General features: G+C 71.9%; 50 protein-coding genes (2 of these 50 running past the window's edge). 19 read left to right on the top strand and 31 right to left on the bottom strand.

The window, feature by feature from the left end:
* Positions 1-964, bottom strand: the 5' portion of a protein-coding gene (locus tag WMF27_RS08765) for a citrate synthase (protein ID WP_437769370.1). Its footprint begins 185 nt before the window's first position; only the first 964 of its 1,149 coding nucleotides appear in the window; it begins with the start codon at positions 962-964; the stop codon falls past the left edge of the window.
* A gap of 232 nt (positions 965-1,196) precedes the next feature.
* Between WMF27_RS08765 and WMF27_RS08760 the strand changes: the two genes are divergently transcribed.
* Positions 1,197-2,486, top strand: a complete 1,290-nt coding sequence (locus tag WMF27_RS08760; RefSeq protein WP_437769371.1) for a citrate synthase family protein — start codon at positions 1,197-1,199, stop codon at positions 2,484-2,486.
* A 15-nt stretch (positions 2,487-2,501) separates the two neighbouring features.
* Here the strand turns inward: WMF27_RS08760 and WMF27_RS08755 are convergent, their stop codons facing one another.
* Together WMF27_RS08755 and WMF27_RS08750 are read right to left on the bottom strand one after the other, a co-directional pair.
* Positions 2,502-4,448, bottom strand: a complete 1,947-nt coding sequence (locus tag WMF27_RS08755; protein ID WP_437769372.1) for a potassium transporter Kup — start codon at positions 4,446-4,448, stop codon at positions 2,502-2,504.
* A 58-nt stretch (positions 4,449-4,506) separates the two neighbouring features.
* Entirely contained in the window at positions 4,507-5,169 is a 663-nt protein-coding gene (locus WMF27_RS08750) for a UdgX family uracil-DNA binding protein (RefSeq protein ID WP_437769373.1), read from the bottom strand.
* 148 nt (positions 5,170-5,317) lie between these two features.
* On the opposite strand from WMF27_RS08750, the gene WMF27_RS08745 reads away from it, so the two are divergent.
* The 4 genes from WMF27_RS08745 to WMF27_RS08730 all read left to right on the top strand — a co-directional run bounded on the left by WMF27_RS08745 (position 5,318) and on the right by WMF27_RS08730 (position 10,878).
* Entirely contained in the window at positions 5,318-6,049 is a 732-nt protein-coding gene (locus tag WMF27_RS08745; RefSeq protein WP_437769374.1) for a TetR/AcrR family transcriptional regulator, read from the top strand.
* Positions 6,050-6,391: 342 nt separating this feature from the next.
* A complete protein-coding gene (locus tag WMF27_RS08740; protein ID WP_437745186.1) occupies positions 6,392-6,775 on the top strand; it encodes a hypothetical protein in 384 nt (127 codons plus the stop codon).
* A gap of 153 nt (positions 6,776-6,928) precedes the next feature.
* A complete protein-coding gene (locus WMF27_RS08735) occupies positions 6,929-7,627 on the top strand; it encodes a hypothetical protein (protein WP_437944064.1) in 699 nt (232 codons plus the stop codon).
* Between the two features lie 155 nt (positions 7,628-7,782).
* Positions 7,783-10,878: a CheR family methyltransferase gene (locus tag WMF27_RS08730; protein WP_437769376.1), complete on the top strand. Its 3,096-nt coding sequence runs from the start codon at positions 7,783-7,785 to the stop codon at positions 10,876-10,878.
* Between the two features lie 5 nt (positions 10,879-10,883).
* Here WMF27_RS08730 and WMF27_RS08725 read toward each other — a convergent pair whose 3' ends face one another.
* The 3 genes from WMF27_RS08725 to WMF27_RS08715 form a co-directional block, all read right to left on the bottom strand.
* Positions 10,884-11,243 carry a gamma-glutamylcyclotransferase family protein gene (locus WMF27_RS08725; protein WP_437769377.1) on the bottom strand — a complete coding sequence of 120 codons (360 nt, stop codon included), beginning with the start codon at positions 11,241-11,243 and terminating at the stop codon, positions 10,884-10,886.
* Positions 11,240-11,596 (bottom strand): response regulator, encoded by a 357-nt coding sequence (locus WMF27_RS08720; RefSeq protein ID WP_437769378.1) that lies wholly within the window; start codon positions 11,594-11,596, stop codon positions 11,240-11,242. Before WMF27_RS08720 ends, WMF27_RS08725 begins: the two co-directional genes overlap by 4 nt.
* Positions 11,597-12,117: 521 nt before the next feature.
* Positions 12,118-12,504: a response regulator gene (locus WMF27_RS08715; protein ID WP_437769379.1), complete on the bottom strand. Its 387-nt coding sequence runs from the start codon at positions 12,502-12,504 to the stop codon at positions 12,118-12,120.
* Between the two features lie 493 nt (positions 12,505-12,997).
* On the opposite strand from WMF27_RS08715, the gene WMF27_RS08710 reads away from it, so the two are divergent.
* The gene (locus WMF27_RS08710; protein WP_437769380.1) at positions 12,998-14,704 is read left to right on the top strand and encodes an oxidoreductase; all 1,707 of its coding nucleotides are present in this window, start codon (positions 12,998-13,000) and stop codon (positions 14,702-14,704) included.
* 40 nt (positions 14,705-14,744) lie between these two features.
* Here WMF27_RS08710 and WMF27_RS08705 read toward each other — a convergent pair whose 3' ends face one another.
* From WMF27_RS08705 to WMF27_RS08690, 4 genes are all read right to left on the bottom strand, one after another.
* On the bottom strand, positions 14,745-16,154 hold the full coding sequence (locus tag WMF27_RS08705; protein WP_437769381.1) for an adenylate/guanylate cyclase domain-containing protein: 1,410 nt from the start codon (positions 16,152-16,154) through the stop codon (positions 14,745-14,747).
* A complete protein-coding gene (locus WMF27_RS08700) occupies positions 16,151-18,160 on the bottom strand; it encodes a hypothetical protein (protein WP_437769382.1) in 2,010 nt (669 codons plus the stop codon). Before WMF27_RS08700 ends, WMF27_RS08705 begins: the two co-directional genes overlap by 4 nt.
* Entirely contained in the window at positions 18,157-18,378 is a 222-nt protein-coding gene (locus WMF27_RS08695) for a Franean1_4349 family RiPP (protein ID WP_437534351.1), read from the bottom strand. Before WMF27_RS08695 ends, WMF27_RS08700 begins: the two co-directional genes overlap by 4 nt.
* 114 nt (positions 18,379-18,492) lie before the next feature.
* A complete protein-coding gene (locus WMF27_RS08690; RefSeq protein WP_437769383.1) occupies positions 18,493-19,572 on the bottom strand; it encodes a geranylgeranyl pyrophosphate synthase in 1,080 nt (359 codons plus the stop codon).
* 137 nt (positions 19,573-19,709) lie between these two features.
* On the opposite strand from WMF27_RS08690, the gene WMF27_RS08685 reads away from it, so the two are divergent.
* Positions 19,710-21,713: a C1 family peptidase gene (locus WMF27_RS08685; protein ID WP_437769384.1), complete on the top strand. Its 2,004-nt coding sequence runs from the start codon at positions 19,710-19,712 to the stop codon at positions 21,711-21,713.
* 11 nt (positions 21,714-21,724) lie between these two features.
* On the opposite strand, the gene WMF27_RS08680 is transcribed toward WMF27_RS08685, so the two are convergent.
* The 6 genes from WMF27_RS08680 to WMF27_RS08655 form a co-directional block, all read right to left on the bottom strand.
* Positions 21,725-22,522 (bottom strand): TetR/AcrR family transcriptional regulator, encoded by a 798-nt coding sequence (locus WMF27_RS08680; RefSeq protein ID WP_437769385.1) that lies wholly within the window; start codon positions 22,520-22,522, stop codon positions 21,725-21,727.
* Positions 22,523-22,677: 155 nt separating this feature from the next.
* Complete coding sequence (locus tag WMF27_RS08675; RefSeq protein WP_437769386.1) at positions 22,678-22,962, bottom strand: hypothetical protein; 285 nt, start codon at positions 22,960-22,962, stop codon at positions 22,678-22,680.
* Positions 22,963-23,159: 197 nt separating this feature from the next.
* The gene (locus WMF27_RS08670) at positions 23,160-23,606 is read right to left on the bottom strand and encodes an NUDIX hydrolase (RefSeq protein ID WP_437769387.1); all 447 of its coding nucleotides are present in this window, start codon (positions 23,604-23,606) and stop codon (positions 23,160-23,162) included.
* On the bottom strand, positions 23,603-25,249 hold the full coding sequence (locus WMF27_RS08665) for a transglutaminase-like domain-containing protein (protein WP_437944063.1): 1,647 nt from the start codon (positions 25,247-25,249) through the stop codon (positions 23,603-23,605). The genes WMF27_RS08670 and WMF27_RS08665 overlap by 4 nt, the downstream gene beginning before the upstream one ends.
* A 121-nt stretch (positions 25,250-25,370) precedes the next feature.
* Positions 25,371-26,621, bottom strand: a complete 1,251-nt coding sequence (gene pcnB / locus WMF27_RS08660) for a polynucleotide adenylyltransferase PcnB (protein WP_437769389.1) — start codon at positions 26,619-26,621, stop codon at positions 25,371-25,373.
* Positions 26,622-27,026: 405 nt separating this feature from the next.
* Positions 27,027-27,989, bottom strand: coding sequence for a serine/threonine-protein kinase (locus WMF27_RS08655; RefSeq protein ID WP_437769390.1), 963 nt, complete (start codon positions 27,987-27,989; stop codon positions 27,027-27,029).
* A 445-nt stretch (positions 27,990-28,434) separates the two neighbouring features.
* Between WMF27_RS08655 and WMF27_RS08650 the strand changes: the two genes are divergently transcribed.
* Positions 28,435-29,469, top strand: a complete 1,035-nt coding sequence (locus tag WMF27_RS08650) for a site-2 protease family protein (protein ID WP_437769391.1) — start codon at positions 28,435-28,437, stop codon at positions 29,467-29,469.
* 12 nt (positions 29,470-29,481) lie between these two features.
* Here WMF27_RS08650 and coaD read toward each other — a convergent pair whose 3' ends face one another.
* Genes coaD through WMF27_RS08635 form a run of 3 tightly spaced genes read right to left on the bottom strand, consistent with a single transcriptional unit; the run spans position 29,482 to position 32,382 of the window.
* Positions 29,482-29,979: a pantetheine-phosphate adenylyltransferase gene (gene coaD, locus WMF27_RS08645; protein WP_437769392.1), complete on the bottom strand. Its 498-nt coding sequence runs from the start codon at positions 29,977-29,979 to the stop codon at positions 29,482-29,484.
* Positions 29,980-29,984: 5 nt separating this feature from the next.
* A complete protein-coding gene (locus tag WMF27_RS08640; protein WP_437769393.1) occupies positions 29,985-31,478 on the bottom strand; it encodes a tetratricopeptide repeat protein in 1,494 nt (497 codons plus the stop codon).
* Between the two features lie 7 nt (positions 31,479-31,485).
* Positions 31,486-32,382, bottom strand: a complete 897-nt coding sequence (locus WMF27_RS08635; RefSeq protein WP_437769394.1) for a 3'-5' exonuclease — start codon at positions 32,380-32,382, stop codon at positions 31,486-31,488.
* A 320-nt stretch (positions 32,383-32,702) separates the two neighbouring features.
* Here WMF27_RS08635 and WMF27_RS08630 point away from each other — a divergent pair, with 320 nt between their 5' ends.
* Positions 32,703-33,368 (top strand): HNH endonuclease, encoded by a 666-nt coding sequence (locus WMF27_RS08630; RefSeq protein WP_437769395.1) that lies wholly within the window; start codon positions 32,703-32,705, stop codon positions 33,366-33,368.
* A 56-nt stretch (positions 33,369-33,424) separates the two neighbouring features.
* Here WMF27_RS08630 and WMF27_RS08625 read toward each other — a convergent pair whose 3' ends face one another.
* Complete coding sequence (locus WMF27_RS08625) at positions 33,425-33,889, bottom strand: hypothetical protein (protein ID WP_437769396.1); 465 nt, start codon at positions 33,887-33,889, stop codon at positions 33,425-33,427.
* 95 nt (positions 33,890-33,984) lie between these two features.
* Between WMF27_RS08625 and WMF27_RS08620 the strand changes: the two genes are divergently transcribed.
* Together WMF27_RS08620 and WMF27_RS08615 are read left to right on the top strand one after the other, a co-directional pair.
* Positions 33,985-34,650, top strand: coding sequence for an AgmX/PglI C-terminal domain-containing protein (locus WMF27_RS08620; RefSeq protein ID WP_437769397.1), 666 nt, complete (start codon positions 33,985-33,987; stop codon positions 34,648-34,650).
* 28 nt (positions 34,651-34,678) lie between these two features.
* Positions 34,679-36,289: a hypothetical protein gene (locus WMF27_RS08615; protein ID WP_437769398.1), complete on the top strand. Its 1,611-nt coding sequence runs from the start codon at positions 34,679-34,681 to the stop codon at positions 36,287-36,289.
* Positions 36,290-36,653: 364 nt separating this feature from the next.
* Here WMF27_RS08615 and WMF27_RS08610 read toward each other — a convergent pair whose 3' ends face one another.
* Positions 36,654-37,031, bottom strand: coding sequence for a hypothetical protein (locus WMF27_RS08610; protein WP_012234342.1), 378 nt, complete (start codon positions 37,029-37,031; stop codon positions 36,654-36,656).
* Positions 37,032-37,522: 491 nt separating this feature from the next.
* Between WMF27_RS08610 and WMF27_RS08605 the strand changes: the two genes are divergently transcribed.
* The 3 genes from WMF27_RS08605 to WMF27_RS08595 all read left to right on the top strand — a co-directional run bounded on the left by WMF27_RS08605 (position 37,523) and on the right by WMF27_RS08595 (position 40,425).
* Complete coding sequence (locus tag WMF27_RS08605) at positions 37,523-38,347, top strand: OmpA family protein (RefSeq protein ID WP_437769399.1); 825 nt, start codon at positions 37,523-37,525, stop codon at positions 38,345-38,347.
* 10 nt (positions 38,348-38,357) lie between these two features.
* On the top strand, positions 38,358-39,293 hold the full coding sequence (locus WMF27_RS08600; RefSeq protein ID WP_437769400.1) for a Ppx/GppA phosphatase family protein: 936 nt from the start codon (positions 38,358-38,360) through the stop codon (positions 39,291-39,293).
* Positions 39,294-39,918: 625 nt separating this feature from the next.
* Positions 39,919-40,425: a CarD family transcriptional regulator gene (locus tag WMF27_RS08595; protein WP_012234339.1), complete on the top strand. Its 507-nt coding sequence runs from the start codon at positions 39,919-39,921 to the stop codon at positions 40,423-40,425.
* Between the two features lie 111 nt (positions 40,426-40,536).
* On the opposite strand, the gene WMF27_RS08590 is transcribed toward WMF27_RS08595, so the two are convergent.
* The gene (locus WMF27_RS08590) at positions 40,537-41,052 is read right to left on the bottom strand and encodes a hypothetical protein (protein ID WP_437769401.1); all 516 of its coding nucleotides are present in this window, start codon (positions 41,050-41,052) and stop codon (positions 40,537-40,539) included.
* Positions 41,053-41,174: 122 nt separating this feature from the next.
* Positions 41,175-41,693 carry a tRNA (cytidine(34)-2'-O)-methyltransferase gene (locus WMF27_RS08585; RefSeq protein ID WP_437769402.1) on the bottom strand — a complete coding sequence of 173 codons (519 nt, stop codon included), beginning with the start codon at positions 41,691-41,693 and terminating at the stop codon, positions 41,175-41,177.
* Positions 41,694-41,939: 246 nt separating this feature from the next.
* Here WMF27_RS08585 and WMF27_RS08580 point away from each other — a divergent pair, with 246 nt between their 5' ends.
* On the top strand, positions 41,940-43,037 hold the full coding sequence (locus WMF27_RS08580) for a hypothetical protein (protein WP_437769403.1): 1,098 nt from the start codon (positions 41,940-41,942) through the stop codon (positions 43,035-43,037).
* A 79-nt stretch (positions 43,038-43,116) separates the two neighbouring features.
* Here WMF27_RS08580 and WMF27_RS08575 read toward each other — a convergent pair whose 3' ends face one another.
* Genes WMF27_RS08575 through WMF27_RS08565 form a run of 3 tightly spaced genes read right to left on the bottom strand, consistent with a single transcriptional unit; the run spans position 43,117 to position 44,680 of the window.
* A complete protein-coding gene (locus tag WMF27_RS08575) occupies positions 43,117-43,536 on the bottom strand; it encodes a hypothetical protein (protein WP_437769404.1) in 420 nt (139 codons plus the stop codon).
* The gene (gene rnc, locus WMF27_RS08570) at positions 43,533-44,360 is read right to left on the bottom strand and encodes a ribonuclease III (protein WP_437769405.1); all 828 of its coding nucleotides are present in this window, start codon (positions 44,358-44,360) and stop codon (positions 43,533-43,535) included. Before rnc ends, WMF27_RS08575 begins: the two co-directional genes overlap by 4 nt.
* Before the next feature lie 26 nt (positions 44,361-44,386).
* Positions 44,387-44,680: a 4a-hydroxytetrahydrobiopterin dehydratase gene (locus WMF27_RS08565; RefSeq protein WP_437769406.1), complete on the bottom strand. Its 294-nt coding sequence runs from the start codon at positions 44,678-44,680 to the stop codon at positions 44,387-44,389.
* 93 nt (positions 44,681-44,773) lie between these two features.
* Here WMF27_RS08565 and WMF27_RS08560 point away from each other — a divergent pair, with 93 nt between their 5' ends.
* On the top strand, positions 44,774-45,403 hold the full coding sequence (locus WMF27_RS08560) for a hypothetical protein (protein WP_437769407.1): 630 nt from the start codon (positions 44,774-44,776) through the stop codon (positions 45,401-45,403).
* 105 nt (positions 45,404-45,508) lie between these two features.
* On the top strand, positions 45,509-46,315 hold the full coding sequence (locus WMF27_RS08555; RefSeq protein WP_437769408.1) for a hypothetical protein: 807 nt from the start codon (positions 45,509-45,511) through the stop codon (positions 46,313-46,315).
* Between the two features lie 86 nt (positions 46,316-46,401).
* Here WMF27_RS08555 and WMF27_RS08550 read toward each other — a convergent pair whose 3' ends face one another.
* The 4 genes from WMF27_RS08550 to WMF27_RS08535 form a co-directional block, all read right to left on the bottom strand.
* A complete protein-coding gene (locus WMF27_RS08550; RefSeq protein ID WP_437769409.1) occupies positions 46,402-47,430 on the bottom strand; it encodes a peptidylprolyl isomerase in 1,029 nt (342 codons plus the stop codon).
* A complete protein-coding gene (locus tag WMF27_RS08545) occupies positions 47,342-48,010 on the bottom strand; it encodes a hypothetical protein (protein ID WP_437769410.1) in 669 nt (222 codons plus the stop codon). The genes WMF27_RS08550 and WMF27_RS08545 overlap by 89 nt, the downstream gene beginning before the upstream one ends.
* A 146-nt stretch (positions 48,011-48,156) precedes the next feature.
* Positions 48,157-49,554 carry a metallopeptidase family protein gene (locus WMF27_RS08540; protein WP_437769411.1) on the bottom strand — a complete coding sequence of 466 codons (1,398 nt, stop codon included), beginning with the start codon at positions 49,552-49,554 and terminating at the stop codon, positions 48,157-48,159.
* A gap of 30 nt (positions 49,555-49,584) precedes the next feature.
* Positions 49,585-50,715: a hypothetical protein gene (locus WMF27_RS08535; protein ID WP_437769412.1), complete on the bottom strand. Its 1,131-nt coding sequence runs from the start codon at positions 50,713-50,715 to the stop codon at positions 49,585-49,587.
* A gap of 189 nt (positions 50,716-50,904) precedes the next feature.
* Here WMF27_RS08535 and WMF27_RS08530 point away from each other — a divergent pair, with 189 nt between their 5' ends.
* Positions 50,905-52,287, top strand: a complete 1,383-nt coding sequence (locus WMF27_RS08530) for a sigma-54-dependent transcriptional regulator (RefSeq protein ID WP_437769413.1) — start codon at positions 50,905-50,907, stop codon at positions 52,285-52,287.
* A gap of 1,187 nt (positions 52,288-53,474) precedes the next feature.
* Here the strand turns inward: WMF27_RS08530 and WMF27_RS08525 are convergent.
* A complete protein-coding gene (locus WMF27_RS08525) occupies positions 53,475-56,291 on the bottom strand; it encodes a tetratricopeptide repeat protein (protein ID WP_437769414.1) in 2,817 nt (938 codons plus the stop codon).
* Positions 56,292-56,590: 299 nt separating this feature from the next.
* Here WMF27_RS08525 and WMF27_RS08520 point away from each other — a divergent pair, with 299 nt between their 5' ends.
* Positions 56,591-56,783 carry the start of an SDR family oxidoreductase gene (locus tag WMF27_RS08520; RefSeq protein WP_437769415.1) on the top strand. It continues 623 nt past the right edge of the window, so the window shows 193 of its 816 coding nt (coding positions 1-193); it begins with the start codon at positions 56,591-56,593; the stop codon falls past the right edge of the window.

The following is a 56,783-nucleotide window of genomic DNA, read 5'->3' as shown; positions in this document are numbered from 1 at the left end:
ACTCGACGTTCGCGCGCAGCGGGCGATCCGGGTGCCGCGCGCGGAGCGCGGCCTCGGCCGCCCGCTCGACCTCACGCGCCAGCGCGAGCCGTGCGCTCCGCGCGCCGCCTGCCGTCCGCCCGAGCCGCTCGATCGCCCGCTCGAGCACCGCCGCCCGCGGATCCCTCACCCGGTAGATCCGGTGGCCCATGCCCATGATCCGCCGGCCCGCCGCGAGCTCGGCCTGGATCCAGCGCTCGGCGCAGCCCGGGGGCGGCGCGCCGCCCTCGCCCGCCTTCGCCGCGACCGCGTCCAGCATGTCGAGGACCGGCCCGGGCGCGCCGCCGTGGAGCGGCCCCTTCAGCGCGCCGATCGCCGCGACCACCGCCGAGATCGCGTCCGACCCCGTCGAGGTGACCACGCGCGCGGTGAAGGTGGACGCGTTCATGCCGTGATCCGAGACCGTCACGAGGTACGTGTCGAGCTCGCGCGCCTCGGCCTCGCTCGCCGCGGCCCCCCGCGCCATGCGCAGGTAGTCGGCCGAGAGCCGGAGCGCCGGATCGGGCGCGACCGGCGCCTCCCCCGCGCAGCGCCGCGCCCACGCCGCCGCGAACGTCGCGACCGCCCCGGCGATCGCCGCGGGCGGGACGTCGCCCGAGAGGTGCGCGACCGCGGCGCGGAGCGCATCCATCCCGTCGCCCGCCTGGAGCGCGTCCCCGAGCCGCCCGAGCAGCGCGAAGGCCCTCGTCCGCCCCTCGGCGATCGCTCGCCGGAGCGACTCCCGCTCCGCCGCCCCGGGCAGCGCGCTGCCCCAGAGCAGCCCGCACGCGTCCTCGAAGGTCACCCCGCCGCCGCCGGCGAGCTCCTCGACGTCGTGGCCCGCGAGGGTGAGCCTCCCCCGCTCTCCGTCCACCTCCGAGAGCCGCGTCTCCGCCACCACCACGCCCTCCAGGCCGCTCGCGAGCGGCGCCGCCACATCCCTCATTCCGATCACCTCCGCTGACGACATCTTGGGCACCGCACGAGGTTGATCAACCTTGATTGTACAATCAACCATGCACGGCCTCGAAGCGCGTCGAGGAAGAATCCCGGAGGAAGCCGAGGAGGGCGGTGCTAGGAGGAATGGATGTCGCCGATGTCGCCGATGTCGCCGGCGCGCGCGACGCCGGCGCCTCGTGCATCGGAAGACAGGATGGATGCAACGTTGATGGGCGCTCATGGTGGATCTACCTGACTCGGGGCAGCGCCCCTCGGCGTACGTGACCGGCGCCGAGGCGGCGGAGCTGCTCGGCGTGAAGCGGGAGACGCTCTACGCGTACGCGAGCCGGGGCGTGCTCCGGGGGGTGCCCGGCGGGCGAGGGCGCGCGCGGCTCTACCTCCGAGCGGACATCGAGCGGCTCAAGGCGCGGCACGACGCGCGCGCCGGCCACGGCCCGGTCGCCGCCGAGGCGCTCCGGTGGGGCGAGCCGGTGCTCGAGTCGGCGCTCACCGCGATCGGCCCGCGCGGGCCCGTCTACCGGGGCAAGGAGGCGGTCGCGCTGGCGCTCGACGACGTGCCCTTCGAGGCGGTCGCCGAGCTGCTCTGGACCGGCGAGCTGCCGGCGGAGGGCGCGCCGGCGGCGCGGCCAGGCCGGCTGAGCGTCCGCCCGGCCAAGCTCGCGGCGCTCCTGCCGGAGGGCACGCCGCCGTTCGTCGCGCTCGCGCTCGTGGTGCCCGCGCTCGGCGCGCACGACGCCACCCGCCACGTGGGCGCGCCCTCGGGCGATGGGCGCATCCCCACGGGCGACGCGGAGCGCGCGCGGGCGCGGGCCCTCGTGCGCTCGCTCGCGGCGCTCGTGGGCCTCGGGCGGGACGCGCGCAGGGCGACCGACGCCCTCGAGGCCGACGGGGCGGCGCGGCGGCTGCTCATCGCCCTCGGCGCGAACCCCTCGAAGAAGGCCGAGCGCGCCGTGAACCGCGCGCTCGTGGTCTCGGCCGATCACGAGCTGAACGCCTCGACGTTCGCGGTCCGGGTGGCCGCCTCCACCGGCGCCGACCTCTACGCCTGCGTCAGCGCGGGGCTCGCCGCGCTCTCCGGCCCGAGGCACGGCGGCATGACCGACCGGGTGGAGGCCCTGGTCGCCGAGGCAGGCCGGCCCGAGCGCGCCGCCGCCGCGGTCCACGAGCGGCTGCGCCGCGGCGAGCCCATCGCCGGCGTCGGGCACAGGCTCTACCCCGAGGGCGACCCCCGCGCCCAGCTGCTGCTCGACACAGCCCGCGCGCTCGCCCCGCAGAGCGCGGCCTTGCGCACGGTGCTCGCGCTCGTCGACGCGCTGCGCGACGCCGGCCTCGATCCGCCGTCGCTCGACCTGGGCCTCGTCGCGATCGCGGCCGCGCTCGGCCTGCCGGCCGGCACGGCGGCGGCGCTCTTCGCGGTGGCGCGCGCCGCCGGGTGGATCGCCCACGCCTTCGAGCAGCGGGAAGCGGGGTACATGCTCCGGCCCCGCGCACGGTACACGGGGCCCTGAGCCCCGCGCGCACCCCTAAAAATCGACCTGCATTCCGAGCTCGACCACGCGGTTCGGCGGCAGACCGAAATACGCCGTCGCCGGCCGCGCGTTCCGCGAGATGAAGGCGAACAGCCCCTTGCGCCACCGGGACATCTTCGAGCGCCCGGTCGTCAGCAGCGTCTCCCTGCCGAGGTAGTAGCTCGTCCTCCCGAGATCGATGTCGAGCCCGTGCCGCTTGCACCCCTCGAGCACCGACGGCGCGTTCGGCGTCTGCATGAAGCCGTAACACGCCGTGACCTGGTAGATCCCCTCGCCCCGCGGGATCACCGTCGTGCGCCGCTCCGCCGGCACCTCCGGCACGTTCGTCACCTGGATCGAGAGGAGCACCACCTGCTCGTGCAGCACCTGGTTGTGCTTCACGTGGTGCAGCAGGATCGGCGGCGTGCCCTCCGGGCTCGACGCCATGAAGACCGCCGTCCCGCGCACCCGGTGCGGCTTCACGCGCTTCACGTCCTCGAGGAACATGTCGAGCGGCAAGATCGCCGACTTGATCGCCGCGGCGAGGTGCTTGCGCCCCGTCTTCCAGGTCGTCATCACCGTGAAGATCGCCGCGCCCATCACGATGGGCACCCAGCCCCCGTGGAAGAACTTGGCGCTGTTCGCCGCGAAGAACGCGAGATCGATCACCAGGAAGAGCCCGGCCAGCGGGAGCGATTTCCAGACCGGCCAGCCCCACGTCTCTCGGGTGACCACGTAATAGACCACCGTGGTGATCCCCATCGTCCCCGTGACGGCGATGCCGTAGGCAGCCGCGAGCGCGCTCGAGTTCTTGAAGGTGAGGACCAGCACGATGCACGAGATCAGGAGCCCGCTGTTCACCTCGGGGATGTAGATCTGCCCCGCCTCGTCCTTGGACGTGTGGATCACCGTGACACGCGGGAAATACCCGAGCTGCACCGCCTGCTGGGTGAGCGAGAAGGCCCCCGAGATGAGCGCCTGGGACGCGACGACCGTCGCCGCCGTGGCGATCGCCATCGTGGGATAGAGCGCCCACGACGGGACCAGCGCATAGAACGGGTTCGCCGCCGCGGTGGGGTCCGCGAGGAGCTTGGCGCCCTGGCCGAAATAATTGATGAGCAGCCCGGGCCAGACGATCGTGTACCAGGTGTATTTGATCGGCACGCGGCCGAAATGCCCCATGTCGGCGTACAGCGCCTCGCCGCCCGTGATGCAGAGGACGACCGCGCCGAGGATCAGGAAGCCATGCAGTTGGTTCTCGGCAAAGAAGCTCACCGCGTAGGTCGGTGAGACGGCCCGGAGCACTCCGGGGCTGCGGATGAGCTCCTTGGCCCCGAGCAGCACGAGCGTGACAAACCACACGAGCGTCACCGGCCCGAAGATCGACCCGACCCCGGCCGTGCCGCGCTTCTGCACGAGGAACACGGCGAGCAGCACACCGCAGGTGATGATCGGCACGACGGCAGGGTCCAGCTTCGGGATCGCGACCTCGAGGCCCTCCACGGCGGAGAGCACCGAGATCGCAGGCGTGATCACGCCGTCGCCATAGAGGAGCGCCGCGCCGACGAGGACGAGGAGCACGAGGAGACCGCGGCCCTCGCCTTTGCGATCGCCGCTCGGGACGAGCGCGAGCAGCGCGAGGATGCCGCCCGCGCCCTCGTTGTCGGCCCGCGTGATGAACGTCACGTACTTGACGGTCACCACCATCATCAACGACCAGAACATCAGCGAGAGCACCCCGAGCACGTTCCCGGGCGTCGGAGCGACGTGGTGCGGGCTGCTGGGGCTGAAGCACTCCTTCATCGCGTAGAGCGGGCTCGTCCCGATGTCGCCGTAGACGACCCCGAGCGCCGCCAGCATCAGCGGCCACATCTTCTTCGAGCTCCCCAGGTGGGCGCGCTCGGCCATCGAAGAGGGCGTGGGGCGCTCTGCGGCGGGGACCGGTCGTGGGCTCATCGTCATCGGGGGCGAATCCTACTCCATCGAGAGCGCGCCCCGCGAGGAGGCGGCGCGCGCCGGCTCAGCCGAGCGCGCGCGCCGCCACGGTGAGATCTTCGATGAAGCGGGAGAGCTCGGCTCGCCTCGCCGCTTCGTCCGGCATGCGGAGGATCGACGCGGGGTGCACGGTCGCCAGCACGCGCGGCGCGAGCGGCGAGGCGACGATCCTGCCGCGCTCACGCGTGACCCGGAACGAGCCGCCGAGCAGCGCCTGCGCCGCCGTCGCGCCGAGGCATACCACGATCGCCGGCTGCACCACCGCGATCTCCGCGGCGAGCCACGGCAGGCACGCGCGGATCTCGCGCGCGTCCGGCTTCATGTGCACGCGGCGCTTGCCGCGCGGCTCCCACTTGAAGTGCTTCACCACGTTGGTCACGTACGCCCGGCGCCGCTCGATCCCCGCCGCCTCGAGCGCGCGATCGAGCAGCTGCCCCGCTGGCCCCACGAACGGCTTGCCGGCCAGGTCCTCCTTGTCGCCTGGCTGTTCGCCGACGAGGAGCACGTCCGATCGCGCCGCGCCCTCGCCGAACACCGTCTGCGTCCCCCGCTCCCAGAGCGGACACGCCCGGCACCGCGCCGCAGCCTCACGCAGGCTCGGCAACGAAGGAGGGCTGGGGACGAGAGCCGCCGCCGTCGCCTCGCCGACGCCGCGCCCTGCTGCATTTCGTCTCGCCACGCTGGCCATGACCACCTCCGCAGCATCGCTCGTGCCAGGGCGACGCGGCGCGGTCGAACGCGCCGCGTCGCGAGAAGCGCGGCCGACGAGCGCCTTGACGGCCTCCGGCGGCCTTCCCATAGTGCCCCGGTCCTCCGACGTTGACCGACCAGTCAGAATGCCCCGCCTTGCCGATCGCCGCGCCAGGATCGAGCTGCTCCGCGCCGCCGAGGCTGCCTTCACCGAGCGCGGCTTGGCCGCCGCGAGGGTCGAGGACATCACCGAGCGCGCTGGCGTCTCGAAGGGCGCGTTCTACCTGCACTTCCAGAGCAAGGACGACTGCTTCAAGCAGATCGTCGAGACCTTCATCGCGCGCCTCGCCGACTGCGTGGAGCCGCCGCCCATCGTCTTCGAGGCCGAGCGAGCGTCGGTGAACGAGTACTTCAAGCGGGTCCTCGCCCACGACCTCGATGTGCTCGAGTTCTGCTGGCAGAACCGGGCGCTCCTCAGGATGATGCTGGCGGGAGGCGGTGGGACCCCGTACGCCTACCTGATCGACGAGTTCGCCCAGCGCGTCGCGCGGCAGGTGGAGGGCCGCGTCCGGTACGCGATCGACATCGGCCTTTACCGGTGCGATCTGGAGCCCAGCGTCATCGCCGCGCTCATCTCCGGCGCCTTCGATCGCCTGGTGCGCAAGCTCATCGACGCGCCATCCAGGCCAGACATCGCCGCCTGGGCTGCGCAGGTGCTCCAGCTCTTCACGCACGGCCTGCTCGCCCCGGAGGTGCGCGCCGTCGCTGACCTGTCGGTCATGGAAGCCCCCCCGCGCAGCGTGCGGCAGACCGCCGACCCGCCGCCTGCCTCGGCGTCGAGCAGCGAGCGCCGGCGCTCCAAGGCCAAGGCGACCTAGGCAACCTGGGTGTCGGGCTTTGCCTGAATAGAACGGCCGGAGGCTCGGCGGTGCCAGGACAGCTTACAGGGAATCCCTGACGAGCGATTCCATATCGCCCTAGCGGTCGGCCGGGCAGCAGCTGAGCTACAGCTGGCAGTCAACGGGATTTTCGGCAGGACAGTGAGGGGGTGGAGCGGGGAGCCGGAGGGAGAACCGCTCGGGCAACTCGGGAGGAGCGCAGCCTTGGGGAGCGGTCCTGCTCGTTCAATCGCGCCAGGCTGACCGTCGCGCGCTCTGGCCGGTCGCGGGCGCTCTCTGGACGGCTCTCCGCAGAAGAACGGAACTGTCGAGGGGGGCGGAATGGGCAACCAGACGGGTCGTGATAGACGGTTAATCCAGGAGCTGCTCCGGCAGACCTGCCGCTCGATCCAGTGGCGTGCGGACACCGCAAGGTCGATTGCGGACAGGATCGAGGTCGCCCTCGCCGAGCACGCGCTCCACGTCTCGACGCCGGACGTCGACCTGCGCGTCCGGCTGACCAAGGACTTTGCGCTCGCCATCGCGATACGCGTGCTGTCCTTCGGCGAAGACGCCGAGGAGTCGCTGAGCAAAGCCCTGTGTCAGGACAGGTCGCTCATGGCGGAGCTCGTGAAGGCAGAGTGGCAGCTCGTGCGCACCGCCTGCAGAACAGCCGAGCAGACCGCCGGGAGGCTGGTGCTGCTGACGGCGGTACCGGAGGCGTGAGACCGCAAGCAGGACGCGCGCCGAGAACTCGCGCCCTGGGCTCACGGCGAGAGATCCGTGAGAATCTCATGGAGCGGGGGGCTCGCCCGCCCGGCCCGGCGCCATGGCGAGCTGCACCCCGGAAGCTGCTATCAAGAAGAGCGCAGACACCGTATGACGCGACCGGGCCCACGAGGCGATACAGATGGCGCCCCAGACCAGCTACAGCATTTACGTTCGCTTCCGTGGCAGGCGGCTCGCGCTCACGAAGCACATCCGCTCGCTCGAGACGGCCCGGTCTGCGCTGCAGGCCTTGCGGCAGAGCGGTTCCACGACGCCGATCAGGTCTTCCTCGTCAACGACGCGACGAAGCAGATCATCGACGAACGGGGGTGGGAGGACGCCGGGGGGCCCGCGGAGGATCAGCAGCTCAGCGTCAACGTCCGCCTTCCGACCGATGGCAAGCGAACGGAGCGTACGCAGGACGCGGGGAACGACGAGGCGGATCGATCGTTGCGAGGGGCGCAGGCTCCCGCACTGCTCGCGGCGCCCGAGGCGCTCGCGGCGCCCGCCGATCACTTGGCGCGAGCCGAGGGCGAGGCGCGGCACGTCTCACCGGAGAGGAGGTGGTCCGGGGTCGAGGACCTGGAGCCACCGCGCGCACGCCTGCGCCGCGCGATGGCGGCAGCCCAGGTCGCCCGGGCGCGCCATGACGCCGCGCTGGAGGCCATGACCAGGCTCCAGCCCGGCGGGAGGATGGATGAAATGACACGGATGAGGCTCAACGATTCTGCCCGAATGGTATCCGAACGATCCGCACACATCATCGAGCGGCTCGAGCAACTCCTGAAGCGCCTGGAAGGCGCGCGCTGATAGGGTGAGATGACCGTGAGGCGCCGTGTCCCATGCGCGACATGGACGACGACAGCCATCGTTGACCGACCGCCCGCCGGAACCCTGGCTTAGTCCCTGTCAGGCTCTCGCCGTCGCGAGGCGCCTGAGAGGGCGCCCAACCGTTCAAGCCAACAATGCCCGAACAGAAGAAGTCACGCCGGACGCAACTCGGGGCACCGGGCCCGAGCGACGCCGCGCCCCAGGCCGGCAGGGCATCCGCGCCGGGGCGCGCGCCGGTCCCGCCCGAGGACGCTGGCGAGAGCGCCGCGGCGGCCGAGCCGCGCGTCGACGGTGAGCTGCGCTTTCCCGTCGTCTGTATCGTCGCTTCGGCCGGCGGGCGCGGCGCGATCGCGGAGCTCCTCCGGCGGTTGCCCAGCAGAGACACCAGCCTCTCTCTCGTCCTGATCTACAGCGCAGATCCAGGGGAGCTCCCCCTCCTCGAGCTCGTGGCGCAGAGCAGCCCTCTCCCTGTGGCCGAGCTCCGATCGGGGATGAAGCTCGCGCCGGGTCGCGTCCAGGCCCTGCCCCCGGAGGCGCAGGCGACGCTGGCGGGGCTCCGCGTCGACCTCGCGCCGCGGGGCGAGGGCGGCCCGGGCCCTGGCGATCTCTTCCTGCGCTCGCTCGCGGGCGAGCTGGGGTCGGGCGCGGTGGCCGTCGTGCTGTCCGGCGCCGGGAGCGACGGTGCGCTGGGGCTGAAGGACGTGAAGGCCGAGGGCGGGGTCACCTTCGCGGAGAACCCGCGCGGCGCGGAGCGGCCGGCGCTCCCGCGGAGCGCCATCGCGGCCGGAGGCGTCGACTTCGTCCTCAGCGTCGAGGAGATCGCGGCGGAGCTCGTGCGGATGGGTCGCCCCGGGCACGTGCTCGCTCCATGGCTCAGGCAGGGTACGCCCCTCGGCATGGACGCCGATCTCAGCAAGCTCCTCAGGCTGCTTCACGCCGCGGTGGGCGTCGACTTCAGCCAGTACAAGAAGAGCACCCTGAGGCGGCGCATCCAGCGGCGAATGACGCTCCATCGGCTCGCCACCCTCCAGGATTACCTGGATCATTTGAGAGCGCACCCCGGCGAGATCGAGGATCTCTACCAGGACCTCCTCATCAAGGTCACCACGTTCTTCCGCGATCCGGGCGCCTTCGCCGCGCTGAAGACCCACGTGTTCCCGGTGCTCATGCACAGCAGGCCGCAGGACTCCCCTGTTCGCATCTGGGTGCCGGGCTGCTCGACGGGCGAGGAGGTCTACTCTCTCGCCATCTCGTTGCTCGAGTTCCTCGAAGCCGACGCGACCGATCACGCCATCCAGATCTTCGGCACCGACCTGAGCGAGGCCGCAATCCAGCAGGCGCGGTCCGGGATCTACATCGAGAGCATCTCGATGGACGTCTCTCCCAGCCGGCTGCGCCGCTTCTTCGTCAGGGTGCAAGGCGGCTTTCAGGTCAACAAATCGGTCCGCGATCTGTGCATCTTCTCGCGCCACAACGCCGCGGCCGACGCGCCCCTGCTGAAGCTCGATCTCACGAGCTGCCGCAACCTGATGATCTACCTGGAGCCGAGCCTGCAGCGCCGGCTGCTGCAGACGTTCCACCAGGCCCTCAAGCCCACGGGGTTCCTGCTCCTCGGCGCGTCCGAGAGCCTCACCACGGCGCCCGATCTGTTCGGGGTCGTGGACAGGACCCACAGGATCTTCTGCAAGCGCGCCGCGTCGGAGGCGGCCCACCCGCTCGCCCTCACCGCGCCCGCTCTGCCCGGCGCGCCGGTGGTCGCGCTCGCGTCGGAGAGGCCGCGGGAGCCCGAGGGGCTCGGCATGGATGCGGTGCGCAAGGAGGCCGACGCCATCGTCATGGCGCGCTATGCCCCCGCCGGCGTGGTCGTGGACGAGGAGATGCAGATCGTCCAGTTCCGGGGCAAGACGGGGCCCTACCTCGAGCCGTCACCGGGCGACGCCAGCCTCCACCTCTTCAAGATGGCCCGAGAGGGGCTCGTCCTCGGCATCCGGGCCGCCATCGACGCGTCGATGAGCTCGGGGGCGATGGCCCGCAAGGAGCAGCTCAAGGTCAGGCAGGACGAGAAGATCCGGTACGTCGACGTCGAGGTCTGGCCGCTCAAGGTGCGGCTCCCGCAAGGGCGCTGCTTCCTCGTCACCTTCGCCGAGTCGGGCGCCGCGCGGCTGGACCGGCCGGGCAGCGACCCGGCCCCGAGCGACGCCCAGAAGGATCTGGAGATCGTCCAGCTCCGCAGGGAGCTCGTGACCACGAGGGAGTACCTCCAGTCGCTCATCGAGGAGCTCGAGGCGACGAACGAAGAGCTCCTGTGCACGAACGACGAGCTCCTCGCGAGCAACGACGAGCTGCACAGGGTGAACGACGCGCTCGAGGGCGCCCACGACGAGCTCGAGTCGGCGAACCAGGAGCTGACGACCATCAACGAGGAGCTCCGCAGCAGCAACGTCGCGCTCGGCCTCGCCAACGACGAGCTGCGCAAGCTCCTCGGCGGCATGAACATCCCGATGCTGATGGTCGACGCGGACCTACGGATCCGCCGGGTCGCCGGCGCCGCCGACAAGCTGCTCGGCCTCGCCGCCAGCGACGTGGGCAGGTCCATCCTCGAGGTGAAGTCGAGGAGCGTGGCCGACATCGCGCCGGTCGTCGCCGAGGTGCTCGGCACGATGAGCACCGTCGAACGGCACGTCGAGGACCGCGACGGGCGTTGCTATCTCATGCGGGCGCGCCCTTCCCGGACCACCGACGACGAGGTCGACGGCGCGGTGATCTGCTGGCTGGAGAGCGAGGCGCCGAGGCGCGCCGCGCGCGAGCTCGCGGGCGCGCGCGACGGCCTCTCCGCCGTCTTCGAGGTGCTGCGCCACCCGTTCCTCCTGCTCGACGGGGAGCTCCGGATCCGGGCCGTCACCCGGCGCTACTGCGAGCAGTTCATGGTCCCGCTCGGGGACATCGAGGGGCGATCGCTCTCGGCCATCGATGCCGGATGGAACACCCCGCAGCTGGAGCAGCAGCTCCGGGACGTGCTCCACCGCCGCGCCGCGCTCGTCGACTTCCGCCTCGAGGCCGTGCTCGCGCACGCCGGCCGCAGGACGCTCTCGTTCTCAGCCTTCCGGCTCCAGGCCGACGAGGGCGAGCTCCCGGCCCTGCTGCTCGTCGTCGAGGACAGGACGGCGCCCGAGATCGACCCGGCCGGTCCACCCGGGCTGCGGCCAGCGCGCCGCGCGGGCCCCGGCTGACGCGCTCATCGCCGCCGTGCCCGCCAGTCCCCCGAGGCGATCCGAGGCCACCCCAGCGCCTGCCCCGCGGGCATCAGGTAGGCCTCGCAGAGCGCGCCTCCATGGAGCTCGATCGGCTCACGCCGGAAGAGGTCGGGGCAGTCCTCGTAGAGGTCGAGCGAGGGCAGCGCTTCCGGGTCCGGCTCGTACAGCTCCCCGAGGACCGCGACCGAGCCCCCGCGCACGAGCGCCGGGTAGTCGCCGAGATCGGCGAGCTCGAACGACGGGGCCGTGCGGGCGGGCCCGAGGCGCCGCGCGCGCCCGAGCAGCGCGTGCGCGCGCTCGCCGCGCATCAGCGTGCCGTAGACGAACAGGCGCGCCGTCACCGGCAGTGCTGTTCGACCGCGGCGAGCAGCTGCTCGAGGTTGATCGGCTTCTTGAGGAACTGCGCCGCGCCGAGCGAGGACACGAACTCGTCGCGGCCCGTCGCCGAGATGATCACCACCGGGATCGCGGCGAGCTCCGGATCCTTCTTCTGCTCCGCCCTGAACTGCCAGCCATCCATGATCGGCATCATGAGGTCGAGGAGGATGAGCCCGGGTCTCGGATCCGTTTTCAGCGCGCTGAGCGCCTCGCCGCCGTGCGCCGCCGACGCGACGGCGTACCCCTCCTCCTGCAGGAGCTCGGCGAGGGTCTCTCGAATATCCGGATCGTCATCGACAACGAGGATCCTCTTCAAGGGAGTGGCAGGCACGGTGCATCAACCACTATGCGAAAGCCGGACGTCACGGCGAAACAGGGAAAGCCCTGAATCCCTGCTCGGGTTCCGCTTGATGAGGCTCTTTCTGCGAGGAAGGGGGCTCATGAAGGTCTCTCTACGTCTCTCTCCGGCAATCAGCGCCGCGAGGCGCCTCGGAGCCGAGCCTGCACCCGCGTCGCCCGTGCGGCCATACAACCACGCGAGGTCGACGTTGGTTGAGCCGGCAGCTCTGGCAGGCGGGTACGGGCGTACGCATTACGGCGATCGATCGTCGGCGGTCGAGCCCGATGTTACAGCACGGTGGCGCTCCGGCGAAGCGGCTCTGTGCCCGATCTGCGGCCAGCCAGGGTGAGCGCGGCGTGGCCTGGTCGCCATCCACGTCATGAGCGGCGATCCTACCACCGGCGCCGGGGGGCGCAGCAGCCCGGCGTCCGCCGGAACGACGGCCCGAGGCGCTCGCGACGCGGTCCGGACGGGCAGCGTCGACGTTCGATATCTGTTCAGCCGCGCGAGCCGAGCGAGCCGAGCACCACCTTCGAGAGGGTGCCCAGCAGGACGTCGATGTCCACCGGCTTCGGGATGAGCGCGGCCGCATGCAGCCGCTCTGCGATCGCCTGCATCTCGTGGGGGAGGCGGGCGGAGAAGATCATGAGGGGCGAGGGCGTGCCGAGCCCCTCGATCTCGGAGACGAACCGGTCCGTCGTCATGCCCGGCATCGTCAGATCGAGGAGGACCGCGTGGAAGCGCCGCTCCGCGAGCGCATCGAGCACCGCGCGCGCGGTCGCGGTCAGCTCGACCTCGTACCCTTCCAGGGTCAGGAGCTCTTCCAGCATCGTCGCGGTGTCAACGTCGTCCTCCGCAACCAGGATCACGTGCTTGCCACACATGGCTCCCCTCGGCTTTCTTCAGTGGCGGGGGCCGCTCGCCAGGGCAGCGCGCCCTCTCTTCCCATGCTGGGGGAGGACGGGACGGGCGCTCGACGCGCTGCCCGAACCTCCGCTGGCCAGCGGCCAGCGCAGCGCGAGCAACCTCGGTGATGCCCCCGGTGCGACGAATCGCCCGGACACACCGGAGCGCTCGCCGCGGTGCGCCACATGTACGGCCACGTCACGAAGTGCGCAGCCCGACAGTCCGCCGCTGTCTGCCGATCCGGTACGTTCCGTTCCCCCTCTCCCGCCCAGGGCAATATGAAAGCCCGACTGCGCGCCGGATGCAACTCCGGGCAGAAGGAGCAACTCCGGGCGCAAGGAACCGACCGGGGGGCGGGAAGTGAGAGCAGACAGAGAGCGCGAACGGGCTCCCCGACAGGGGAGACACCCTGGTAGACTCTCATGGATGCCTGGCGAACGCCGCGTCGCGCTACTCGCGATGGAGCCAACCATGCCGGACGGTGGGGGAGCGCCGTCCAGCCATGGAGTCCGTCGTCTCGAGGCCTCCTTGCTCGCCGATCCGGACCTCGCCGGCGTGCCGATCCACGTGATCGACGCGCAGACGAGGGATCTCGACGCGTGGGTCGCGGAGGTCGAGACCGTGGACGCGGACGTGGTCGGCCTCGCCGCGCACGTCTGGTCGTTCCCCACGTTCATCGAGGTCGCGCGCCACCTGCAGCGCAACCGGCCGGGGCGCACGATCGCCCTCTGGGGGCCCCTCGCGCGCCCCGCGATGTTCGCGCTCGCGCCCTGGCGCGACGCCACCGCTTGCATCGACGCGCTCGTGCACGGCAACGAGCTCACGTTCCGGGACATCGTCCGGCTGAGCGAGCGCTCTCCCGATGCGCTGCGCGCCGTGCCGGGGCTGCACGTGTCCACCGCCGGCGGCTGGGTCTCGACGGGCGACCCCCTCTACGTGGCGCCCGACGCGCTCCCCTCGCCGATCCGGATGAAGCTGCTCCCGACCGATCGCACCGTCCCGCTCGAGATCTGCCGCGCGGGCGGCATGAGCTGCGCGACGTGCGGCGTCTCCGCGGGCGACGCTGGCAGCGTCTTCTCCGAGGCCTACCTCGTCGAAGAGCTGAGCGCGCTCCGCGCCGCCGGCGCGCCGGGCGCGCAGATCGTCGACGCCCCGCTCAACCTGAGCGCGGACGCGTTCCGGAACCTGGTGGCCGCAGAGAAGCAGGTCGGCTTCTTCAAGCAGGCGACGCTGACGGCATCGATCGATCCCGAGCACGTGCACGACGAGCACCTCGAGTTCCTCCGCGGCGTCGCGCGCGTGTCGCTCGACGCGCGGCTACCGCCGCTCAACAAGGAGACGGGCGACGGCACGCAGCGCCCCTTCAGGGAGTCGAAGTTCGCGAAGGTGATCGAGGAGCTCTCGACGTTCACGGACATCGAGGTGGACATCCTCCTCGGCCTCCCGGGCGACGGTCCGATCACGTTCCGGCGCACGCTCGAGCGCGCGCGCGAGCTCCCGTGCAAGGTCCGCATCTTCCACAGCCTCGTCCTTCCGGACGACCTCATGGTCCGCGCGCCCGCCTCGTTCGAGCTCCGCTTCGACCCCTTCACGCTGATGATGCGCTCCTGCCTCGGCTGGTCCGAGGACGCGCTCTCTCGCGAGCGCAGCCGCCTCATCGAGATGGCCTACCGCGAAGGCGGCGAGATCACGCCGGACATGTGGTCGTTCCCCGGGCCTCGGGAGATGCGGCGGCCCGCGATGCCGCTCGGCAGCGGCGTGGTCCCGCCGGGCGCCGAGATCCGGGTCGAAGGCGCGACGACGCTCGCGCCGGCGGGCCAGGACTTGCAGCGCGTGCTCGAGCTCGGGATCAAGGAGGCGACCTCCGGCGGGTGGACGTTCGTGGAGGCCTCGGCGCGCCCGGGCGAGATCGTCGTCATCATGAAGACGCGCGACGGCGCGCTGGTCGTCGAGATGCGCCCCGCCTCACCCACGGAGAACGCCTACAAGGTCGTGGACGGCGTCGCGTTCGGCTACCGCTCGCCGCGCGGCGTGAAGATGAGCGACGGCGCGCTCCGCCTGCTCGATCGCGTCCTCCAGCGCCTCCACGCGCCGGCGCGCACGGCGCTCGGCCTGTCGACGCAGGACGGCGGCCCCGGCTCGGCGCGCGTCCGGCGCTTCCGCGCCACGCCCTCGTGACCCCCTCGCCCCGATCGCGCAGCGCGCCGCGAGCCTCCGGCTACTCCTTGCCGAGCAGGGCGGCCGGCGCCCGCGGCGGCATCGATTCCATGGGACGGGCCCTCGAGAGGAGCTCGCTCCGGAGCTCGCTCAGGCGCGCCGGAGAGAGCTCCATGTGGTCCACGATGTAGGGGTGGACCTGTCGGCTCTTGCCCCGGATGCTCAGCGCGCCGGTCGGCTGCGCCGGGACGCAGTCGTCGAGGGTCGCGTACGTCGTCTGGCAGATGATGATCTTGGAGCCGAGCTCCTTGTTGAACTGCTCGAGGCGCGCGGCCGTGTTTACTGTATCTCCGATGCAGGTGTACTCCATGCGCTGGAGCGAGCCGATGTTGCCGGAGATGACGGTGCCGGTCGCGATCCCGACGCCCATCTGGATCTCGCCGCCGCCGAGGAGCTTCCGCTGGTTCATGCGCTCGAGCGCCCGCACCATCTCGATCGCCGCGATCACGGCGCGCTTCGGCGCGTCCTCGACGGAGAGCGGCGCGCCGAACACCGCCATCAGCCCGTCGCCGATGTACTTGTCGAGGGTGCCCCCGTAGCGGAACACGATCTCGACCATCTCCGTGAAGTACTCGTTCAGGAACGAGACCACGGCCTCCGGCTCGACCGACTCGGTGAGCGGGGTGAAGTTGCGGATGTCGGTGAACATCACCGAGACGTGCCGCCGCGTGCCTCCCAGCTTGAGCCGCCTCGGATCGGACAGGACGAAGTCGACGAGATCCTTCGATAGGTACCGGCCGAGCTCCTGCTTCTCGCGCTCGAGCCGGAGGCGGGCCATGGACTCCACCTCGGCCCGCACGACCAGGTTGCGCGACATCCGCGCGATGATGCCGGCGACGACGCCGGGGAGCGCGATGAAGAGGATCTGCTGGCACTGGTCCGCGATGTTGATGGCGTTCTGTCCGTAGACGGACACCGGGCTGATCGGGACCGCGCCGGAGCTGACCGTGACGGCGAGCACGACGGAGTTGAAGAGGGCCGACAGCCCCGCCGAGTACAGGCACGCCGCGAGGCTGTAGCGGAAGCCCGACATCAGGTTCCAGAGCACGTAGACGGTCGCGAGGTAGCTCGTGAAGTACTCGATGATCCCGGAGTGATTCCTCGCGTTCCCCAGGGCCGTGAGCGTCAGGAGCGCGAGGTCGACGAAGATGCTCACGTACTTGAGCCAGCCCGCGTAGACCCCGGGGCGCAGCCGGAAGAACGCGTAGAGCACGAGCGAGTAGGCGAGGTACCCGCCGGTCAGGATCGCGAAGATCCGGTTGGCAGCCGGCGTGTTGATCGTCCACACGTGCACGAGCGTGGCGGCGCTGAGCAGCGCGAACGCGAGCCGGATGTGGTTCACGATCTGCTCGCCGCGCATCTCCTGCGCCTCCATGATCCGCAGGATCTCGGGCGACTTCTCGATGCTCATGTGCGCCGCTCCCCTCCGCGCCGCAGCCGAGACCGCGCGGCGGCGAGCCCGCGCGCGCAGAGCGCGGTCGTCAGCGCCCTGCCCTGGTGGTGCCCCTCGCGACCGCGCTTCATGGGCACCCGGTAGAGCGGCTCCGCTGGCCAGGAGCCGTCCACGAGCTGGCGCTCGCCGAGGTAGCGCATCCCTCGCGCAAGGAGCAGCGGATCGGGCCGCTCCCTCATCGCGGCCCCCTCGAGGCACGCGGCCGTGCAGAGCGGCGTCCCGGAGCCGCCGTCGAGCCGCTGCGATCGGAGCATCCGCGACAGCGTCGCGGCCTCGACCGCCGCGACCTCGTCGGCCCACCGCGTGTCCCCCGCCCTCCTCCGGTAGAGCCGCGCGAAGCGGAGGAACGCGAGGTCCGTGTACGAGGCATCGTAGAAGCAAGCGCCCTCGAAGCCGGCCTCCGAGGCGGCGTCGAGCACGCGCCGCGCGTTCGCGTCGATGAGCCGCGCGAACCGCTCCGCGTCGAACGAGAGCAGGCCCACGAGCAGGTTCAGCCGGACGGTCACGCAGTCGTCGCCGGCCCACGCCGCGCCCGGCGTCGTCGGCCCCGCGGGCCCGCGGTAGAACCAGGTCGGAACGACGCCGTCCTCACCCACGTTGGCCAGCATGACCTCGATCCACGACTCCGCCCGCTCCTTCGCGGCGCCCGTCTCGGCGACCAGCTCGAGCACGACGCCGAGGAGGTCGGCGTCCGGCGGGACGTCACGGAACGCGGTGAAGTAGCGGAGCTCTCCCGCCGGGATCTCGTCGAGCAACGCCGCGGCGTCGGCGCGGACGTCGCGCCCGCCCTCCCCGATCTCGAGCAGCGCCCTCAGGATCGTCGCCCGGACGAACCAATGCCCGACCGGCTGCTCGCTCGACCCGAGCACGCCGAAGCGCTGCACTTCCCAGGACTCGCGCCACGGCGCGGCGTCCAGGAGGAACGCGACCGCCGCCTGCAGATCCGCGCGCGCCTCGTCGGGCGGCGCCGGCTCGCCCTGCGCGCGCGGCGGCCCGAGCGGCGCGCCGGGGCCGAGGAGATCGCGGAAACACATCAGCCCCTCGAAGAAGCGGAGGCGCTCGCCGAGCGCCTCGAGGAATTCGCGCTGCGCCTCGGCGAGGCCGCGCGCGCTCGGGCTCGTTCGAGGAGAGGTGGCCACGACCTCACGGGCGGACGCGAGCGTCTCCTGCATGCGCGCGGCGAGCGCGGCGCGGTACGGGCGGGTCGCGAGCAGGCCGTGGATCTCGCCGCGGCGCACGCGGGACGCGCGCTCGCCCGAGAGCGCGCGGAGCAGCGGAGGAGCGAGCCCCGCGCCGCGCAGCCAGAGCGCGAAGAGCGGCGTGAGCGTCGGCGCTGCGAGGTCAGGCGCCATCGGATCGAGCCAGAGGCGCACGAGCCCGTCCAGCAGCCAGATCGGCTCGGCCACGGCCTCTCCGAAGCGACGGGCGGGCGCGAGATCGTCGCCTGCGACGAGCGCGGGCGCCGTCCAGAGGGCCACGGCCTCGCGCGCGCTGGCGGCGGTGGGCGCCGCCATGGCGCCGGAGCCGTCGATCTCGATCACCGGGTTCTCGCGCCACGAAGCCTCCGCCAGGTCGGCCAGGCCCAGGAGCCACCCATGCGCGCGCGCGTCGTCCGCGTGCTGCGCGAGGAGGCGCGCGGCGAGCGCGCCCCGCGCGAGCGCGTCAGGTGCGCCTTCGACGCCCCCGGCGGCCACCGCGGTGACCGCCACGGCGGCGTCCGCGGCTGCGTCGGGCGCGGACACCCGCCCGCAGAGCCGCAGCGCCCAGCTGGCCCATGGGACGCTGTACCCCGGCGGTGTGCCCACGCTGCGCTCGAGCGCGAGCGCTCCCCACGCCGCTTCACCGCGCTGGAGCGCCCCCTCTGACGACAGATGCGCCGACCAGGCGCGCCCGCACACAGCCCGGTCGCCCGGGTCGACCCATGGCCAGGCGGCGGTCACCCCACCAGCAGGGGACAGCGTCACATACCGACTCCGCCCTCACGCGCCGCGGCCGAGATGGCCGCATCGACCGCTTCGGGCGTCGAGGTCGCGGCATCCCGGATGCGCTGGAGCGTCTCCGCGCCGACGTCGTACCCCTCCGCCTGGATGGTGCGCTCGGGATCGGCAAGGAGCTGCTGGCGGAAGCTCGAATCCACGACGGCACGACCGATGAGCTCTGCCTCTGATTTCTTCGACGTCACGACTCCTCGCTTTCTCGCTCGGGAGGCTAGGAGACCTCCAAACGGCGAGCAAGTACAAGCAGGCGCGTGCGCGCGTCGTCGGGGGGGTGTTGCGTCCGCGCACGACACACCGGTTCACCGCGGCGCGACGGCGGGCTCGCCGGCGAGCGCGCTGAAGAACGCGAGGAATACCCGCCGCTGGATCGCGACCATGTACTGCTCGCGCTCCCTGCAGAACCGCGCTGCCTCCGGTAGCCCGAGGGCCCCCGCGGCGACCTCGGCGCGAGCCAGCTCACAACGCGCCTCCTCCAGGATGGCGTCGAAGCCGCCGCGCGCAAACAGCCGCGCGCGCAGGGCCGCCGCGCTGCGCACCTCCCGAGCGCGACGAGGCCCCCCGTCGGAGACGTCGGCCCCGCTCGGGGACACCCCATCCGCCTCGGCAAGCGCCCAGAGCCGGGAGAGCACATACGTCGTGTTGCCGAACGCACGATCCTTCTCCGCGTGCAGCAGGTCCGCGAACAGCTGATGCGCTGCGACAAGGGCGGAAACGAACTCCTCGAGGGCGGCCAGGTGCTCGGCCTGCGACAGCGCGAACAGGGCCGCCGCGGCCGGGAGCACGAGCGGGCGCGAGCGGGCGAGCACCTGCCGGAACGTGGCGCCGTCCCGCGGGCCTGCGCCGCGGTGGAGCCGCCGCTCGAGGAGCATCGCCTCGCCATACCCGAGCCAGACCTCTTCGAAGAGGCCCCAGAACGCGCTCCCGCCGGGCAGCGAGCGGGCGAGCAACGCCTGATGGCGAGCGAACAACGCCCCTGACAGGAGCACCGTCGCTCCAGGCTCACCGACCCCTTCGTCCAGCAGGTCGTCCTCGATCCGGACGTGCAGGTACCCGACCGCTGCCGCCTCGGCGAGGTCGACGGCGAGCGGCGGAAGCGCCGGCGATCCAGCGTCCAGCGCAAGCGCCGGCCCGCCGGGACGCGTCGCGACCCAGAGCGGCAGCTCGAGCACCGGGAGCGCCGTCGGGTGCGAGAAGTACCCCTCGCCCGGCTCCCCCTCGAACAGCCTGAGGCGCGCGGCGAGCGCATCGAACAGCGCGCCGATCTCGCGCCCCAGCCGAGCCCGGAACGACGCGAGCCGCCGCAGCACCTCGGCCTCGAGCGCCGCCTCGACGGCGCCTTGCGCGCCCTCGCCTCCCCCTGCGCGGCTGTCCTCGCTCATCCCACCTCCGGACGGCGCTGGCGGCGCCGACTCGGGCGACGCTAGCACGAGCAGCCTCGCCCGAGGGGGCGGGCGCCGCCGACTTTGCCCCGCGCGCCGCCCGTGCGACACTCAGCGACTTCACGAGATCAGAAGCCATGATCGATTCCGAGCGTTTCGCTGGGCGTCACGGGGACATCACGACCGACGCGCGCGCTGACGTCCTCGATTTCCGCGACACCCTCTATCGCCCCACGATGGTGGAAGTGCCTCCGATCATGCCCCCGGAGCGCTTCGTGGAGCACGGCGTGCCGGTGCTCGACCAGGGCAAGAACAACGGCTGCACCGGCTTCGCGGTCGCCACCGTGGCGCACTACCTGCTGCGCAGGCGCCGGGTCTCGCCGGACCGCAGCCTCGTCAGCCAGAACATGGTGTACACGATGGCGCGCCGCTACGACGAGTACCCCGGCGAGGACGACGCGAGGGGATCCAGCCTGAGGGGCGCCATGAAGGGCTGGCACAAACACGGTATCTGCTCCTACGAGCACTGGCCGTGGGACGCGAACGATCTCCACGGCACGCTCACGCCGGAGCGCGCAGTGGACGGGATGCTCCGGCCGCTCGGCCTGTATCAACGGGTGAACCACAGGGACCTCCCGGCGATGCACAGCGCCCTCGCGGAGGTCGGGATCATCGCGGCCTCGGCGCTGATCCCGTTCAACGGCTGGTATTATGGGACCCAGAGGAACGGCATCATCCCGACGGTCGACAAGTCGAACCCCTTCATCGCCCCCTGGGGAGGTCACGCGTTCGCGATCATCGGGTATGACGCGGAGGGCTTCTGGCTCCAGAACTCGTGGGGCGTCGGCTGGGGCAAGGGCGGCTTCGGTCGACTCTGTTACGACGACTGGCTCCAATACGGCTTCGACGCGTGGGTCGGGCGGCTCGGCGTCCCGATCCGCCTGAACCAGGCGCGCTCGCTCCGCCCGCTCACGTCCACCAGCCGGACGTTCGCCGGCCTGCGGCCGCACCTCATCAGCGTCGACATGCACGGCCAGCTCCAGCAGCGCGGGGCCTACGGCACGTCGTCGGAGGACGTCCGTATCATCATGGAAGAGGATTTCCTGAGCACGACCGCGACCTGGAAGCGCCGCCGGCTCGTCCTGATCGCGGGCGGCGGGCTGCGCCGGCAGATCGACGCGATCAACCGGATGTCGCGCCTCCGGCCGAAGCTGCTCGGGCACGAGATCTACCCCATCGAGCTCCTCTGGGAGACCGACCACTACCCGCGCCTCCTCGAGATCCTCCATCGCGCCACGGAGGGGCGCCGCCACGACGGCTACGATCCCAGGGCGTTCGGGTTCATGATCGATCGGCGCGACGACGCCCTCGAGCCGCTCGTCCGCCGCATGGGCGGCAAGGCCGAGTGGGACCGCATGAAGCTGGCCGCGGGCGACGCGACGATGGACGCCGACCACGGCGGCGTCCGCGAGATGATCGGCCGCCTCGCGTCGCTGATGGACAGCGATCCGAAGATCGAGCTCCACCTGGTCGCCCATTCGAGCGGCACGTTCCTGCTCGCGCCGCTCGTCCAGCTGGTCACCTCGGAGAAGGGCAAGAAGATCGAGGGCGGCCCGATGCGAGGTCAGCTCGGGCTCGGTCTCCCCATCGAGTCGCTCTCCCTGCTCGCGCCGGCGAGCGCCATCGACGCGTTCCGCGACACGTACATGCCGCCTATCAAGAGCGGCATGGTGCGCCGGTTCGCCCTGTTCACGCTCACAGACGAGGCGGAGCTCCAGGACCACTGCGAGGTGTACGGCAGGTCGCTCCTCTACCTGGTGTCGAACGCCCTCGAGCGGCGCCCGCGGGTGCCCGGCACGAGCGGCGTCTCGCTGCTCGGCATGGAGGCGGGGCTCCTCGATCCGGAGAACGCCGACGTGCTTTCGCTGCTCACGGAGACCAAGGACGACCGGCCCGTCGTGTTCCCGAGGGCGGAGTGGATCAAGGGGCCCAACACGAGGCCCCCTCCCCATGGCTCCGAGGCGCGGCGGCATGAGGACTTCGAGAACGACATGACCACGTGGAAGTCCGTCATCGCCCGCATCCTCAACCAGCCGTTCGCCGATCACCTGCCGCCCATGTCGGCGCGGGACCCGTGGTGAACGCGCGCCCCTCACCCCTCCGGGCGGCGCCGCTCCACTGAGCTCAATCCGCGGAGGGCCGGGGCGCCGAGCCGCCCGGACGCGAGCGGCGGCGCGCTCGCGCCGCTCAGGAGGAGCGCGAACGATGCGCGGATCTCCTCGCCGAAGTTGATCCGGAAGAGGCCCATATCGGGGCGGCTGCGGATATCGCGGATCACGTCGCTGGGATCGCAGACCTGGCGCATCCCGATGAGCAGGGCGTACATCCGGATGAGGGTCGGGCCGCCATGGCCGGGAGCGAGCGACGGCATGCACCGCTCGAGCAGCACCCCGGTGCGCTCGACGTGACCCAGGAGAGAGAGCTTGAAGCGGAGCGCGGCCTCGTAGCTGACGTTCTGCTCGAGCACGCTGTGGAGGATGCCGAGCAAGCGTGTCATCGCGTCGCGCGCGGCGAGGGTCGTCGACAGGATCGAGGCGACGCTCGCCGGCGCGTCCTCGGCAGACGCCGCGGGCGCGCCGCGGCGGGCCCGCGAGGGCCGAGGGCGCGCCGCGCTCGCGTCACCGCGGGAGGCGCAGAAATGCGTCAGATGGATATCCACGTCGTGGAACCACTTCGCGAGCTCTTGATCGACGACCGCGAGAAAGAGCTCCTCTTTCGTGGTGAAGTAGAGGTAGAGCGTGCCCTTGGCGAGCCTGGTGCGCTCGGCGACCTGAGCCATGGTGACCTCGGGATAGGGGGTCTCCTGGAACAGCTGCCAGGCTGCGTCGATGATGAACCGCCGCCGCTCCTCCTTCTGCTCCTCCTTCCTCGCTCTCCGCGTCGGGCTCATAGACTCCCCGGTCTACGACGTCTCCAGAAGCGCCGCAATCCAGACTCAGCGGTCACCGCACAGCGCGAATTCGAGCCGACGGGCGCGACCAGCGCTCGCCGCGATCGCTCAGCAGAGCAGCGAAACGCATGTTGCAGCCGCGGTAACCGCGTTCATCACATTTCGCCGGACACGGTCACACCGAACCCGTGCAGACCAAGGAACATCGGGGTGATGCCCGTACGCGCCACCCGCTCGACGGTCCTTGAGAGGGCGCGCGCGACCCGCGCCGGGAGCCAGCCCGACCCCTCGGGTACACCGAGAGGCGCGGCGGCGCGCGAGATGCGCGAGACGCGCGGCGCGGGCAGCGCGAACAGGCCAGCGCCATCGTCGCGAGGCAGCGCGAAGCAGAGAGGAGGAGAGACCAGGGTCGCCACCAGGACGACCACCAATCCCCTCATGATCGTCGAACCAGCGCTCACCCGTGCACCCACATCTAACCTAGCGCTGCCACCGGCGATTGTCGTGAGCGGCAGGGCAGCAAAATAGCGCTGTCACTGTCCAACAATGGAAGGTCGACATGGAGAGTCGCCCTTTCTGCGACATCCCACCTCCGCCACGGCCGCGCCAAGTCGGGCGCTCCCTGGATCGCGCTGTTTCAGCCGGCGGCCAACATCGCCAGGGCCTTGTGGATCACGCGGAGCGCGACGTCGGTGAGGCCGTAGGCCGGCAGCTCGGGGACGGGCACGAGGGCCACCTCGGAGGCGTCGTCTCCTGGAGAGAGCGCGCCTCCGATCGACTCGCACAGATAATCGAGGATCACATAATGATAGGGAGTCGCCACGATCTCCACGACCTCCACGAGGGGGCCGACGCGGACGTCGAGGCCCGTCTCTTCGCGGATCTCGCGGGCAACGGCGTCCGCGAGCCGCTCTCCGGGCTCCACGCGCCCACCCGGAAGCGACCACGAGCCCTCGAGCGGAGGACGAGCGCGCTTGACGACGAGCACGCGCGGCGCGTCAGGCGCATCCGGCCGGCGATCGATGACGACGGCGCCCACGGCGACGCGCGGGGGCGAGGGGGCGCATGCCGGCGCGTCGCTCACGGGGCGGCAGCTTCCGTGCGGCCGGCCTTGCAGCGGACGTCGCCCGGCGTCGCGACCGCGAGGTCGTACTCGCCGAGCGCGAAGTCGCCGGGGATCACGACGGCCCCGTCGTACCGGCCGCGGTCGTCGGTCGACAGCGAGCCGACCGTCACGCCCTGAGGCGCCGCGGTCCCCGTCAGGATCACGTCGACGCGGACGTGCCCGCACGGCGCCCCGGCGCTGCTGACCTGTCCCTGGAGGTGGAGGGGAAAGCCGCGGCGGATGTCCTTGTCCAGCGCGGTCACGACGACGTCGGTGCTCTCCGCCGCGCGCCCGGCCGCGTCGCTCGTGGGCGTGGGCGCAGGGAGCGGCGGCGCGGCGGCGCCGCTGCTCCCGGCCCCCGGGCCAGCGGGCCCCTGCTGCGTCTGCTCGGCGCGCGTGCGGTCGGCGAGATCCTGGCCCGAGTCGCGCTGCTCCGGCCAGCTGTAGGGATCCGGCGGCGGCACATGCGGCGGGCGGCTCGGATCGACCTCCTGGTCCATGTTGAGGGCCGCTCCGCCGAGGTCGATGCGGTGCCAGAGCGAGCCATCGAAGACCTCGACCCAGGCGTGCGCCTCGTTGACGACCATCCGCGCGGGGATCCCGATGTGCAGGGCCGTGACGAGGAACGCGAAGGCGCGGTGGCGGCAGACGCCTTTTCGCGAGAGCGCGAGATCCAGGTAGATGTCGCCGTTCCCCTTGGGCGGGTCGTCCGACGGGGCGAACGACCGGAAGTACTCGACCATCTTCTGAACGACGTCGCGCGGCCGCATCGCGGACGAGATGCCGATCGCCTGGGCGACCTGCCTGAACGCCGCCTCGTGGGAGGCCTCCTGCGGCCCGCGGAAGGGCTCGAGCTTGCTCCAGCCGACGTCGGCGAACTCGCTGCCGAAGGTCGCGCGGGCGATGGCGAGCTGCACGATGAGCCGGACGCGCGCGCTCTTCGTGCCGCGCACGAACCAGTTGTCGGCGCCGTCGCGCAGGACGACGACCGGGGTATCGGGGTTCACGTGCATCCGCACGAGCCGCGTGTCCGGCCCGACCGTCGGGATCCGGACCGGCTCGTTGGGCACGAGATCGACCGCGATGTCCCCGTAGAACGCCTCGTCGCCCGCCGAGACGGCGCTGTCCGCCTTGACGGTCTTCAGGCTCCGATCGCGGACGACGAGCGAGTAGTCCGCCCTCACGGCGTCGTACGCTTGCAGCCGCTTGAACGGCGCGGTCGCGGGGGAGAACGGATCGTCGTAGCGCTCGACGTTCGGCCGGCGGGTGTCTCGATCCGGCTCGTAGGACGCGTCGGGGCCGGCGTCGGATCCGACGTTGCTGTAGACCTGCTGCTGGTTCGACGGCGGGCGCTGCGGGTCGGGCGCCGTGGCCAGGCCGCTCGGCGTCTGGATCGCCGCGGGGAGCCCGCCGTCGAGCGTCGTCGTGGCGAGCGACACGTCCTCCGCGGGATCCGGCGCGATGAACTCGTGCAGGAGCGACGCCTGCGCATCGGCGAGCCGCGACACGGCGCAGGCGAGCGCGAACACGAGCAGGCTGCGCGCCGAGCCGCCGAACCGGCGCCTGGACACGGGGACAGCCGGTGAAGCAGCAGGGCGCAGGCGTGCGGCCGGTGAGGACATCAGGGGCCTCTTATGAAACCAGAAACCCCGGTGATGTTCCACGGCGGCCGGTCGGTTGCCGTCAGCTACCTGCCCGACGGCCACCTTCGATCGCGCCGGCGGCGCCCACGTCGATCACCGGTCAGCGCCGGAACTGCGCGGCGTCGGTGTGCTGGCGCCGCGGGTGCGGGGCGGAGCGGAGCCGGTCGATCGCTTCCGTCGACTCTCCGCGCGCGGTGAGCTCGGCGGCGAGCACGTCGAGGGCGGGCTGGAAGATGTCCGTCCGCGCGAAGCGGCCAGCGCGACCCCCCGCGAGCCTCGGCAGGGCGGCGACGATGCGCCGCATGCCGTCGGCGTAGCGGCGGGAGATGGCCAGCCGGTCGATGAGCGGCTCGAGGAAGTCGGCGACCGCCGCGGCGCGGTCGCGGACCCCGTCGCAGGCCTCCTTCATCGGCTCGAGGAGCAGGAGCGTCCAGAGCACCGTGTCGTCGAGCGGCCGGTCCGCGGCGGTGCGCCGGTCGACGTAGTCGAGCACGCGCCAGACGCGCTGGCCCGGGCCGTCGTCGCCGCGATCGTCGTAGAGCAGCGCCGAGACCTCCGGCAAGAGGACGTCGAGCACCCCCGTCTCCCACGCGAGGTAGATGGTGCGGCGCGCCTGGCCACCGCGCAGCAGGCGCAGGATCTCCTCCGAGAGGCGCGGGCGCGCCGCGAGCGCGAGCGCGTCCCGGCAGTAGACGACCGCATCGTAGACGTCGGGGGTGATCGCGAAGCCCAGCCGACCAGCGAACTTGAGCGCGCGCAGGATGCGGATCGGATCCTCGCGGAAGCGCGTCTCCGGATCGCCGATGGTGTGGACCACCTGGCGGCGCACGTCTTCCATGCCGCCGACCCAGTCGAGGATCTGCCGCGCCTCCACGTCGTAGAAGAGCGCGTTGATCCGGAAGTCGCGGCGGACGGCGTCCTCGTGCGCGACGCCGAACGCGTTGTCGCTCCGGATGAGCAGCTCGCTCCCGTCCTCGGAGTCCTCCTTCGGGTTGCGGCGGAAAGTCGCCACCTCGATGACCTTCCCGCCCTGAAAGAGGACGTGCACCAGGCGAAACCGCCGGCCGATGATGCGCGAGTTGCGGAACAGCTCGCGGACCTCCTCCGGCCGCGCGCTCGTGGCGACGTCGAAGTCCTTCGGGCGCCGATCGAGCAGCAGATCCCGCACACAGCCGCCTACCAGGTACGCCTGGAAGCCGTGGCGGACGAGGCGTCGCACGACTTTCTGGACGTCCGGATCGATCCGCGCCTCGTCGAAGACGACCTGGTAGCGCCGCGGGGTGGGGATGTCTTCGTCGACGAGCTCGACGCGGAACGGATCTTCGTCGAGGGCGCCTGTGTCCGTCGGCATGAGCTCGCCCTCGGGCCCAGCGCGTGGCCCGGAGGCGCTGCGGCTCTCGTACATCGGGAGTTCGGCGTCGTGAAACGCCGCTGTGCCGTTATCAGGTGATGGGGTCGCGCGACCCATAGTCAGCAACCGAAAAAGCGCCAGGCAAAGCCTGGAGGGAGTGGAGGACGACTGGCGCGCGACTCTGGGATTCCAGCGCTCGCTGGAGAACCGACCCGCGCAAACGAGGCCCGCGCCCGCGGACCTCCGAACCGCGCCGGCTCGCTCGCCGCGGCCGGTGTCGGCCTGACGAGCGGATCCGGCTGTCGCCCGGAACAAGAGATGGTAACGGCCGTCTAGCAGGGCTTCGCCGTGAGAGCAAAGCCGAGGCGCAGGGAGGCCGACGGAAGCCTCCGGAGCGAGCGGGCTTCACGGCTTGGTGCCCCAGTGCCCGACGCCGGGGGGCGGCCGCGCGCCGGCGTCGGGCGGGACGGCGGACGACGTCCCGGCGCGGGCCTCGGGCGTCGCGAGCAGCGCATCCCGCAGCTCCGCCATCGAGGCGAACCGGCCGCGGGGGTCCTTCACGAGCGCCTTGCGCACGACGGCGTCGAGCTCGCGCGAGATGAGCAGCCCCGGGTGTACCCGGTGCAGCGGCGGCGGCGGCTCGCGCCCGTGCTTCTCTGCGATGGCCGGGTACGGGCCCTGAAAGGGGACACGGCCCGCGAGCATCTCATAGAGCACGATGCCCAGGGAGTAGACGTCGGCGGCGGGCGCCGCCGGCGCGCCCTGCGCCTGCTCGGGCGCCATGTACTCCGGCGTCCCCACGACCCGGGGGAGCAGCGCGCCTTCGGCGCCCTGGCCCTGGATGCACGAGAAGCCGAAGTCGAGCAGCTTGACGATCTCGCGCCCGTCGGCCGCGTGCACGAGGAACACGTTCTCCGGCTTCACGTCGCGGTGGATCACCCCGGCGCGGTGGGCGGCGTCGACGCCCGAGGCGAGGTCGGCGGCGATCCGGACCGCGCGAGACGGGACGAGCGCTCGGGTGAACGTCAGCGTGTCGGCGAGATCGAGCCCGACGAGCAGCTCCATCGCGAAGCACGGCGCGTCGCCGGCGCGCTCGAGCGCATCGACGCAGAGGACGTTGGGATGACGGACGCGCGACGCCGCGCCGGCCTCTCGCTCGAAGCGCGCGACGAGCAGCGGATCGTCGCGGAGCTCTGCCCGGAGGACCTTGACCGCGACGCGCGACGTCGCGGCCTCACGCGGCCTGCCGACGCGATCCGCGAGGTAGACGTGCCCGACCCCGCCGCTGCCGAGCAGCTGCACGACGCGGTACTTGTCGCAGAGGAGCTTGCCCACGAGCGCTTCAGCGGCGACGCGAGCGGGAGGCATGGGATCGATCGTAGCGCAGTCGCGCCTGCCGAAGGGCACGGAGGGCGCACGGACGCGACGGCGGCGCAGAAGAGCGCGCTGGCCAGCTTGCGCGCAGCCAGGAGAGGTTCGCGCCCGTACCATCGGGCGGCCGCATCGCGCGCCCCGATGCAGCGCAGCGCTCCGGCCGCGACCGCTTCCACCGACCGGGCCGGCGCCACAGGAGGACCGTGGCGCAGCGAGATGACGCGCAAAGTCATCGGTGTGCGCGCAGACCTTGTCGCGCCTGCAGCGGGCGGGGATCAAGGGTCCCGGGGCCAGACGAGCAGCACACCGCCGCCGCAGGGCCGCGCGCCGCCCAGCAGCGCGGCGCGCGCTCCTGGAGCACGGCGAACTGCCCGCCCTGAGCGCAGGCGCGCGTGGATCGCTTGAGCGGCGACGAGGAGGCGGCCACGCTAGGCGCCGCATGACCGACGACCGTCGATCCCCCACCCCGAGCACGCTCGACCTCGACGCCGAGCTGGCGCCCGCGGCGACGAGCTCCGCAGAGCCGAGCGCAGCGGCCGCTTCGCACCCGCCCCCGCTGCGATGGCAGAAGAACCTCGCGCTCTTCTGCCTGACGGTCGTCTCGGTGTTCGTCGCCGGCACCCTCTGGACCCCGATCACACCGGACGACGACAGCGCGCTCTCGTTCGTGAAGGCGCTGCCGCAGACGTGGCCGTTCGCGGTGCCGTTCCTGTCGATCCTGCTGGCGCACGAGTTCGGGCACTACTTCGCGGCGCGCGCGCACGGGGTGGAGGCGTCGCTCCCCTACTTCATCCCGCTCCCGTTGGTGAGCCCGCTCGGCACGATGGGCGCGGTGATCTCGATGAAGGGCAGGATCAAGTCGCGGAACGCGCTGCTCGACATCGGCGCCTCCGGCCCGCTGGCCGGCCTCGCGGTGGCGCTCCCGGTCCTCTTCGTGGGCCTCATGTACTCGGACGTGCACGCGAGCTCCGGACCTGCGCTGCAGGAGGGGCGCAGCCTCCTGTACCTCCTGCTGAGGCGGCTCGCGGTCGGCTCGATCCCCGAGACCCATGACGTCTTCCTCGGCCCCACGGCGATGGCGGGGTGGGCCGGGCTGCTCATCACGGCGTTCAATCTCTTTCCCGTCGGCCAGCTCGACGGAGGGCACGTCGCGTACGCGTTGTTCGGCAAAGAGCAGGACCGCTACAGCCGCGCCGCGCACCTCCTGATGCTCGCGCTCTTCGTCGGCAACGTCGCCTATTTCACGCGACACTTCATCGCGGAGGGGCTGTCCGACGCGCTCCTCTCGGCGGTCGCGAACGGGATGCCGTGGCTCACGTGGTTCGGCTTGGTCCACCTGATGTTGCGCGTGGGTGGGCGGGAGCACCCTCCCACGGAGGCCGGCGAGCTGTCGCCGGCGCGCAAGGTGATCGCCGTGGTGACGCTGCTCCTGTTCGTGCTGCTGCTGATGCCGACCCCGTTCGGCACCTACTGAGCGCGCGGGCGCTCAGGGCTTCGTGGCGCCGAACTTCGCCCGGAGCGCGTCGCAGACGGCGGCGGGCGCGTAGTGGCTGACGTCGCCGCCGTGGCTCGCGATCTCGCGCACGAGCGACGCGGAGACGAAGCCGTAGTGGGTGCGCGTCGGCAGGAACACGGTATCGACGCCGGGGAGCATGTCCGCGTTCGCGTGGGCGATCTGCAGCTCGTACTCGAAGTCGGTCGCCGCGCGCAGGCCGCGGACGATCACCCGCGCGCCGACGCGCTGGCAGTACTGGATGAGGAGCCCCTCGAACGAATCGATCCGCGCGTTCGTCACCTCGCTCGTGGTCTGGCGCAGCAGCTCCAGCCGCTCCGAGTACGTGAACAGCGGGTGCTTCGTCGGATGCCGGCCGACGGCGATGATCACCTCACCGAACAGCTTCGACGCCCGCTGGATCAGATCGAGGTGACCGAACGTGATCGGATCGAAGCTCCCCGCGTAAACTGCCAACAGATCCTTGGACATGACGCTCACTGGTCCGGCGTCCGCTTGGGAGCGCCCGCAGGTGGAGTCGACTTCGGAGCGGCCGCAGGTGGAGTCGACTTCGGAGCGGCCGCGGGGGGGGTCAGCGGCGCCTGGAGCGCGGGCCCCTGGGGCGCAGGTGAGCCGGGCGCGCCAGCTGGACCGGCGCCCTCTGCTGGCGGCGCGGCGGGGGCCTGCCCTTCGTTGACGGGCGCCGGCGCGCTGCCCCGGAGCACCTTGTTCACCGCGGTGTCGTCCTCGATCCACATGAGCCGACCGCCGTCGCCGAAGGTGACACGGAAGTAGGCGAGCAGCCCCGCCCCGATCACGCCGTCCAGATCGAGCTGGAGCTGCTTCTCGACCGCCTGGAGCGGCGCCCCGTACACGCCCGGGACCTTCGGGATCTCCAGCGCGCCCAGCCGCAGCATCGGCACGACGCCCTGCTTCAGCTTCTGCTCCGGATCCTGCTCGACCCGCTTCAACCCATCGGCCTCGAAGCCGGCCTTCTTCCAGCCTTCCTTGTCGAGCGCGATCGGGAACGTCATCGACGTGTCGATGAGCAGCGGTCCCTGCACCGACTTGTCGGGGCCGAGGCTGCTCCGCAGCACCATGCCGCCGCCCTTGATGAAGACGACGTCGACGCGCGTCGCGTCGGGCGGCGCCGGCGGGGAGAAGCTGCGCACGACGAACTGCCAGCCGCTGTAGTCGATGGTCGCGTTGAGGCGGCGGAGCAGGTTCACCCCGAGCAGCGCCTTGACCGGCGCGCCGATCTGCTTCGAGACGCCCGACAGGTCCTGCGTGAGGGCGGGCACGTCGTTGATCTCGAGCTTCTTGCCGAAGCGGAGGGAGACCCAGCTCGGCTCCTTGCGCGTGCTGCTGTCGAGGACCACCTCGCCCGTGCCGGTCGACACCATCGCGAGCGCCGACTCGCCGTCGATCTCGAGCGGGACGACGAAGAACGGGGCCGCGGGGCTGACGTGCTGCATCTCGATCGCCGCGAGGAGCGCGCCCGAGACCGTGAACGGCGCGCGCCCCGCGCCGCGCCTCGCCAGCTTGGCGATCGACTTCGCCCACTCGTCGACGACGTCGGGATCGTCGAGCATCGCCTCGAGCTCGTCGGCGGCGGCGTCGAGATCGCCCTTGTACCAGAGCGCGCGCCCGCGGAGCCCTGCGGCCTCGGAGCCGGCGACGCCCTTGAGGAGGCGCAGCGCCTCGGCGTAATCGAGCCGGGCCAGCGCGATGCGCCCCGCGAGCAGCCGGGCCTCGGCGTCGGTCGGGACGATCGTCAGGGCCCTCGAGACCGCATCGCGCGCGTTCTCGACGTCGGCGGACTGGAACTCCTGTCGAGCGCGGGCGAGCCATTTCTCGGCCGCCGGCGGGCGGGCGGACTCCGGGCCGATCATGCTCGAGCACGAGGCGAGGAAGGTCGCGGTCAGGAGGCCGCCGAGGCGGACGGCGAGGGAGCGTCTCGTCGGCGAGGTTCGGTTCGAGTGGATTCGCACGTGGATCTCAGGCCCTTTGCGGCACACCGTCCGGCCCGAGCTCTCCCGGCGAAATCGGCTCGATCGCCAGGATGCGATCGGCCCGTAGCTCGCGACGGCTGCGCGACGGGAGCAGATAGCCGAGAACCCGGGGTGGGTCGAGGTCCGTTCGCACCCCCGTTACGCACACGACGAGCTCCTCCGGCCCCCGACGCGCCGGACGGTACCTCACGCGCACGGTGGCGCCATGCTCGGCCGCGCGCACCGCCGCTGCCACCAGCGCCGGGCGGGCGTGGCGCTCGCCGATCCGGACGTGCCACAGGTCGCGCGGCGTCCGCGGCGCGAGGACCTCCACGATCTTGCGGAACACGGCGCGCAGGGCGTGGACGTCGTCTTCGGCGCGGTGGGCGCGCTCGCGGTGCACGCCGAGCTCCCGGCAGAGGGAGGCGAGGCTGTGGCTCGGCAGGGCGAAGGCCCGGCGGGAGAGGACGAGCGTGTCGAGGTAGTGCGGGAGGCGCCTCGCCCTGCCCGCCCGCGCAAGCTCGGCCTCGAGGAACGCGACGTCCCACGCGGCCGCGTGCGCGACGAGCACCGCGCCCTCCGTGACCTGGTCGATGCGATCGCAGAGCTCGGCGAACGTGGGCGCGCCCGCGAGCTCCCGCGGATCGATGCCGTGCACGTGCGCGTTGCCGAACACGCCCGGCTCGGGCCGCACGAGCGACGTGATCGCGTCCTCGCGCGCATCCCCCCGCGTCCGCTCGGCGCAGACCTCGATCACGCGATCGCTCCCGGGGCGGAGGCCCGTCATCTCGAGGTCGAGGAACACGAGCGGCGCGCTCTCGATCGGATCATCCCATGGCGAGCCGGCGGGGGGCTCCGCGCCGGTCGCCCGCTCGGGCCCCACCCTTTCGCGCTGCTCCGTCATCCGACCTGCTTCCCCACCACGGCGGCTCGACCCAGGAGACGACCGTCCCTCGACATGGACGCGTCTTAGCGAATACGGCGCCCGATCGAAAGCGATCCGCGCGGAGCGTCGAGCGCGGCACGCCCGGCCCGTGACGTCCGGGCTCCGGCGCGCAGCCCGAGCTTCGACAGGGCGGGCGCGGGGGGTTCGAGGCGACGCCCTGACGGCGCAGGGCGCGGCGTCGCGCCCGATCCGCCGGGTGGCAACGGCAGAGATCCAGCAGAAACGCCGCCGTGCAGCCCCGGATGTTCACCGGAGCTTTCGTTGCTACACTGCCCAGCGTGCCGGACGGGGTAGCTACAGTCCCGGGGGGCTCTCCTCACGAGGAGCTCGATCTCGGCGACGGTTTTTCAGGGTTCCGCTGCGAGCGTAGGACCGAGCCGCTCGATCTCCCGGTCCTCGTGGTGAACCGCTTCTTCCAACCTGTGCAGATCACGACCGCGCGCCGCGCTTTCCTGCTGCTCTTCGGCGGGGCCGCCCTCGCCGTCGACGAAGTCGGCGATCTCCACGATTTCTCGGCGTGGCGGGGCTTGCCGGTGCGCGAGAAGGACGATGGCCTCCCCGTGGTCGGCGGCTCGCTCCGCGTGCCGCGCGTCCTCCACCTCCGCCGGTACGACCGCATGCGGCGCCCGACGATCCGGCTGACGCGGAAGAACGTGATGCTCCGCGACGCGCACCAGTGCCAGTACTGTGCGCGCCGCCCGCCCGTTCGCGATCTCAACATCGACCACGTGCTCCCCCGGTCGCGCGGCGGCGAGGACACCTGGGAGAACCTCGTGACCGCGTGCCGCACGTGCAACCTCCGCAAGGGCTGGCGCACGCCGGACGAGGCCAGCATGCGGCTCATCCGCCAGCCTCTGCCGCCGCGGTGGTCGGCGACGATGCAGATCCTGATCGGCTTGCCGCATTCGTTCGACGAGTGGAGCCCCTTCCTCAGGGCCGGCTGACGGGCCCCCGTAGGTCTCCCCTCGGCGTCGAAGGCAGGCGCCGACGAGCTGATCGTTCACGGCGCCACGGTCACGCGCCCTTGCTCGTCACAGTAGGCGATCGCTCTCCACCCCTCCTCGGTGCAGAGGAAGAAGTCGATGCAGCCGGTCCAGCACGCGGTATCCGCGCAGGTCTCCGCGGCGTCCGCCGGGCAGTCCGGCTGCTGCAGGGCGGGCGAGCAGCCCGCGGCCTCGCCGCTGCGATCGAGCGTCACGACCTCGCACGCGCCGGGGCCGCCGCCCGCCCCCCCGTCCCCGGCGGGCTCACCGGCGGAATCGCAGACCGCGGCCTCCGTCCAGGCCCCCTCGAGGCAGTCGTAGAGCGCACGGCACGCGGCATCGTCGCAGGTGCCTCCCCGACCGATCGGGCACCCTCCCGGGGGGATCTGGCCGCACAGCCGCGGCTCCGCGATGGGATCGCAGCCTGCCGGCGCGAGGACGGCGACGGCGGCGGCCGCGAGGAAGCACAGCGGGATCTTCAAGACGGCCGTCGAGGAGAGCTCGGATTGCCGGCGCGAGGGGAGAAAAACGCGAGGCGCCTCGCCTCCGCTCAGCCGAACCGTTTAGTATGCGCGCCATGCGTCCCTGCGCCACTGCCAGCGCCGTGTTCACCGGAGTCCTCCTCGCCGCGGCCCTGTTCGCGGCCTGCTCGAGCGGCGCCGCGCCGCCGCCTTCGCCGCCTGACAGCGCGCCGCTCGGCGCTTCGCCGCCGCCCGCCTCGCAGCCGACGTCCCCTGGCGCCGCGGCGCCGGCCGCCACGGCCGCCGGCGCCGCGGACCCGGCCGCCGCCGCGCCCGCGCAGCCGGCCTTGCCTGCGAGCCGCAAGAAGGCCCCCGAGACCGTCGAGGACTGCAAGGTCATCGCCTCCGAGATCACGAACGATCCGCCGGACGGCGGGGTCGTGATGAACAACGCGACGACCTCCGCCGACGCCGGATCGAGCGATCGCCTGCAGCCGCTCGTCGACGCGATCAAGGCGAGGCGCGACGGCTTCCGCTGCTGCTTCGATCTCTACGCCCGCAAGCACCCGGGCGCGCAGGGCAGGATCACGTGGCAGCTCAAGCTGAAGCCCGACGGGACGTTCGAGGAGGCGAGCATCGTGCGCGACAAGAGCGACGTGACCGCGCCGCAGGTCGAGTCCTGCATGGAGGAGCTCGCGAAGTCGATCACCTGGGCGCGCTCGCCGAGCGGCAAGGAGACCGTGCTGACCTACCCCTTCGACTTCAAGCGACGCAACTACTAGCAGCGCGCCGCCTGCGAGGAGCACGTCAGTGTCGAGCGACGCTTCGGGGATCCTGCGCGGCTCGGGCCACCCCGGCCGCAATGCCTACGCCGAGCTGCTCCGCGACACGCGCGGCCTGAGGCGGGAGCAGCAGCAAGCGCGCGAGGCGTGGTTCGCGCGCCTCGCCGCCGACAAGAAGGACGAGACGCTCTTCGAGCTCGAGATCCTCCTGAAGGGCGTCGCCTGCTTCGCGAACCCGCGGAACCACCCGGGCGCCGGGCGGCGCCAGACGATCGTCAGCCACGATTTCCGCGAGCACCTCCAGCACGCCCGCGACGGCATGGCGCGCGTGGTCCAGCTGACGCGCACCATGCTCGGCGATCGCGATCGCGCCTTCGTCTTCCAGCGCTACCTGGAGACGGTGCTCCCGGAGGACACGGCGCGCACGCGCCTCCTCCACGCGACGATGGCGCAGGAGTCGCCGGAGTCGAGCCTCTTCGTGCTCCGGCACGGCTTCACGAACCTCATCGAGGTCGCGGGCGGGCTGCTCCGGCTGCCGAGGGTCAGCTTCAGGCTCTTCTACGCCCACCTCGCGACGGCGATGCGCGAGATCGCCCAGAGCACGTTCTTCAACCCGCTCCACGCGCTCGAGTTTCGCCCGGAGTTCGATCGCATCCCGTCGACGCAGGTGCTCGAGCTCATCCACCGCGTGCCCGGCGAGCAGGCGCACCGGCTCGTGGCGCTCACGTTCCTCGCGCTGTTCAGGATGCTCAGGTACCTCCGCCTGCTCGACGCCATCGCGCTCGATCACTCGGATCACCGCGTGGCGGGGCGCGGGTACCTCGTGCTCGCGGTCCTGCGCAGCGACGCCCGCGCGCTCTCGAACTACCTCCGGCGCCGGGCGGGCGCGCTGCTCGCGGACAGCTTCGAGCGCGATCTCCTGCGCGTGCCCGCGAGCGACATCATCGCGCGCCACGACGAGCTCGCCGCCGAGGGGCACCGCCTCCTCTCCACGAAGGCCGCGCTGAGCGGGCTCGCCGCGAACCTGCGGCTCGAGATGCGCCGCGCCTTCGAGCACGACCTCCCGCCCGCCGACGCGCTGGTGAGCGAGTCCGAGTACCGGGTCCGCCTCCGCGCCGTCTCGCACGGCCTCCGCCCCGCCCTGCAGAACGCGATCCTGTTCCTCGGCAGGTCGCTCGGCGCGAAGCTCGAGGAGGGCCGCGTCTTCGACGATCAGGCCGCGCGGCGCGCGACGAGCGATCGCCTCCGACGCGACGTGTGGATGTTCGCGCAGATCGCGCGCGCGTTCGCGAGCAAGGCGCGCCACACCGGCCCGGCGCCCGACCGCTGGACCGGCATCGCGAGCTTCGCGTTCGTGCGCGAGTTTCTCTCGTATTTCCGGGCGATGGGCTACCCGCTGCTCCGGGTGGGCGACTACCCCCACGTCGACGCGTTCGTCTCCGCGATGACGGCGCTCGAGGAGAGCGACTTCCTCGATCCGCAGCGGCTCGACGCTGCCATCCGCGAGTGCGAGGCGTTCTTCGAGTTCCTGATGAAGCTGTTCGAGCAGATCTCGAAGCGCGAGGATCTCGCCGGCGTCCCGTTCGATCGCAAGGGCGCCGCGCGCGCTCTCCGGCTCTACCTCGGCGAGCGCACCTGAGCTCCCCTCGCGGGTCGCGCCGCCGCATCCTCAGAGCGCAGCGAGGGCACGAGCGCCGCTCGTAGATCCTGGAAGCTCCCCCGCGGTCCGCCGTCGCCGAGCGGGGCGCACGCGCCCCACCCGCTGCTCCGGCACCCCGGCGAACAGGCGCAGCGCGCCGATGCCGGCCACCTCGGCCGCAGGCGGCGGCGCCGCCGCGGGGACATCGTCCACCCGCGCGCGCCTCCGGCCTGGACCCGCGCGTCCGGATCCGCGGCGTCCTCACCCCCCGATGGTCTTGTAAGACGGATTATCTGATCGCAGCCGGCGGGTCGGCTCGCTGCGCCTCGTTCTGTTGAAAGACCCGAGGCGCTCCCGAGTCACCTTATTCCGACTCGTCGGACGGGCCGGTGCTCGCAGGAGCAGGAGCCGGGGTGCTCTTGCGCGCGCCGCGGGTGCTCGCGCCCTTGGCCGGCGCGCGCTTGGCGGCGGCGCGACCTCGAGGAGCGGCCGCCTTCTTCGGCGCAGCCGCCCGCTTGCCGGCGGCCTTCGCCTTGCGCTTCGGGGCGGCCTTCTTCGCGGCCGGCTTCTTGGCGGCGGCGCGCTTCGGGGTCTTCTTGGCGGCGGCGCGCTTCGGGGCGGCCTTCTTCGCTGCCTTCCGCGCCGGCTTCTTCGCGACCTTCCCGGCCTTCGCGGCGGCCGGCTTCTTGGCCGACTTCGTCACCTTCTTCGCAGGCTTCTTCGCGGTCTTCTTAGCAGCCATTGGAAATCCTCCTGCATTCGCCCCGGCACGGCACGGCGGACATCGCCGAACGTCCTCTCCGCTACAGTTTCCTTACCGAGGCAACAGATGTTGCACGACGTATATTGCCACGCATGGTGATGGTCAAGGAAAATCTTGCAGGCCCTAAACCGATGTATCCCGTGTGTTCCAGGCAAACTGGTCCGCAAGCGTTGCGAGGGTAAACGTCGGAGCAGGCCGTGGTGAAGCAACCAGACCGAGGCGTACGACTGATTTTAGTTGACAGTTGACGGGATGTCTGTCTTGGCCCGTTGCGCTCCTTCCTGGCGATCGCGCGCCTGCGCGGCGCCGCAAACGGCGCCGGAGCGCTCATGGTCGCACGGAGCTCCAGCGTTGCGCAGGCTCTAGAGAGCCTTGTGCGGCGCCATTCGCCTCGCTACGGTCGCGCCGCCTGCGCGGCGCCCCTCATGGCCGAGCGCCGCGCTGCTCTAGGCTGCTCTAGGAGGAAAGGTATGTTGGTTCGTCGCTCGACGTCGTGGTTGTTGCTTGGCGCAACGCTCCTTGCGGGCTCGGGGGCGCTCGGGTGCGGCTACTCGGAGGAGGAGATGCAGGCGAAGATCCGCGAGATCGAGGGCCTGAAGACCCAGCTGAGCGCCGAGCAGGCGCAGAACAAGAAGGCCAAGAGCGAGCTCGACGAGGCGGCGGCCCGGATCGAGCAGCTCAAGTCCCAGCTCAAGGCGGCGGGCGTGGACATCTCCAACCTGAACGCGAACCTCGAACAGCAGGCGCGCGCGCTCGAGGACTTCCGCCGCCGTGCCCAGCAGCTCGAGGACATCAAGAAGCGCTTCGAGGTGCTGCGGGACAAGCTCCAGGCCCTCACCAAGCTCGGGCTCAGCGTGACCGTCCGCAACAACCGCATGGTCATCCAGCTGCCCGGCGACGTCCTCTTCGACTCGGGACGGGAGACGCTCAAGAAGGAGGGTCAGGAGATCCTGCTCAAGGTGGCCGAGGTCATCCGCAACGACTCCGGCCTGTCGTCGCGCTCCTTCCAGGTCGCCGGACACACGGACAACGCGCCGCTCGCCGGCGGCCGCTTCAAGGACAACTGGGGGCTCAGCGTGATGCGCGCCCGCGAGGTGCTGGCGTTCCTGCTCCAGCCCGAGGACAAGGGCGGCGGCGGCCTCAAGCCCGAGCGGTGGAGCGCCTCCGGCTACGGCGACACCGACCCGGTGAAGCCCAACGACACCCCGGAGAACAAGCAGGCCAACCGGCGCTGCGAGCTCGTGGTGCTGCCGAACGTCGAGGAGATGCTCGACCTGAAGACGCTCACCCAGTAGGGCTCGGGGCATGAGCGTCGCGGCCATCGACATCGGCACGAACTCGGTCCTCCTGCTCATCGCCGAACGCCGCGCGGGTGAGCTCGTCGCGCTCGTCGAGCGCGCGACCATCACCCGGCTCGGCCAGGGGGTCGACGCGGCGCGCGCGCTCGCGCCCGAGGCCGTGGAGCGCACGCTCGCCTGCCTCGCCCGCTACGGAGAGGAGCTCCGGTCCCGGGGGGTCGAGCGCGTGGACGCCGTCGGGACCAGCGCGATGCGCGACGCCGCCGGCGGCGAGGCGTTCATCGCCCGCGCCCGCGAGCTCATCGGCGTCGCGCCGCGCGTGATCTCCGGGCCGGAGGAGGCGGAGCTCACGTACGCCGGCGCGCTGACGGGGCTCGACCTGCCGGCCCGCGGTCCCACGATCGTGGTCGACGTGGGCGGCGGCAGCACGGAGATCATCGTCGGCAGCGTCGGCGGCGCGGTGGAGCAGGCGGTGAGCCTCGACGTGGGGAGCGTCCGCCTGACCGAGCGCCACGTGCGCACGGATCCGCCGGCCGCCGCGGACCTCGAGGCCGTCCGCGCCGACGTCCGGGCGGCGCTGGCGACCCTTCCAGCCGTGCCCCACCTCGCGGCGCCCACCCTGGTCGGCGTCGCGGGCACGGTGACGACCCTCGCAGCGCTCGTGCGCGACGTGGCCCCCTACGACGGCGCCCGCGTGCATGGCGCGCGGGTATCCGGGGCAGAGATCGTGGACGTCACGTCCCGCCTCGCTTCCCTGCCGCTCGCCGCGCGCAAGCAGCTGCGCGCGCTGGATCCAGCGCGCGCGGACGTCATCGTGGCGGGCAGCGTGCTCATCGAGGAGATCCTCGCGTGGGCCTCGCGGCTCGCCGGAGCTCCTGTCGATCTCGTCGCTTCGGATCGCGGCGTCCGCTGGGGGCTCGCCGAGCGCCTCAGCGCCGCCTGAGCCCCCCGGCTCGTTTGAAGGCCGGACGTAACGCCCGAGGTCGTCGCGTCCGTCACATTTTCGAGTCATCCCACCCAGGTCAGGTCCGCCACCTCTCCCGGAGAGGCCCGCTCTGCCCTAAACTAGGCGGGTGAGCCGGCGTGCACCCACGCCGATGCTTCCATCGGTACACACTGCCACCCCGCCCGACCCCGAGGAAAAACCAGAGTGATCATGCCACGATGGCCCAACCACGGGGATTTTCGTTGACGTATCTCGGCCGGCTCACTAGAGTGCGCGCGCCTGGCGCAAACCGGCCCTTTTCCAAGAGGGCCGTTCCCCCAACCTCAATCCCTTCCGCCCGCAACCGTCCGCTTCAACCGCCGCTTGTCAAGATTCCGCCGTGCACGCCCGAGCACCGACCTCTCGCGGGTCACGGAGGTGCTCGCGTTCCTGCTTCTCGCACAGCGGTCTCGAGCGGCGGCTCATGGCTCTTTTCTCGGAATTTTTCTCGGAATGCGTGACGGTGTGTGTCGGTTCTGCGGGTCCAGGTTCAACCGCATGTGCAGCGTACGCCCCTCGAAGGGATTTCGGGAGGCAGACGAAAAACTAAAAGGACGGCGGGGTGGAAGGCAAAGGAGACGATATGCAGGCTCGTTCGGAGATCCAGTTCAAGGTGGGCGACAAAGCCGTCTACCCGGCCCAAGGCGTGGCCGAGGTGGTCAACATCGAGGAGAAGGACATCGCTGGCAACCGTCAGCGATTCTATGTTCTCCGCATCTTGGACACGGATCGAAAGATCATGGTTCCAGTCAGCAACGCGAGCGCGGTCGGCCTTCGCCAGGTCATCTCTGAACAGGAAATCCGGGAAATTTTCGACATCCTCCGCGAGCGTACCATCGCGTTCGACAACCAGACCTGGAACCGTCGGTACCGCGGCTTCATGGACAAGATCAAGACGGGTTCTATTTACGACGTCGCCGAGGTGCTACGCGACCTCTATCGCTTGAAGACGGACAAGCAGCTCTCGTTCGGTGAGCGCCGCATGCTCGACACCGCCCGGACGCTGATCGTGAAGGAGATCGCGATCGCCCGAGGCCAGACGGAGGAGCAGGTGAAGACCGAGATCGAGGCGATCTTTCTCGCCAACTGAGGCGTTACCTCATGGTTAGCGGCCCTGCGGCCGCTGCCGATGGAGGCCGGCACTGCCGGCCTCCGGGCTTTTGTGGGCCGAGAACGCCGTGCACCACCGATCCGGGCGCGTTCAGAGATCGCTGCCCGGTCGCCTCTGCACGGGGGGGAGCGGGGGCAGCGTCACATCGACGCGCCACCCCGCGTCCTCGTAGACGCAGGGCACCTGGACGCGCTCTCCCGGGAGCAGGCCGGCGATGTCCACGAGGGCGTGGGCGCCGGCGATCTGGGTGGTGTAGCGCTGCGGCTCGAAGCGCAAGAGGAAGCGGGACGGCGTGATCATCGCCTCGGGCGCGATCGCCTTGCCGGTCGCGGCGCTGTAGCGCTGCGCGCGCGACGCGAGGTTGTCCCGAGCGCGCCGCGACAGGAGGTCGAAGGCGGCCTTGGCGTCAGCCGGGTCGCCGTGCAGCTGGCGCAGGCGGGCGACCAGCTCCCGGACGGCGCCGTCGGGCGTGCCGCTCGGAGGCCGCCTGTTGCATCCGGCGGAGGCGAGCGCCGCGACCGAGAGCGCGATCGCCACGCCGGCCCGGACGAGGCGCGCGCCCGGCCGTCGGGCGTCCTGTCGCGCGGGTTGCCGGTGCATGACCATGCGGCCCTCTCCTTAGAACGACGCGTCGCCGACGTCCACGGCGCGCGGCCGCCGGCCCCGGGGTGACGTCGCCGCGGATCGCGCTCTTACCGGAGGTTGCGCGCGCCCGCGCGCACGCGCCGTCACCCCGGCGCGGCGCTGGCGAGCGCACCCACCTGGCGGAGCGCCTCGTACAGGACGATGGACACCGCGTTGGCCAGGTTGAGGGAGCGCACGGGACCCAGCGTGGGAATGCCGAAGACGTCGTCCGGCATCCGCGCGAGGAGCTCGGGGTCGAGGCCTGCGCTCTCCTTGCCGAACACCAGCGCGTCGCCTGGCCGGAAGTCCGCGTCGAGGTAGCTCCGCGGAGCCACCGCGCTGAAGAGGCGGAGCCGAGCGTTCGGGTGATGGTGGCGAAAGTGGGCGATGTCGAGCTGCTGCTCGAGCGTGACCAGGTGCCAGTAGTCAAGCCCCGCGCGGCGGACACTCCGCTCGTCGATGCGGAACCCCAGCCTCCCGAGCAGATGCAAGGGGCTCTGCGTCGCAGCGGCGAGCCGCGCGATGTTGCCTGTGTTCTGCGGGATCTCCGGCTCCACCAGCACGATCCGGAACGGCGGATCGAGCGGCGCCGCGCGGAGCCGGGGGCGACCATCGTTGAGCACGCCCTCTCTTTCCGCGACGCGCCCGCGCGCCGCAACCCCCGAGCGGAGGATCGCGCGCGCGGCCTGGCTCGCCGGCGCCGCCTCGACAGATAGCCAGCCCACGCGGTCGCGCGGAAAACGCGAACCGAACGGACGGAGGCCCCTCTGTTCGCTTGACGGCTGTACGAGCGGACACGTAGCCTCCCGCCTCGGAGACACGGAATGCGCGCATCGTGCTGGATCGCTTCGGCTATTGCCCTCGCAGGAGTGGCGTCGTCCTCGCTCGCGGCCGCCGACGCCATGGATCCGGCGCTCGCGCGGCTCGTGCGCGCCCCGGAGCCGAGCCTCGGCGGCGCCGCCGTGCCCTGCCGCATCACGGGGCCGGAGGGTGGCCTCTACTACAACCCCGCTTCCCGTTATCAGCGCTGCCTGACCGACGACGCTGCGTTCGCCAAGCTCATCGCGCAGTACGGCTTCGCGGTGGCGCCTTCGGCGATGCACTCGGCGCGGACGACGGGCTACGGCGGGTTCGAGATCGGCATCGAGGCCAACTACACGAAGATTGACAGCGACGCCGATTACTGGAAGCAGGGCACGCAGGGGCCGCAGGATCCGATCAGCAAGAACTTCTCCATCGAGAACCGGAGCCCGGACTCCTTCCTGCAGCACTACTCCCTCAAGGTCCGCAAGGGTTTTCCGTTCGGGTTCGAGCTCACCGGCGCCGTCGGATTCCTCGCCAACACCAGCCTCGTGAGCGCGGGCGCCGACGTGCGCTGGTCGCTGTTCGAGGGGTTCCGCCGAGGGCTCCCCGCGATCCTCCCGGAGCTCGCCGTCGGCGGCAGCGTCCGGAGCGTCACCGGGACCGAGGAGTTCCAGCTGACCGTGGCCGGCGTCGACGCAGTGATCTCGAAGCCTCTGCCGATCGCCGGCACGGTCGTGATCACCCCCTACGCCGGCTACCAGTGGCTCCGGATCTTCGGAGACTCGGGGCTCATCGATCTCACCCCGAACACCGACGCCGTGAACTTCTGCAACTTCCGCGGGGTGAACTCGCCTGCCAACCCCGTGCAGGGGCAGGACGGCAAGCCGCTCCCCCACGACGGCCAGCCGGTGTGCGCGGGCGGCTCCCAGGCCGACTTCAACAACACCGTGGTGTTCGACGCCGTGCGCATGAACCGCCACCGCCTCCATTTCGGCGCGCAGCTGCGGTTCCAGATGGTCAAGCTCGGCGCGCACTTCATCACCGACGTCGTGAGCCCCGAGGACGCGAACCAGGGCGCGGCGAACGAGATCGACGGCGAGAACAAGTTCGCCGGGCTCGGGTCGCAGTGGACCCTCGGGCTCGATCTCGGCGCGATGTTCTGAGGCCCACTGCGCCGGGGACGCTCGCCACGGGCCCCCCCGGCGCAGACCCGCTTCGAGCGGGCGCGGCTCGCCGCGCTCCTCAGCGCTTCGAGCTCAGATCGGGCAGCGCGTAGCCGAGCTCGGCGAGGAGCGCGCGGAATGCGCGGTCCTCGTTCCGCGCCACGGTGAGGTGCTCCATGAACTTCTTGAAGTTGCCCTGAGCCGCCGCGTCGGCGGCGCGCTCGCTGTTCTCGAGCACGAGCAGGAGGTGCGGGTGCGCCTTGGAGACGGAGCTGGGGCACTCCATCTTGCTCGCCACCCGGGCGCGCGCTTCCGCGAGCGCATGCACCACCATGACGAGCTCCTTGTCATGGGTCCGCGGCAGGAGCATGTCGCCCTCCTTGCGCGCCTCGTCGAGCAGCAGGCTCGCCCTGTCCAGGTAGCTCCCGGCCCAGGCCGGCAGCGCGACGAAGAGCGCGCAGAGCGCGAAGGTGAAAGCAAGCATCAGGTGACGGATCATCGACTGGGTCCTCGGTCGTTCACGGTTTGCTCGGAGGACCCCTCGCCGGACGGCGGGCCCCCCCTGCCCTCGGGCGCACCTCGCAGGGCCTCGGCGGCTGCCCGTCCATCGGATGCGGCGGCCGCGGGCTCCGGCGCGGCGCACGAGAGGAGCGCGGCGCGCGCGGCCGCCTGCTCCGCGAGCTTCTTCGACCGGCCCCGGCCGGTGCCGATGACCTGGCCGTCGACCTCGACGGCGACGAGAAACGCGCGGTCGTGGTCGGGCCCCTCCGTGCCCATCAGCCGGTAGCGCGGCGACGCGGCGCCGCGCGCCTGCACGCGCTCCTGCAGCTCGCTCTTCGCGTCGCGCCCGAGCATGCTGCCGCTCGCGAGCTGCGCGAGCGGGCTCGCGGCGATCTTCCGGCTCAGCGCCCGCGCGCTCTCGAAGCCGCGATCGAGGTACAGGGCCGCGACGAGCGCCTCGGTGGCGTCGGCGAGCACGTTCGTCTGGTCGCGCTCCCCGGCGACCTCCGCGCCGCGCCCGACCCGGAGCGCCGCGCCGAGCTCGATCCCTCGCGCCCACGCCGCCAGCGCGTCCGTGTTGACCAGGGCGGAGCGCATCATCGAGAGCTCCCCCTCCCTCGCCCCCGGAAAGCGCTCCATGAGGAGCTCCGTCACGCACAGGCCGAGCACGGCGTCCCCCAGGAACTCGAGGCGCTGGTTGTCCACGCGCCGGCCGCCTCGCTGCTCGTTCGAGAAGCTCGGATGCGTCAGCGCCTCCTCGAGGTGCGGCAGATCCCCCTCCAGCCCCAGATCCAGACGTTGCAACAGCTCGCTCGGGAGCATCCCCAGCACCTTGCCCACGCGCAGCGTCAGCCCGCGCTCAAGCGGTCGGTCAGCTCGGCCAGCTCCAGGTCGAGCGCGGTCAGACCGCCAGCGTCATGCGTGGACCACGCGACCCGCACCTTGCCCCATGACAGCGCGATCTCCGGGTGATGATCGCGCCGCTCGGCCAGGAGGGCGATCCGCATCACGAAGCCAACGCCGGTGCCATAATCCGGAAACGAGTAGCTCCGCTCGATCTGCTCGCCCGCTCGCACCCAGCCCGGGTGAGCAGCGACGAACCCGGCGATCTCATCGTCCGAGAGCCGATCACGCTTGCCCATGGGACGCAACTATGGGCCAAGCCCCGCCCCGGTGGAACCCCGGAATGCGGCCCCCGCCGCGCGCCGCTCGCCGTGCGCTATCCTCCCGCCTCGATGACCGGGCTTCACGCCTGCCCCTTCTGCCGGGAGATGTTCGAGGCGAAAGAGGCGTCCACGTGCCCCGCCTGCGGCCTCCGGCTGGAGGCGCTCGCGAAGCTTCCCCCCTCGTACGACGCGCTCCAAGAAGAGCCTGACGAGCCGCGCCCGCCGCACATGGAACCGCTCCCGTGGACCTACGCCGGGCGCGGCCGGGGCGCCCTGCTCGCGCTCGCGCTCCTCGGGCTCGCGGCGTTCTTCGCGCCGTGGATCCACGAGACGGCCCCCGAGCTCCGCGACCTCAGCGGCTTCGGGCTCGCGCGACGGCTCGGCTGGATGTGGGCCCCGGCGGTCGCGTTCTTCGTGATGATCCCGCTCGCGCTGACCCGGAGGTCGATCCACAAGATGCGCGGCGCTCGCGTGGCCGTCGCTTTCCTCGCCGCGGTCGCCCTCGTCACCGTCGCGATGCGCCTGCTGTTCACGCCGGGCAGCACGCTGCTCCGTCCCGTCCGCTTCACGTGGGGCTACGGGCTCTACGCGACCGGGGCGATCGCGCTGCTCGCGCTGTTCACCGCGGCGTTCTTCGGGGGAAGGATCGACGACCTCCCCACGGGGCAGCGGCGGCGGGGCGACGAGGTGCTGCACTGACTGACCATGACCAGCGCATGGCCGGTGGCATCTCGGGTCGACAGGCCCGCCCGTGCGACGTAACCTTGATGGGAGTGGCCTTTGTCCGCTGCTCGAAGGTGCGCAATGGCCAAGCGATCTGCCAGCGTACGCCGTGAGCTCTCGCGGGACGACGAGGCGTTCGATGTCCCCGCGGCGGTGCTCTGCGCGTGCTGCGGACAGCCCGACTGCGCCGGGTGCTCCGCGGCGAGCGACGAGGGCTCGGGGGTCGTCGCGATCGTCCCGTGGGAGCGCCCGCTCGGCGGGGTCTGGTCGCGGCTCTGGGCCACCTCGAGGGCGACCACGCTGGGAGCCGAGACGTTCTTCGCGACGATCCCCGACGGCGCGCTCCCCGCGGCCATGCGCTTCGCCCTGCTGGCGGAGACGCTCGCGATCCTGTCGATGATCGCCGCGCTCCTGCCCCTCGTCGCGCTGGCGGTGCCGGGCCTCGCGCTGGAGCTGGCCCGCAACCCGGCCGCGCGCGCGAGCGCCCTCCAGTGGCTCGCGATCGGCGTTCCGGCGGTCACCGTGTGGATGGTGCTCGCGCACACCTTGCACGGCGCCGCGCTCGACCTCGGGGCACGGCGCCAGGGCGCGCGGCCAGAGCGCCGGCGCGCGCTCCGCTTCGGGCTCTACGCGTGCGGCTGGGATCTCATGGCCGGCCCGCTCGGCGCGCTGGCCATGCTCATCACGGGCGGCACCAAGGGGGCCGAGCAGGTCCTCTCGGCCTCGCTCCGGGTGCCGGGCAAGGCGTCCATGGCGCTGCTCCTGGGCGTCTACGCGCTCCACCCCGACGCGGCGGAGCGCGCTCGACGCGCCGGGAGCATCGCCGCGCTCGCGCTCACCATCGCCTCCGGCTTCGCCGCCATCGCGCTCGCCATCGCCTTCAGCTGACACGCCGTTCAGCGCCCTCGGGGGTGTCGCGCTCGGCGGCGCTGCCCCCGCGGGCGTCGAGCGCCCGTCCGTGCGCGCCGGCAGCCTCAGCGCATGTCGTGACGCGGCGCGGGCGAGGGCGGAGGCGCGCCCGGACGCCGACCGCTCGCGAGGGTGCCCGGGCGCCTCTTCGGCTGCAGATCGCCCGTCGAGGTGATGTCGATGAGGTCCACGAGCTCGGGGGCGTGACCGGAGACGTCCTGCGCTCGCAGGCGATCGAGGAGCTGCTTCAGCTGCGCCTCCGCCTTGCCGTGCGCGAGGATCTGACGGATGGCCGGCGCCTCCTGCTCGAGCGAGCGGCTCACGGGTCTCCTGCTCTGGCGCCGCCACAGCACAGCAAAGCCATCGCCCTCGGGCACGGGCTCGGCCACGAGCTCCGCGTCTTTCACCCCGGCGGCCGCCGAGAGGAGCCCCGGGTCGACCTTCAGCCCCGGCTCGGACGTGGTGCCATCGGACGCCACGAAGCCGAGATCGCCGCCGCGCATGCTCGTCGCCTTGTCGAGCGATCTCTCGCGTGCGATCTCCTTGAAACGCTGGGGTGACGGGTCCTTCTTCAGCTCGGCCAGGATCGCCTCGGCCTCCCCGCGCGTCGCGACGAGGATGCGCCAGAGCGCCACCATCGCCGGGGAGCTGAACCTGTCGCGGTGGGCCTCGTAATAGGCGCGGACCTCCTCGTCCGTCACCGGGGAGCTCCCCGCCGCCTCCGCCTGGATCCGCTGCAGCAGCGCGGAGCGCAGGACGCCGCGCACGCGATCCTGCACGTCGGCGCGCTCGGTGAGCCTCTGCGCGGCGGCCCCCTGGGCGAGGAGCAGCTCGCGCACGAGGACCTGGTTGACGAAGTTCTTCCGGATCTCTTCCGGGGTACGCCCGAAGGTCTGGAGCTGAAACGGCGGGACCTGCGCGAGCCTGCGCTCGACCTCCGGCGCCGTGATCGCCACGTCGCCGACGCGCGCCACCGGGGCGCCCGCGGCGGCCGCCGGCTGGGCCTCAGCGCGGAGCGACAGGCCGGTCGACGCCGCGCACACGACCGCCATGGCGGCCGCGCCGAGGGGGAGCTTCAGCGTTCTCGCGCGCATCGGAGCGGGTTATCCCCGCGCCGGCAGGCAAGGTCAAGCCGCCCCCGCGGCGCGCTGCCTCTGCGGACACGCCGCGCTCGTCCCCGCGTTCACGTCCGCGCTCGCCGCCCCGCAGCACCCCGGCCTTCCGCAGCGCGTGCGCGTCGAGCCCGACGAACCGGTACACGTCCGCGGAGAAACCGTAGGCGCGGTGGAGGTGCCTCAGGCCCTCCACGAGCTCGGCGGTCACCTCGACCGGGGGCGGCGGCGGGTACGCCTCGCGGATCGAGGCCAGCGGCTCGCCCAGCTCCAGGAGCTCCTCGACGCGCGACAGCACGTCGATCGGCTTGAGCGCGCGCTTGCCTCGCCGCGCGACGCCGTCGGCCAGCTCGGCGAGCAGGCGCCGGCGCCGGCGCTCGGTACGGCCGTCTCCGGCGCGGCCGCCGCCGCCCAGGAGAAGCTCGTTGAACCGGCGCGCGGCCCGGCGCTTCTCGACCGCGTCCGGACTCCCCCGGCGGTTCTGCGCACCGCCCCCCCGCTTGGCTGGACGTGACGCTTTGGTGGACCCGGCCGTGCGGGCCGGCGAGCTCTTCGTCTTCACGATCCTCGGCAAGAGCACAGCGCGCTCGAGGAGCCGGTATTCCCCGGCACATCTTCTTGCTGTCCCGGCAGTATAGACAGCTCATCCTCCCGCTTCGAAGAAAGCGGCGGGCGCACGGTCGCGCTCGCCGCCCGCGGCGCTGGACGTCAGCGCCCGCCTGCGCACCACGCGAGGGCCGTTCCGACGGCCGCGATCAGCCAGGCCGGCCACGTCGCGCGCACGAAGCCGGCGAGGTCCGACAGGGCGCCGCGCCGGGCGCGCCGCACCGCCTCGGCGTGGCCCACCCGGCGCAGCTCCTCGCGCGCGATCTGCTCGCGCTCCTCGTCGTCGAGCGGATCGCTGCCCGCCAGATGGTGCAGGTGATGGTTCACCTCGTGGTCGATCGTCTCCTCGATCTCCGCGTCGATGTCGAAGCCGGGATCCTCGCGGGCTTCCAACCGGAACGTCCGATAGAAGATCCGGATCTCCGGAGGATGGGCGATCCCGAGCGCATCCGCGGGTGTCCCGGGCGTGTAGCAGCCGAGCAGCGGCTCGCCTCCGTCGTCGCAGGCCGGCACGCCTGCGTCGATGAAGAGATCGATGTTCCGCACGCCGCGGGCCTCGTAGATGCGCCCGGCCGCGGCGCGGACGCGCGCCTCGAAGCCGTCGAGATCCGGAAAGGCGCTCGAGGCGCTCGCCCGAGCCCTCGCCCCTGCCCTCGTCGAGCGGGGCTCCCCGAGCGCGTCCTCGTCCGCTCCGTCCACTCCAGCAGCGCGCAGCGGGGCGCGCGCGAGCTCCCGCTCGAGCGGCACGTCGAGATCGTTGCGGGCGCCGCAGCCCTGGCAGCGGTAAGCGGCGAGGAGCCGCGCCGGGTAGCGCGCCTCGTGGTAGAGGTCGACGATCGCCGCCCACGCCTCGTCGGGAGCGCCGGCGAGCGCGTCGGCGATCACCGGCGCGCGGCGCTCGCGGCCGAGCGCCGCGATCCCCATGGCCACCACCAGCGACGGCGTGACGCGCAGGACGCCGTTTCCGGGCAGGCGGAGGAGCGGCATCGCCTCCTCGACGGTGCGCTCCACGAGCCGCACGGCGCGGCAGACGGCGCGACCCACGCGCAGCGCCGGGATCGGGTGCGACACGCCGAAGTCGAACGGGCGATCGAGCTCGGGATCGTCGAGCTCGCCGTCGGTGAACGGCCCGATCTCCAGCAGGCCCGACGGAGCGACCTCGAACGGAGCGCTGCAGTTCTCGCAGGTGTAGGCGCCTGGCTCCTCGGGCACGATGCCGGCGGACGCGAGGAGCGCGCGCAGGACATGGGCGTCGGTGAGCGGGAGGCCGAGAGGATCCAGCGGCGCGCCGCGCGCGTCGGCCAGGACCGACGGGCCCGCGAGGACCTGCACGTCGAGCGCGCACCTGCCGATGGATGCGCGCTCGGCGCCGCCGCGGCCCGCGGGAGCGCCGAAGACGGACGAAGCGCGAGCGCGCGCGGCGGCGTCCGACAGGCGCGCCACGCCGCCGGAGGGGAGGTGGACCTGAGCGGGGAGCAGGCGTCGCGCGGGCGCAGGCATCGCGGCGGCCTATATAGCGGGTGGCTCGCCTCAGGGGTCGTCGGGACGCGGCGGACCGCCGACGGCGCCCTCGTCGGTCGGAGCGAGCGATCCCCACGGTTCGCGATCCCTGTCGGCCTCGGACGGCGCGCTCGCCCCGCGGCCGACGTCGAGGCCGGCGGCGCTGGCGAGCTCGGCGGCCACCGCCGCGGAGAGCGAGCCTCCGCTGAGCGGTGACGCGCCGGCGACGGTCGAGATGGGCGACGGCTCCGAGGAAAGGCGATCTCGGCGGCGACGGGGACCGAGCACCGGCGCGCGCTCCCCGTCGCCGGCCGGATCCGGCGCGGCCGCGCCCACGCGATGGACGGTCGCGCGCAGCTGCACGCGCCCGAGCGACAGGCTCGCCGCGCTGGCGGGCGGCACGCTCGACGAGAGCTCCGCGCCCACGGGCACGCCTGTCCCGAAATCGAGGTAGCGGGTGATCGCCAGGGCGTAGATGAGCTTGCGCACGGTCGGCTCCGGCGCGACCCCGGATCGGAGGAGCGCGGCGAGCGTGGTCGTGGAGCTCTCCAGCGCCTCGATCACCGCGCGCTCGCCCTCGCGGAAGCCGAAGCGGCCGGGCTCGAGGGCGGGGTGCAGGCGGAGGGGCACGGCCCCGATCCGCTCCAGGGTCCGCTGGAGGCGCGTCGAGCGCTCGCCGTGCTCGCGCAGCCCCGCCCAGAGGAGCGCGAGGGGATCGACCTTCGCGGGATCTCCCCCCCACTCGGCCAGCGCGTCGAGGCCGTCGAAGTAGCGGTACTTCGTCTCCGGGGGCAGATCGAACAGGCGCACCATCCGCCGCACGAACTGGACCTGGGCGAGCCAGTCGATGGTCGCGGCGTCGACGCACCCCGACAGCAGCAGCACGTCCCCCAGGAGGCCCCTTGTCGCGAGCGCCTCCGCCAGGATCTCGGCGGTGATCACCCCCTCTTCGAGCAGGATCTCCCCGAGCCGGGCGTACCCGTCGCTCGGGCGGATCTTCACGGGGTTCCCCCGGACGATCCGCAGCGTGTGCTCGGCGCCCGTGGGCTCCACCAGGATGAGCGCGCCGGTCAGCCGATGCTCGACGGCATAGACGAAAAGATGAGCGAACGGCGTCCGCTCCAGATCTCCTTCCGCCGTCGCGAGACCGTCGGGAGACATCCTGGGCCAAGCTACCATAGCGCGCGCAAGCCGGATCCCCCTTTCTCCACGCGCGGCGGCGCGGAAGCGGGGCAGGCGCCGCTGGTCCCGCTTCCGCTGCCGCTTCCGCAGCGCCGCGCTTCCGGCGTCGGCGCGCCCCGCCGGAGCGCGGCGCCGCGGAAGCGGCGGTTCCGCGCTACGGTGGCAGACATGCCGCGCGGACATGTGCTGGTGCTCGACGACGAGCGGGCGATCTTGACGACCCTCCAGAAGGCGCTGACGCTCGAGGGCTACACGGTCGACGTCGCCGGCGGGGTCGGGGTCGCAGAGGAGAAGCTCGCGAAGCGGAGCTACGACATCGCGCTCTTCGACGTCTCGCTGCCCGACGGTGACGGCGTGGAGCTGCTCCAGCGGATCCGCGTTGCCGGCTCGGAGCTGCCCGTCGTGATGATGAGCGGCCACGCGACGGTCGACGCCGCCGTCCGCGCGACGCGGCTCGGGGCGATCGATTTCCTGGAGAAGCCGCTCTCGACCGATCGGCTGCTGCTCGTGCTCGAGAACACCCTGCGCCTCGTCCGCGCCGAGGCCGAGGCGAAGGCGCTGCGGACGCAGACCGGCCAGGTCGGCGAGCTCATCGGAGCGAGCCGGGCGATGCTCGACCTGCGCGAGCAGATCGCGCGCGCGGCGAGGGCGACCGCGACCGTCTTCGTGACGGGCGAGCGCGGCACCGGCAAGGAGCTCGTCGCGCGCGCGATCCACGGCGCGTCGAAGCGGGCGCGCGGTCCGCTCGAGAAGATGAACTGCGCCGCGGTCCCGAGCGAGCTCATCGAGAGCGAGATGTTCGGGCACGAGGCCGGCGCGTTCACGGGCGCGACGAAGCAGCGGCGGGGCAAGTTCGAGCGCGCGAGCGGCGGGACGCTGTTCCTCGACGAGGTCGGGGACATGCCGCTCGCGATGCAGGCGAAGCTGCTCAGGGTGCTCCAGGAGCGGGAGATCGAGCGGGTGGGCGGGCACGAGACGATCAAGGTCGACGTGCGCGTGGTGGCGGCGACGAACCGCGACATCGAGGCGGCGTGCCGGGAGGGGCAGTTCCGGCCGGATCTCCACGATCGGCTGAACGTGCTGCCGCTGTCGCTGCCGCCGCTCCGCGCGCGGCGCGAGGACGTGCCGCTGCTCGCGCGGCATTTCCTCGCGCTCGCGACGCAGGCGAACGATCGGCCCGGGATGGCGTTCACGGACGGCGGGATGGGCATGCTGGTCGCCTACAGCTTCCCGGGGAACGTGCGGGAGCTGCGCAACATCATCGAGCGGCTGGTGATCCTGACGCCCGACGAGACGATCGACGAGGGCGACGTGAAGGTCTGCCTCGGAGGGCCGCAGGCCGCGACGAAGGGCGGGCTCTTCCGGCCGGGGGTGCCGTTCCGGGTGCTCGCGGAGGAGGCGGAGCGGGCGATCCTGGAGGAGGCGCTCGGCCATCACGGAGGGCAGATGGCCGCGACGGCCCGGGGGCTCGGGCTCGAGCGGAGCCACCTGTACAAGAAGTTCAAGGCGCTCGGGCTGCGGGGGGACAAGGGCGAGGCGGAGGAGGAGTAGGGCGCCGAGGGAGGCGGTCCTTCCCGGGGGGCCGCGCCGAGGGGAGGGTCTGCGCGGCGGCCGCGGGTGGGCGCTCGGCCATCCGCCGAGGCGGGAGCGCGGAGCTTGCGCTGAGAACACCGCCCGGCATGTCTCCCTTCGGGCCATGCCACCTGGGACGTTTCGTCGCGCGCCACACAAGGCGCGCCTGAGACGTGGAGCCTGCTGGGACCTTATGGCACCTCGGTCGGTGCTCGCCGCGCCCACCCGCGGCCGCCGCGCAGACCCTCCCCTCGGCGCTACGGGTATGGATGTCCGGCGAGATGGCGGTGAGACGCTTGGCCGGGGCCGTTGAGGGCACGGCTGTGCGATCGAGGAGGAGGCACTGGCGACCATGTCCGGTCCAACAGCGGCTCCCGGCCGCTTCCTCCGAACCGCTTCCGGTCCGCCGGTGGCTCCCAGCTGCCTCCTCCGAACCGCTTCCGGTCCGCCGGTGGCTCCCAGCTGCCTCCTCCGAACCGCTTCCGGTCCGCCGGTGGCTCCCAGCTGCCTCCTCCGAACCGCTTCCGGTCCGCCGGTGGCTCCCAGCTGCCTCCTCCGAACCGCTTCCGGTCCGCCGAGGGCTCCCAGCTGCTTCCTCCGAACCGCTTCCGGTCCGCCGGTGGCTCCCAGCTGCTTCCTCCGAACCGCTTCCGGTCCGCCGGTGGCTCCCAGCTGCTTCCTCCGAACCGTTTCCGGTTCGCTGAGGGCTCCCAGCTGCCTCCCCCGGACCGTTTCCGGTTCGCCGGCGGGCGGAACCGCGCATCTTCACCCAGCGCGCGGCGCTTTTGACCTGGCACCACGCGAGCGCCGGAGGGGGTCTCCGCGCGGCAGGGCGCGGGTGGGCGCGGCGAGCACCGACCGAGGTGCCATACGGTCCCAGCGGGCTCCGCGTCTCAGGCGCGCCTTGTGTGGCGCGCGACGAAACGTCCCAGGTGGCATGGCCCGAAGGGAGACATGCCGGGTGGTGGTCCATGCGCAAGCTCCGCGCTCCCGCCTCGGCGGATGGCCGAGCGCCCACCCGCGCCCTGCCGCGCGGAGACCCCCTCCGGCGCGTGCAGCCGGGATCTCCGCCCTCCCCTCCCGCTCACACCTTGCCCCGAGCCCGGAGCCCCGAGCCCCGAGCCCCGAACCCCGAGCCCCGAGTCCGGAGCCCCGAGCCCCGAGCCTCAATAATCCGGCATCGCCCGCGGCGCAGGCGGCGACGCGCCCTTCATCGCCTTCTGGTACTCGAGCGCCTGCTTCGCGTAGTCGTCCCGCTTCATCTTCGCGTACGCCTTGCCGAGCTCCCCGTAGATCTCCGCCGCGTCCCCCGGCTTCGACCCGGACAGGAGCGCGCTGTTCAGCTCGTAGATCGCCGACACGTGCCGCCCCGTGCGCGCCAGCGCCCGCGCATAGAGCCGGTGGATCTCCGGGTTCGCCACGTCGACGAAGATCGCGCCCTCGCCGACCTTGCGCGCCTCCTCCCACGCGCCGCGCTCCACGAGCAGCCGGAGCAGCCGCCGCCAGACACGGCGATCGTGCTGATCGAGGAGCGCGAGCCGGCGCAGCGCCGAGAGCTCGCCCGCCGCGTCCTTCTGCCGGCGCGCGAGGTCGTAGAGCCCCTGGAGCGGCTCGGCCTGCGTGGGATCGTGGCGCGACGCCGCCTCGAGGTTCGCCTTCATCTTCGCCGCGTCCTTCTTCAGCTCGGCGAGATCGGCGAGCTTCATCCGCACGACGTAGCCGTCGTGACCGTCGGCGATCATCTTGCTCAAGAGCCTCGCCGCCTCGTCGGGCTTCTTCTCGGCGAAGGCCGCCCGCACCTTGAGGTAGGTCGCGTCGGGCTGCTTCGGGTCGACCCGGAGCGCCTCGGCGAGCACCGCCTCGCCCTCCTGGCGCTGCCCGTCCTCGAACAGCGCGAGCGCGAGCTCGACGAGCCGCTTCGCGTCCTTCGGGGCGCGCGCCGCCGCCTTGCGCGCCTCGTCGAGCGGCGGCGCATGCAGATCCGGGACGTACTGCTTCTCGTAGCGCTCGAGGCGGGGCTTCAGCCACGCGCGGAAGCGCCGGTCGAGCTCCTCCGCGCCGATCCCGAGCGACTCCTTCACCACCTCCTGCGTCCGCTTGCCCGCGGCCCACCGGGGCAGCATCGAGACCACCTTCGGGAAGCCGAACTCGCCCGCCATGAAGACGACGATCTGGCTCGCCGCGAAGTAAGCCATCGTCACGTCCTCGATGTTGTCGACGTGCGTGAACGCCCGGTTGAACCCGTCGACCGCAGGGATCCTCCCGCCCTTCAGGGCGGCGAACAGCGCCGGATCCTCCTCGCGGTGCCACTCGGGCCGCCGCACGATCGTCTCGTACTCGCTGAGCCCCTCGGTGAACCAGCGCGGGACGTGGTTCTTCGACATCTGGATCGCGAAGACGTGCCCGAGCTCGTGCCACAGCACGTTCCCCCAGTTGAACTCCCCCGCCGCCGGGCTCAACGCCGCGAGCGTCTGGCCGAAGCAGACGCCCTGGATGCCCACGTTGGGCAGGCCGCTCGTCCTGACGCTGAAGTTCTCCGTCGACGCGTAGAGCTCGATCGAGACCGGGACCTTCGGCGTGAAGCCGTACCGCTTCACCATCGAGCCCCAGGCCTCCTCGAGCATGCGCGGCACGTACCGCTCGAGGATCGCGCGCTCCTGCTTGTGGTAGCGGACGCGGAACGTCTGCCCCTCCACGGTCACGTACTGCGCCGCGATGTCCTTCTCGTAGAGGTTCAGCGTGTTGAAGACCCGCACGTTGAAGCGGTCCTTGTCCCACGCCTTCTGGAGCGAGAGCACGCCGCTCTTCTCGTCGCCGGCGCGGATCAGGTTCAGGCCGAGCGTGGCGTGCGCCTTCGCGTCGTCCGGATCGACCTGCGTCGCCTCCCCCATCATCTTGACGATGTCGTCGTAGCGATGCTCCCACTCCGCGAACTCGCCGACGATCTGGAAGAACCGCGAGAACTCGGGGTTCAAGCCGAGCACCTTCGCCTTGATGGCCTCGAAGCCGGCCGCGTCGTCGGCGAGGAAGCGGCCCGCCGCCTTGATCGAGAGCAGCGCGAGGTCGTTCGGGTTCACCTTGAGCCCGCGGTCGGCCGCGGCGTCCGCGGCGTCGATGTCCATGTCGCGGAGCGCGAGCCCGGCGCGGACGAAATAGGCCTCGGCGAGGTTTGGATTCACGGAGAGCGCCTGCGCGACCTCGCTGTCGGCGCCGCCGAAGTCCATCGCGCTCTCGAGCTTGATGCGCGCCATGGCGACGCGGCAAAGCGGATCCTTCGGCGCGAGCTTGAGCGCCTCCTTCACGACCTGCCCGGCGTGGCCGGGGTCGTACTTGTCGAGGAACAGCTCGGCCCGCCAGAGCAACGTCTCGACCCGCTGCTTGCCGCCGACCTTCTCGGCCGCGTTGAACGCGTCGTTCGCGTCGCGCGCGCTCCGGAGCAGGTGCGCCGCGCGCCCGACGAGCGACAGCCCCTCCGCGTCGCTCGCGGTGATCTTGTCGTCGTTGTAGTCGTCGATGATCGTCATCAGCGGCGCGCGCGCCTCGCCCCGCTTGCCCGACGCGATCAGGAGCTCGCCGAGCACGAGCCGCGCGCGGCGGGCCTCGTCCTCCCGCTCGACCTCGCGCACCGCCGCGATCGCCTCGGCCATCTTCCCGCGGCGCGCGAGCGCCTGGGCCCGGAGCGGCGCGGCGGCGATCCGCGCCTCCTTGCCGAGCGCGGCGGCGGCCTTCGCCGTCCTCGCCGCGTCGTCGTAGCGGCCCGTGAGCAGCTCGATCCGCGCCTTCGCGAGCAGCGCCGCGGCGCGCTCCTTCCCGCCCTGGAGGCCGAGGATGACCTTCTCGGCCTCCGCGTAGTCGCCCTGCGCGAGGAGCGCCTCCGCGCGCGAAAGCGAGGGGGGCGGCTCGCCGGAGGCGGGAGCGGGGGCCGCGCAGGCAGCGGCGACGAGGAGAGCGGCAAGAGAGCGGCGGATCGAGTGGCTTCGCATGTCACCCCGTGCGCAACCGTGCGCGACCGTTCGTCAATCGTGCACGACCGCACGCAAACGAACGCAAACCTACGCAAACGAACGCAACCTACGCAAAACGAACGCAAACCTACGCAAATCTACGCGAATTTACGCGAAACGAACGCAAACCTACGCCGAGACGCGGCGCCCGGTCGAGCCGGGTCAGGCCATCGTAACCGACGCCGCCGGCGCGACCGAACGGCGAAAGGCCGAGCATGCGCGAGCGCGGGAGGGCGCGCCAGGGCGCGCGCTCCCGCGATCGTGGTATGCGGGCGTCCATGGCAAGCAAGCTCGCCGGGCGGGTCGTTCTCATCACGGGCGCGTCGTCGGGGATCGGCGAGGCCCTCGCCCGGGAGGTCGCCCGGCGCGGCGGCCGGGTCGTCCTCGCGGCGCGGCGGGCCCAGCGGATCGAGGCGCTCGCGACGGAGATCCGGCGGTCCGGCGGCGAGGCGCTCGCGACCCCGTGCGACG

Origin of the sequence: Sorangium sp. So ce281 (assembly GCF_051527395.1) — a bacterium.
Taxonomy (GTDB): domain Bacteria; phylum Myxococcota_A; class Polyangia; order Polyangiales; family Polyangiaceae; genus Sorangium; species Sorangium cellulosum_B.
This window is presented reverse-complemented; position numbering and strand designations above follow the sequence as displayed.

Coding starts and splice junctions, on each gene's coding strand:
- WMF27_RS08760 (WP_437769371.1), top strand. CDS start 1,197: ATGGTGGATCTACCTGACTCGGGGCAGCGCCCCTCGGCGTACGTGACC.
- WMF27_RS08755 (WP_437769372.1), bottom strand. CDS start 4,448: ATGACGATGAGCCCACGACCGGTCCCCGCCGCAGAGCGCCCCACGCCC.
- WMF27_RS08750 (WP_437769373.1), bottom strand. CDS start 5,169: ATGGCCAGCGTGGCGAGACGAAATGCAGCAGGGCGCGGCGTCGGCGAG.
- WMF27_RS08745 (WP_437769374.1), top strand. CDS start 5,318: ATGCCCCGCCTTGCCGATCGCCGCGCCAGGATCGAGCTGCTCCGCGCC.
- WMF27_RS08740 (WP_437745186.1), top strand. CDS start 6,392: ATGGGCAACCAGACGGGTCGTGATAGACGGTTAATCCAGGAGCTGCTC.
- WMF27_RS08735 (WP_437944064.1), top strand. CDS start 6,929: ATGACGCGACCGGGCCCACGAGGCGATACAGATGGCGCCCCAGACCAG.
- WMF27_RS08730 (WP_437769376.1), top strand. CDS start 7,783: ATGCCCGAACAGAAGAAGTCACGCCGGACGCAACTCGGGGCACCGGGC.
- WMF27_RS08715 (WP_437769379.1), bottom strand. CDS start 12,504: ATGTGTGGCAAGCACGTGATCCTGGTTGCGGAGGACGACGTTGACACC.
- WMF27_RS08710 (WP_437769380.1), top strand. CDS start 12,998: ATGCCGGACGGTGGGGGAGCGCCGTCCAGCCATGGAGTCCGTCGTCTC.
- WMF27_RS08705 (WP_437769381.1), bottom strand. CDS start 16,154: ATGAGCATCGAGAAGTCGCCCGAGATCCTGCGGATCATGGAGGCGCAG.
- WMF27_RS08690 (WP_437769383.1), bottom strand. CDS start 19,572: ATGAGCGAGGACAGCCGCGCAGGGGGAGGCGAGGGCGCGCAAGGCGCC.
- WMF27_RS08685 (WP_437769384.1), top strand. CDS start 19,710: ATGATCGATTCCGAGCGTTTCGCTGGGCGTCACGGGGACATCACGACC.
- WMF27_RS08680 (WP_437769385.1), bottom strand. CDS start 22,522: ATGAGCCCGACGCGGAGAGCGAGGAAGGAGGAGCAGAAGGAGGAGCGG.
- WMF27_RS08675 (WP_437769386.1), bottom strand. CDS start 22,962: ATGAGGGGATTGGTGGTCGTCCTGGTGGCGACCCTGGTCTCTCCTCCT.
- WMF27_RS08665 (WP_437944063.1), bottom strand. CDS start 25,249: ATGTCCTCACCGGCCGCACGCCTGCGCCCTGCTGCTTCACCGGCTGTC.
- pcnB (WP_437769389.1), bottom strand. CDS start 26,621: ATGCCGACGGACACAGGCGCCCTCGACGAAGATCCGTTCCGCGTCGAG.
- WMF27_RS08655 (WP_437769390.1), bottom strand. CDS start 27,989: ATGCCTCCCGCTCGCGTCGCCGCTGAAGCGCTCGTGGGCAAGCTCCTC.
- WMF27_RS08650 (WP_437769391.1), top strand. CDS start 28,435: ATGACCGACGACCGTCGATCCCCCACCCCGAGCACGCTCGACCTCGAC.
- coaD (WP_437769392.1), bottom strand. CDS start 29,979: ATGTCCAAGGATCTGTTGGCAGTTTACGCGGGGAGCTTCGATCCGATC.
- WMF27_RS08635 (WP_437769394.1), bottom strand. CDS start 32,382: ATGACGGAGCAGCGCGAAAGGGTGGGGCCCGAGCGGGCGACCGGCGCG.
- WMF27_RS08620 (WP_437769397.1), top strand. CDS start 33,985: ATGCGTCCCTGCGCCACTGCCAGCGCCGTGTTCACCGGAGTCCTCCTC.
- WMF27_RS08610 (WP_012234342.1), bottom strand. CDS start 37,031: ATGGCTGCTAAGAAGACCGCGAAGAAGCCTGCGAAGAAGGTGACGAAG.
- WMF27_RS08605 (WP_437769399.1), top strand. CDS start 37,523: ATGTTGGTTCGTCGCTCGACGTCGTGGTTGTTGCTTGGCGCAACGCTC.
- WMF27_RS08600 (WP_437769400.1), top strand. CDS start 38,358: ATGAGCGTCGCGGCCATCGACATCGGCACGAACTCGGTCCTCCTGCTC.
- WMF27_RS08595 (WP_012234339.1), top strand. CDS start 39,919: ATGCAGGCTCGTTCGGAGATCCAGTTCAAGGTGGGCGACAAAGCCGTC.
- WMF27_RS08590 (WP_437769401.1), bottom strand. CDS start 41,052: ATGGTCATGCACCGGCAACCCGCGCGACAGGACGCCCGACGGCCGGGC.
- WMF27_RS08575 (WP_437769404.1), bottom strand. CDS start 43,536: ATGATCCGTCACCTGATGCTTGCTTTCACCTTCGCGCTCTGCGCGCTC.
- rnc (WP_437769405.1), bottom strand. CDS start 44,360: ATGCTCCCGAGCGAGCTGTTGCAACGTCTGGATCTGGGGCTGGAGGGG.
- WMF27_RS08565 (WP_437769406.1), bottom strand. CDS start 44,680: ATGGGCAAGCGTGATCGGCTCTCGGACGATGAGATCGCCGGGTTCGTC.
- WMF27_RS08560 (WP_437769407.1), top strand. CDS start 44,774: ATGACCGGGCTTCACGCCTGCCCCTTCTGCCGGGAGATGTTCGAGGCG.
- WMF27_RS08555 (WP_437769408.1), top strand. CDS start 45,509: ATGGCCAAGCGATCTGCCAGCGTACGCCGTGAGCTCTCGCGGGACGAC.
- WMF27_RS08550 (WP_437769409.1), bottom strand. CDS start 47,430: ATGCGCGCGAGAACGCTGAAGCTCCCCCTCGGCGCGGCCGCCATGGCG.
- WMF27_RS08540 (WP_437769411.1), bottom strand. CDS start 49,554: ATGCCTGCGCCCGCGCGACGCCTGCTCCCCGCTCAGGTCCACCTCCCC.
- WMF27_RS08535 (WP_437769412.1), bottom strand. CDS start 50,715: ATGTCTCCCGACGGTCTCGCGACGGCGGAAGGAGATCTGGAGCGGACG.
- WMF27_RS08530 (WP_437769413.1), top strand. CDS start 50,905: ATGCCGCGCGGACATGTGCTGGTGCTCGACGACGAGCGGGCGATCTTG.
- WMF27_RS08525 (WP_437769414.1), bottom strand. CDS start 56,291: ATGCGAAGCCACTCGATCCGCCGCTCTCTTGCCGCTCTCCTCGTCGCC.